Origin of the sequence: Bacteroides muris (ex Fokt et al. 2023) (genome assembly GCF_024704895.1) — a bacterium.
Lineage (GTDB): Bacteria > Bacteroidota > Bacteroidia > Bacteroidales > Bacteroidaceae > Bacteroides > Bacteroides muris.
Window position 1 is genome coordinate 1 of sequence record NZ_JAMZEE010000007.1, and the last position, 57,671, is coordinate 57,671.

A 57,671-nucleotide genomic window follows, 5' to 3' on the forward strand; every position below is an offset into this window, starting at 1 on the left:
ATAACTGTAAATTTCAAGTTTGCCACAAAGGTATATTTATATTAAATCAGCGTCAAGGCGGAAAATAGGACGTTTACAGGAGCAAAAGGACATGGAATGTTTTTCTTCATTTCATAAAGAAACAAGCCATAATCATCTAAGGAACTACATTTTTCTTTTGTTATCAACTCATGTTCTTCATGTACAGTTAATCCACTTCTATCATTAAATATATTTTCTCTTTGCTGAAAAACATTTTTAATTATTCCAAAGTTTTTTAATTCTATTTCGCCTAAATATCTCTCCAAGTCATCTATTCCATCCAATTCAATTAGAACTTGATTCTGACAATTTACACAACGATAGTTATCCCTTCTTTTAATCTCCTCACATTTTTTCTTCCACTCCACAGCATTCAATTTATCCTTATAGACTTCATTTGTACCAGATGTGATGACAGAGCAAGATAATTCTTGAATTAAATAACGAATAGCCTCCAAAAGAGAAGATAACTCACCATGGACAATACCGAATATTTCTTCTGCATCAATATTAAAATAATGATGGGCTATAATATCCCGGACTCCCATTACATTACTCCAAGGTATCTGAGGATAATTGATTAAGACCTTTTTCTCTGTTACTTTATCAAAGCCTTTCAAGCTCTCCCCTATTGCAATGAGTAACATACAAACCGCATCCAACTTTTCCATGCCAGCAGGAGACAAAAGAAAGTCATCCACACTATGGATATTCACAGTTCTTTCCTGCAAACGTATAATCGCCTGCTCAATCTGCTTCAGAATACCCAAAGCTACTTCTCTTTTATAGAGAGATAAGGATTCCATCTTTTTCTATCTGTCGTCTGAGAAAATCATTCATATTTTTATGGAAGCGAACAACATCCACCGGACAGCCTAATTGTTCCTCTAAAAACTTCTTTAGTTCTACATGCAAAAACAAATTAGGCTTCATATCTACACAAACATCCACATCGCTATCCTCTTTTTGTTCATTACGGGCTACAGAACCAAAGATACGCAAAGAAGTAACCCCAAAATATGAACGTAGCACGCCACTACATTTCCTTATTATTTCGATATGTTCATTTAAGGATCTCATACGACATTTTTTTGGTCGTACAAAGTAAAAAAGAATATTCCAATAAAACAAATATGCAGTAGTCTTTCTTTCCGGTACCCGTTCACCCCTCCACCTGCATTGCCACTACCTCCTGCAACACACAGACTGCTTCTTCCACCGTCCTGACATCCTTCACCAGCATACTCCGTTTGTTGTTCTGTTCGCGCAGGTCACAACGCTTGGTGCACTTCATCATGTAGGCAATGACCTTACCGAAAGCCTGGCTCTGATAGTACAGGCTGTCCGGATTGGACACAAAGAACAAAGACATGCGCCCACCTTTCAAAAAGACTTTCTCCACGCCGAGGCGGGCAGCCAGACGGCGCAAGGGAACGATGCGCAGCAATTCTTCTGTTTCAGGAGGAATCGGGCCGAAGCGGTCTTCGAGACGGGAACGGAAAGCATCCACATCCTTATCGAGCGTCAATCCGTCCAACTCGCGATAGAGCAGCATGCGTTCGCTGCTGCCGGTCACATAGTCGGCAGGCAACAAAAGTTCAAGGTCACTTTCCACTTGGCATTCATCAACAAACTGTTCTCCACTGATGACGCCTCCGTCCGCTTTCAGTTCGTCGGCATAAAGGTCGGCAAATTCATCGGTCTTCAGTTCGCGTACGGCTTCGGAGAGAATCTTCTGATAGGTTTCATAGCCCAAGTCGGCAATGAAGCCGCTCTGCTCGGCACCAAGCATATTTCCCGCACCGCGGATGTCAAGATCTTGCATGGCAATGTGGATGCCACTGCCCAGGTCGGAGAAGTTCTCGATGGCTTGCAGGCGCCGTTTTGCTTCGGGAGTAAGGGAAGACAATGGCGGTGCCAGCAAGTAGCAGAAAGCTTTCTTGTTGCTGCGCCCCACACGTCCGCGCATCTGGTGCAGGTCACTAAGGCCGAAGTTCTGCGCCTGGTTGATGATGATGGTATTGGCATTGGGTATGTCGATGCCGCTCTCGATGATAGTGGTGGCAAGCAGCACATCGTAGTCGTAATTGACGAAATCAAAGATTATCTTCTCCAGCTCGGCCGGTTCCATCTGCCCATGGCCAATGCAAACGCGGCAGTCGGGAATGTGGCGCTCTATCAAGGCTTTCAGTTCGACGAGGTTGGAAATGCGGTTGTTCACGAAGAAGACTTGGCCGTTACGACTCATCTCGAAGTTGACGGCATCAACAATAACTTCCTCGTTGAAGGTATGCACTTCGGTCTGCACGGGATAGCGGTTGGGGGGCGGAGTCTGGATGACACTGAGGTCGCGGGCACCCATCAGCGAGAACTGCAAAGTGCGGGGAATGGGTGTAGCGGTCATCGTCAGAGTATCGACATTCACTTTGAGCTGACGGAGTTTCTCCTTGACAGACACGCCGAACTTCTGCTCTTCGTCGATGATGAGCAGGCCGAGGTCTTTGAATCTGACGTCCTTGCCCAAAATGCGGTGCGTGCCGATAAGGATATTCACTTCTCCCTCGGCAAGGCCCTTGATGGCAGCCTTTGCCTGAGCGGAGGTACGGGCACGGCTCAGATAATCCACCCGGCAGGGCAAGCCTTTCAAACGTTCCTTGAAGGTCTGGAAATGCTGGTAGGCAAGCACAGTGGTGGGCACGAGCACAGCCACCTGCTTATTGTCCGCCACTGCCTTGAATGCGGCACGCACGGCTACCTCGGTCTTGCCGAAACCCACGTCACCACACACCAGACGGTCCATCGGGCGGGCACTCTCCATGTCAGCCTTCACGTCGGAAGTAGCCTTGCTTTGGTCGGGGGTATCTTCGTAGATGAAAGAGGCTTCCAATTCCCGTTGCAGGAAACTGTCGGGACTGTATTGGAAACCTTTTTCCTCGCGACGTTGAGAGTAAAGCTTTATCAAGTCGCGGGCAATATCCTTTATCTTCGTCTTGGTGCGGTCTTTCAGTTTCTCCCAGGCTCCGGTGCCGAGCTTGTTGAGGCGGGGGGATTCACCCTCCTTCCCCTTGTACTTGGAAACCTTGTGCAGGGAGTGAATGGAGACAAACACCACATCTTCATTCTGATAGACAATCTTCATCACCTCCTGCGTAGAGTCGCCGTTAGGAATACGCACCAGTCCGGCAAAACGCCCCACACCGTGGTCGGTATGCACCACATAGTCGCCGGGAGTAAACTGATTCAACTCTTTCAAACTCAAAGCCACCTTGCCGCTGCGTGCCTTGTCACTCTTCAAGTTGTACTTGTGAAAACGGTCGAACAGCTGATGGTCGGTAAAGGCACAAATACGCAAAGTGTCGTCGGCAAACCCTTCGTGCAATGTCCGTTCTACGGCAGTAAAAGATATGTTGTCTCCACGGTCTTCAAAGATGGCACGGATACGGTCGGTCTGTTTCAAGCTGTCACTGCATATGTAGATGGTGTACCGGCGGGAGAGGTATTCTCGGAAACTCTCTGCCACCATGTCGAAGTTTTTATGGAAGATGGGCTGTGCCGCAGTATGGAATGAGACGGTAGCATCCGGCGTTCCGGTGGGCTTGTTGCCGAACTCCATCCGGCGGAAATCGAGGGCGCGCAGGGTGAACTCGCCACCATCAATCAGCTTGCCTTCCAGCATGATGGCTCCATTTTCCTCCGACTCACGGGCGGCGATGGCCTGTGGGGTGAGCGATTCGTCGTGCACGGTCTGGATGCGTTCGCGCAGCCAAAGGAAATCGCGCATGGCCAGCACGCTGTCCGACGGAAGGAAATCGAGGAACGACACCATGCCGCCGCTTCCCCCTTTTTCCAGGCTATGGCTCAAGTCGGGAACTATCACGATGCTTTCTTTCTTCTCCTTCGAAAGCTGTGTCTCCACCTCAAAAGTTCGGACGCTTTCCACCTCATCGCCGAAGAAGTCTATACGGAAGGGATATTCGGAAGAGAAGGAAAAGACGTCGATAATACTGCCACGCACGGCATACTGTCCCGGCTCGTAGACGTAGTCCACATATTCGAAACCGTAACTGCGCAACACGTCCGTCACGAAGTTCATGTCTACCCTCTCTCCTGCATGCAGTTTCAGTGTATTGTCTCCAAGTTCTTTACGTGAGACAACCTTTTCGGCCAGCGCATCCGGATAGGTCACCACGCAAAGCCCCTCTTCTCCTTTTTGCAGGCGACTCAGCACTTCTGTGCGGAGTATTTCGTTTGCCGCATCCTTCTGCCCGTACTTGATGGCACGACGGAACGAGGAAGGAAAAAACAACACCTGCTCCGTCCCCAATACCTGCGTCAAATCATGATAGAAATAACCGGCTTCCTCCACATCGCCCAGAATGAAAACGAGCGGACAGGTAGCCCGCTGAACCAACACAGACGAAAACAAAGAAGCGGCAGAGGCACATAAACCTCCGCAATACAGATGACGGACAGAGTTATCTTTCAGAAGCCTGCACACCCCCTCTACATTGGGATGGGAGGCATAAGATTGTTGCAGTTCGGTTATATTCATTGCTTTGCGCTTTTTCCCCGGTATTGTCCCTTACGAGGTACCCTACCGAAATAAATCCGGTGCAAAAATACACAAATAATCTTTAGCTTTGGCCAGTCGGCAACCATGTTCTCCGAAATAATCTTTCCGCTTTCAGCCTGCACATCCTTCACCTTTTCCTGTATCGTCCTTTTTATCAGAGAGAAGCGGTGAAACTTCTTTCCCTCCAATTATGAATAACATAGCCTTCACAATCCCTATTCAGGAGTTATGTTACACAAAGTTTATCCCCAGCCTGCGAACATGTATCCCAAGGTTTGGTCTGTCTATCCCAAGGCTTGGGATAGACAGACCAAGACCGGAGAACTCTCTTTACGCCTTTATCTGCCAACTTTCCCCTTTATACTTCGGAAGTTTTTCGCAAATAGTTTGGATGTATTTTGTTAATGATTGAGACGGGAATGACTGAAGATTGAGACTAAAGTTCAAAGTCAGGCATACGGTTCTTTCATTCAACCTGCATCCCTCATAGTCAGGAGCCAGAAGGAGCTACACTAATGAAAGAGTCGTGACGCCAGAACTTTGCAAAATCAAGATTTGTGTGAAAATGCTGCCAGATAAAAAAGAAATGTATTACATTTGTTCCCAATTATAACCCCCATTACCAATAAGTATGCAAACATCAGACAGCATTGTCATCATCCCCACCTACAATGAACGGGAGAATATAGAGAATATCATCCGTGCCGTTTTTGCTCTGGAACATGGCTTTCACATCCTTGTCATTGAAGACGGTTCGCCCGACGGAACGGCAGACATCGTCAGAACCTTACAGCAAGAGTTCGCCGGACGCCTCTTCATGGTGGAGCGCAAAGGAAAGCTGGGATTGGGAACAGCCTATATAGCCGGCTTCAAGTGGGCATTGCAACAAGACTATGAGTATATCTTCGAAATGGATGCCGATTTCAGCCACAATCCCCAAGACCTGCCTCGCCTCTACCGGGCCTGCTCCGAAGAGGGTGCCGATGTAGCTATCGGTTCACGTTATGTGAGTGGTGTGAACGTAGTGAACTGGCCCATGGGACGTGTACTGATGTCTTATTTCGCCTCCAAATATGTACGTTTCATCACCGGGCTGCCCATCCATGACACTACAGCCGGATTTGTATGTTACCGCCGCCAAGTATTGGACACTATCAATCTGGACGGTATCCGCTTCAAAGGATATGCCTTCCAGATAGAAATGAAATTCACCGCCTACAAATGCGGCTTCAAGGTAAAGGAAGTACCCGTCATCTTCATCAATCGCGAACTGGGCACCTCCAAAATGAACAGCAGTATCTTTGGTGAGGCTGTATTCGGAGTGATTCGGCTGAAATGGAACAGTTGGTTTCATAAATATCCTACTGTACGATAAGGCGATGAAGCGATAGTATAGAATGATAAAATGAAGAGGTGACAAGCTTTGAATATAATAAGGTATGAAAAGAACATTGATACATAACGCAACGATTGTCAACGAAGGACAATCCGCGAAAGGTTCCGTAGTGATAGAAGACGGGCGCATTGCGGAGGTGCTGACCAACCGGAAGCCCCTCTCCGCACCTTGTGACGAAACCATAGATGCCACCGGATGCTATTTGCTGCCGGGCATTATCGACGACCATGTACATTTTCGCGACCCGGGACTGACCCACAAGGCGGACATCCTCACAGAAAGCCGTGCGGCGGCCGCAGGAGGTGTGACCTCCATCATGGATATGCCCAATACCACCCCGGCAACCACTACGCTGGATGCCCTCAACGCCAAATTTGACCTGCTGAACGAGAAGTGTATCGTAAACCATTCGTGCTACTTCGGTGCAACAAACGACAATTACAGCGAGTTTGGCAAGCTGGACAAGCACCGCATCTGTGGCATCAAGCTATTTATGGGTTCAAGTACCGGAAACATGCTGGTAGACAAGATGAACAGCCTGCTGAACATCTTCAACGGTACAGACATGCTGATTGCCGCCCACTGCGAAGACCAGGAAACCATCAAGAACAATCTTACCAAGTATAAGGAAATGTTTGCCGGAGAGAATGATATTCCCATAGGCAAGCATCCCTACATCCGCTCTTCGGCAGCATGCTATGCATCCTCTGAACTGGCAGTACGGCTGGCAAGGATTGCCGGTGCACGGCTGCATATTCTGCATGTGTCCACAGCCAAGGAACTGCAATTATTCAACGACTATTCACTTTCCGAGAAGCATATCACCGCCGAAGCATGCGTCGCCCATCTCCTCTTCACGCTCAGTGATTATCGCACGTTGGGTACACGTATCAAGTGCAATCCTGCCATTAAGAAGCAAGCCGACCGCGATGCTCTGCGTGCCGCCGTCAACTCCGGCCTGATAGACGTAATAGCCACCGACCATGCGCCCCATCTGCTCTCCGAAAAAGAAGGAGGTGCCTCGAAGGCCATGTCCGGCATGCCGATGATACAGTTTTCGCTCGTCAGCATGTTGCAACTGGTGGATGAGGGAGTATTTACACTCGAGACCATCGTTGAAAAAATGTGCCATGCTCCCGCACAAATTTACCGCATCAACGAGCGCGGCTATATCCGCGAAGGCTACCGGGCAGACCTTGTGCTGGTACGCCCCGATGCCCCGTGGGAAGTGACAGCCGACAAAGTTTTGAGCAAATGCGGCTGGAGCCCATTGGAAGGGCATACCTTCAACTGGAAAGTGGAAAGGACTTTTGCCAACGGACATCCCGTTTATAGTGACGGCATGGTGGACGACGCTTATCGTGGCGAGGAACTGAGATTTGGGGAGTGAAGGCTAGGAATTAAGGATTAAATGGGATGAAAAGGACAATACTGGCACCGGGGCATGAATTGCTTTCGTATCGGATTCATGAAGTAACCCCTTACATCAACTGGATTTATTTCTTCCATGCCTGGGGCTTCCAGCCTCGCTTTGCAGCCATTGCAAACATTCATGGCTGCGATTCCTGCCGTGCACTTTGGCTGACGACCTTTCCCGAGGAGGAACGTACCAAAGCTTCCGAAGCCATGCAGCTCTTCAAGGAGGCAAATAGAATGCTCGGCCGACTGGACGAAACAATCTCCATCCATTGCATCTTCAGGCTTTGCCAGGCAAATGCAGACGGAGATAACCTCTTGATAGAAGGAACAACCTTCCCACTGCTCCGCCAGCAGACACCCCAACCCGATGGCAGTCCATTTCTCTGTCTGAGCGATTTTGTACGTCCCCTCTCTTCGGGCACGCCCGACATCGTAGGACTTTTCGCCTCCACCATCAGTGAAGAGGCCGAAGAGACTTATAAAAGCGACCCTTACAAACATCTCCTTGTACAGACTCTGAACGACCGCCTTGCCGAAGCCGCCACAGAAAAGATGCACGAATATGTCCGCAAGGAGGCTTGGGGGTATGCCCCCGACGAATCCTTGTCCATTCCGGATCTGCTGGTCGAGAAATACCAAGGCATCCGCCCCGCCGTGGGCTACCCTTCCCTACCCGACCAGTCCGTCAACTTCCTGCTGGACGACCTGCTCGGCATGAATCGGATAGGCATCACATTGACGGAAAACGGAGCCATGCACCCTCACTCCTCCGTCTGTGGCATGATGCTGGCACATCTCGCATCCCGATACTTTTCAGTGGGCAAGATTGGAGAAGACCAGCTGGACGACTACGCCCGCCGCCGGGGAATGCCGATAGAGAATATGCGGAAATTCCTGGCAGGAAATATAGAAAGCGCATCATAATGCCGATAATTCGGTACATTGGAAAAAGAGCACACAGATGACACAGATTAAACAGACCTTCACTGATAATTCTGTTCTTCATGAATTCCTCACCTGTAGTCATCTGTCTCGGCTGTATCATCCGTGTGCCAAAGAAAAAAATCCTTTTGAACTGTGATTTATCGCCCTTTTCCGCGACTAACAGTGCAAAAGCAACTCGAAAGAAGCGAAAAGATGGAAAATGCAGAACAAGAGTTTGTATCCGTGATACGGGAGTATGAGCGCGTGATATATAAAGTGTGCTATCTGTACACCACTCCCAACGCTACCCTCAACGACCTGTATCAGGAAGTGGTACTCAACTTATGGAAAGCATTTCCCAAGTTCCGGCGGGAGTGTAAGATTTCCACATGGATATACCGTATCGCACTGAACACGTGCATCAGTTTTATCCGAAAAGAAAAGAACATCCCCGAAATCGTTACCCTCACCCAAGAGACCGACCGGACTGAAGAAACCGACGAGACACAAGCCATGCTACGGCAACTCTACCGGATGATAAACCGGCTGGGACAATTGGAAAAGTCCATCATCCTGCTCTATCTGGAAGAGAAAAGCTACGAAGAGATTGCCGAAATCACCGGGCTGACCCTGACTAACGTTGCCACCAAGCTCAGCCGCATCAAGGATAAACTGAAAAAAATGAACAAGGAGGAATAAATATATGGAACTGGATGAACTGAAAAAATCATGGAACGCACTGAATGAACAGTTGCAGAAAGAACCGATTGCGGATGAAAAGCAGATTACGGAACTGATTGCCGGCTACAAGGCAAATACCCACAAAAGTCTGCGACGCCTCGTAGCCATACAACGATTCTCTATAGGAGTAGGCACGATATGTCTGGCTGCCCTTCTTCTTATATGGCTGCTACTGCCCACCTTCGGTTTCAACGAACTACTGCAAGCAAAGATTGTTCCTTTTTTAGGGTTCATTGCAATCAGCATTCTCGTAGGCATGTGGTGGGACTGGAAAACATACCGTTGGAACAAGAATACACATATTGAGGAAATGGGTGTTGCCGAAGTCAGCCGCCGCACGACCACTTTCCGCCAATGGACCAAATATGAGATAATAGTCGTCTCCATTTGGATTGTCCTTTTCAACATCCTTAATTATTGGGCGATGGAATACCATCTGATGTCCATCGGTGTGCAAGCCATGCTGATTACCCTCTTTGTAGTATTTGATGCGTTGATTATCTATATTCTCTACAAAAGGGTGATTTACAAACATCTGGACCATATTAAAAAGAACATTGAAGAATTGAAAGATATATGCACCGAGTAACTCTTGTTTTCATCCTTTTCCTTCTCATCCCCGACCTCTACATTTATCTGGTTTACGTAATAAGAAAAACCAGAAAGGCTTTTCTACGTGGCCTCTATTGGCTTCCCACCTTATTGCTGGCGGCAGGTTATGTCTACTTCATGTTCCTTACGGGCGACAACGCGATGTCAAACCATACGCAAGCTATAGGCAGACTGGCAATTACCATCATGCTGTTTGTTTTTCCCAAAACCATATTCATGCTCTGCTCGCTGGTGGGAGTACTGGCGCACTTCATCATCCGCCGTTGTCCCCGCAGTCCGTTCACTGCTATAGGAGCGGTTCTGGCAATAATCAGTTTCCTCAATATACTTTACGGGACTTTGGCCGGCATAACCCGTTTTGACATAAAAGAGGTGGAATACTGTTCTGCCGATATTCCGAAAGGTTTCGACGGCTACCGCATAGTACAGCTATCGGACATACACATCGGCAGCTGGCAAGGCAATCCGGAAGCCATCAAACAGCTGGTCGATTTGGTCAACAGGCAGAAGCCGGACCTGATTGTCTTTACCGGTGACCTCGTGAACCAGCAGAGTCATGAACTGGATGGTTTCCAAGAAATACTCTCCCAACTGCACGCACCGGACGGAGTATACTCCATCCTCGGCAACCATGACTATGGTTCATACTATCACTGGCAAAGTGGGAAAGCAGAAATTGCCAATCTGGACTATTTAATCCGGCAGCAGCAAGCAATGGGATGGAAACTGCTGAACAATGAGCACGACATCCTTCATCACAAAGGTGACAGCATAGCCCTTATCGGCGTGGAAAACGACGGTGAGCCTCCTTTCTCCCAATTTGCAAACTTGCCACAAGCCATGCAGGGCACGGAGGGAATGTTCCAAATACTGCTCAGCCATAACCCTACGCACTGGAGACGTGAGGTACTGCCCCAATCGGACATTTCACTGATGCTTGCAGGACATACCCATGCTATGCAAAGCATCTTGTTCGGACACTCCTTTGCCGAACTTATCTATCCGGAATGGAGAGGGATGTACTACGAAGGCAAGAGGGCTTTGTACGTAAATATTGGCATCGGCTATGTAGGACTGCCGTTCCGGTTCGGGGCATGGCCGGAAATCACGGTACTGACGTTAGTGTCAATGCCAGATTAATTCACCCGGCCCCGTTCCTCCATCCCACACGTTCACCATCTCAGATGTGCCACAAACCACTGCATGCCATTCTCCCACAAGAAGACCCGCTCCTCCCTGCCTTTCATAGCGGGAAAGCACCTGTTTCAGTTCCCCACTATTGTCTCCCGCAAAGTCCAGCACTTCCTCTATGCGTCGGTCTTCATCCGAAGTGCAGCCGGACAGCAGAAACAGTAAACAAATGCCTGCCAATAATATTCCTCTCAACATATCTTCCTATTTTGCATTACCACTTATTTTCAACCGTATCGGAGAAGCATCTGCATTACAATAGACGGTTATCGTCTTGCTGAGGTGTCCGGGATGGTCAGCCTTGTAGATGACATGCAGACGCAGGCTGTCACTGGGGTTGACAGGTTCTTTGGAGTAATCTACAGAAGTGCAACCGCAGGAGGTGGTAACATCCGAAATAAACAGAGGTTTATTACCCATGTTCTTCAAGGTAAAAGTTGCTTTTCGCTCTTCCTGCCAAGCGAAATCTCCCAATGAGGCAGCGGTTTTATCTATGTCGACCATAGTGTTTAGCACGTTACTTTCATTGATACTTCCTATTTTTTCACCTTGGATGATTTTCAGATAAAGTTCTTTCACTTTTGGGTTGTGGATGGGATTGCCGATAGCAAGCACTTTATTATCTTTATCCAACAAAAAAGTCCTAAATTTTTCATCTTCAGGAAAATGATTTAACTGGCAAAATAAATTTTGCACATCAAACACAATTGGTAAATTAAAAGCATCCCATTTCATTTTATAATCCAAGTCCTCAGTTCTTCGGGTTTGCAAAAAAAACAAAAAAGCAACCTTCTTATCAACGGAATCAACTTGCTGCTTCATCCCCATCCAATCCCTCAGATTTAATTTACAACTAAAGCACTCTGCAGAATCAATATAAGTAACAATCTTATAATCCCAATTGACATCTTTTACCACAGAATCTATTACATCCAAATCAGGAAAAAGGATTTCGCGTCCTTCCCATTTTTTCAATAATTCTAAAATCTTCCTATCGTTTTGATGCTGACATGAAGAAAAGACAAAAAGAACAAAGAGAAAATAAAAACATTTCATTTATCAAATACTTAATTCAATTTACTAAATTTCAAAACAAAGCCATCATTCCTAACAAACTGATTAACAGAATCAGGAAGTTCTTCATTCTCTGAATCTATATATGAAATTATAGTACCATTTGAATAACCACAGCCCACTCTCCTATCAATATCAGAGATTGCTTCACCCATATAGCATTTTTTTAATCGATAGTCTATCACAAAAGGCTTCGTTTGCCGATGTTGCCATATAAAGCCAATGATGTACTTATCTGTCACAGCTAATATTTTACGTATCAAGCAATAATTATCATAATTTTTCAGCTTGGTTTCTATATCAATTTTATCCTGATTAGGAACATTATCCTTACCAAAATCTATAAAAAAGACTTTTTCCAGTTCCCCCTTACGAGATAAGATATAAATATTATTATCTATCGTTTGATTATAAGCCAACTGACTACCTGCATCTGCAAACGTATAATTAGAAATCCAGTAAGCAGGATCAACAAATCTATCATAATCCAAATAAGTTTGACCAATTTTTCCCTTCTTATCCACCAATGCTATTTTATGCCCGGCTCCATCCCCTCGATTCCACGAAGAAAGCCCTAAAAGCAATGAATCATTATCCAAAGTTGCCAATATATCCGCTTCAAACGGTAACATACATTCTTCTACACACTCATAATCATTATTATATTGCAGCATTTTATTTAATCGTCCGTCCAGCACATATACATTCCCATTAGCATCCACATCAAAATCCGATAAATTGACATACTCTTTTGGTCCCTGCCCACGTATACCTACTTGTGCCAAATAATTCCCCATACAATCATATACTACCAATGAACGCATACGGGTATCTGCTATATAAATTTTATCATCTACCACTTTCATTTTGTCTATTCTACCTAATAGTTCTTTCACATTACCACTCTTCAACAAGACATATTCAGATTCTTTTTCATCTAAAATTTCCGACAAAACTCTCATTTCTAATGTAGTAAAATCTATCACTTCCATTGGAACAGATAAATGATTTTTTCTTTCTTTATCACATCCCCCTGCACCCAGTGCCCAAAGTACTAATATAAAAACAACATACTTCAATTTCATACGATACATAAATTAAGCATTATAAACTTGTCTCGCAAAATAACAGTGAATAAAATTTTCAATAAGATTCCTCGCCTTAAACGACCAAGAACCTTATTGAAAACAGTTCATACCAACAGGCTATTGGCAGCCTGATAGATCTTTACAATTAACCGTATTGGTAGATTGACATTCCCCGTTTGACTTAGGTCCTCCACATGGTGCTGCTCCTTCAGAACCAGCCAATGCTTCTACATTAGCCTGCATCAAATCTGACACACCTTCTGTTTTCTGATTTGCATAAACCCCATAACCGGCAACAGCAGCAACTGCTGCAACAAGTGTTATTTTAAAAATCTTATTCATTTTAGCTTTTCTTTTAAATTAATTATAAAACAATATTTACCCCGTATCTATCCTTTCAACGGAACAGCAAACGCATTGCTTATTCTAACTAAATCACTATCTTTGCCAAAACCTCCTTTCCGGGGTGGGTTACGGAACGGACGGTGCGAATGGGCCAACAAAGCGTTAGCCGTCCGCTCCTCTCCATCACCTTTTTATATTTTCTATTTCGATTACGGAACAAGACGCTGTCCAGCCACACAGCTTTCCTTTTCAACTTGATAGCCTGGGGGATTTCCGTAAACGACAAGGATTCCCACAGGTTTCAACGTACAAGAGAAAAGGGAGAACAGCGACAAACTAATGAGACAGACTAATAACAAATATACACATGTTCCACTCCTCCTTTTGTAATGGGGCAAACGATTGAACCACTCCCTACACAGATAGTTGTATTTCCGCTTTCATCGGCAGCCAACGCTTCGATGTTTTCCAATAGCAAATCGTCTAACTTTTCTGAGTGATTGATTCGGGTATAGCCTAAAAACGAAAGGAGACAGACAATAGCCATCGTTCCTACTAATTTTACTGTAAAGTTTTTCATTGCATTTTATTTTAGTTATGGAAACAAAGGAAAAAGAAAGATTGGAAAGCACCAACTAAATGGAAAACAAATATACAGCTACGGGGCGTGAAAAAAAATTCACGCACCGGACGGAGTATATTCTATCCTCGGTAACCATGACTATGGTTCATACTATCACTGGCAAAGTCCGAAAGCAGAAATCGCCAATCTGGACTATTTAATCCGGCAGCAGCAAGCAATGGGATGGAAACTGCTGAACAATGAGCACGACATCCTTCATCACAAAGGCGACAGCATAGCCCTTATCGGCGTGGAAAACGACGGTGAGCCTCCTTTCTCCCAATTTGCAAACTTGCCACAAGCCATGCAGGGCACGGAGGGAATGTTCCAAATACTGCTCAGCCATAACCCTACGCACTGGAGACGTGAGGTACTGCCCCAATCGGACATTTCACTGATGCTTGCAAGACATACCCATGCCATGCAAGGCATTTTATTCGGACATTCCCTCTCCGAACTCATCTATCCGGAATGGAGAGGGATGTACTGCGAAGGCAAGAGGGCTTTGTACGTAAATATTGGCATCGGCTATGTAGGACTGCCGTTCCGGTTCGGGGCATGGCCGGAAATCACGGTACTGACGTTAGTGTCAATGCCAGATTAATTCACCCGGCCCCGTTCCTCCATCCCACACGTTCACCATCTCAGATGTGCCACAAACCACTGCATGCCATTCTCCCACAAGAAGACCCGCTCCTCCCTGCCTTTCATAGTGGGAAAGCACCTGTTTCAGTTCCCCACTATTGTCTCCCGCAAAGTCCAGCACTTCCTCTATGCGTCGGTCTTCATCCGAAGTGCAGCCGGACAGCAGAAACAGCAGACAAATGCCTGCCGATAATATTCCTCTCAACATATCTTCCTATTTTGCATTACCACTTATTTTCAACCGTATCGGAGAAGCATCTGCATTACAATAGACGGTTATCGTCTTGCTGAAGTGTCCGGGATGGTCAGCCTTGTAGATGACATGCAGACGCAGGCTGTCACTGGGGTTGACAGGTTCTTTGGAGTAATCTACAGAAGTGCAACCGCAGGAGGTGGTAACATCCGAAATAAACAGAGGTTTATTACCCATGTTCTTCAAGGTAAAAGTTGCTTTTCGCTCTTCCTGCCAAGCGAAATCTCCCAATGAGGCAGCGGTTTTATCTATGTCGACCATAGTGTTTAGCACGTTACTTTCATTGATACTTCCTATTTTTCCACCTTGGATGATTTTCAGATAAAGTTCTTTCACTTTTGGGTTGTGGATGGGATTGCCGATAGCAAGCACTTTATTATCTTTATCCAACAAAAAGGTTTGAAACATTAAGTCTGAAGAAAAATGGTTCAACTTGTTCAAACTATCTTTTTCATCAATACAAACCGGATAGCCAAAAGTTTCACGCCTTAAAATAAACTGCATTTCTTTCAACCGACGCGTACCCATAAAAAACAAAACCGGAACTTTTTTCTGTTCCAAATAAACAAGAAATTCCTTCCAAGCAGGAAACTGTGCTTTGCAACTGACACAACCCATTGAGTCTAAATAAGAAAGTATCTTATAAGGACTATCAAACAGCATATCCACTGTATCTTTACCAAACAGAGTAAATACATTTTTTTGAGGAAATAAGATTTCACGATCTTGCCAATATAACACCTGTTCATTAACAACTCCCTTCCTTTGACATGAAAAGAAACACATACATACCACAAAAAACAGTATCACAACTCTCACCATATTCCTTGAGCTATCAATCATTTTTCCTTCATATGAAACCACAATAAAACCATATTATCTTCTTCATTGAACTGTTTCGCAATATCAGCAGCCTTTTCACCCACCCATTCGGTCCACTGCACTGCATCATAATGTTCACGTGCCACCACTATATCATTTGGATATACATACCCTATCAGAGCGTGTCCCTCTACACCTACCAGATTAGAAAAAGGGAAAATTGACAAGACATCATTACGCACAACCGAACTTCTGATGCCTTCTTTTCTTCTCAACGAATAAAGGCACTGATATTCCTTATGGTGATTAGCATACGCAAAATACACAACATCATCAGTAAGCAAATACTTTCCCGGAAAAAAATAGTACCCACTACTGCTACTTGCCTGTTTATATTCATTCCAATTCTTATCCAGCAACAAGTTCTCCGGCACCTGCCTGTCACCAAAATCCAGAAAAAATGCCAACCGGCACGTTCCGTCATCATCAATTTCGTATATCCTGCCGCTATACGGAGAATGATAATATAACCTGCCGTTCAACTCGCTAAAATTATAATCGCTAATTATACTCGAATATTTTCCGCGCTCACGATAGAATCCGCGTTCCTTAATGACAAACAAACTATCTGTCCGGAAGATGGAATAATCTTCTATGGAAGCCAAATGCTGATTATCTGCATCCAAAGTACAAAATACGAAGTTATCCTCTGAAAAACGATGGAACCGAAGGCACAAGAACGGAAGCCTACAAGAACGAAGATACTTCCCATTCAATGTATAATAAATAAAACGACTCGTAAACTGGTCATATACAATCACCAGGCTATCTGTCACTACAAAATCTGTCGGTTCAGCATATTCCTCAGGAGCTTCCCCAAATGTGCCTATATTTGTCAGAAATTTCCCCTCCATAGAAAATTTCTTTATAGACTTCGACTTGTATCTGTCTAACAAGTAAATGGCATCTTTCCTACAAACGACCTTATTTATCGCTCCCAATAAAGCCTCCTCACGATTGTCAAGGCTGAGATAAGTAATAGAATCCACCCACGAAGATACATGCAGCCTTTCTTTCAAATCGCAATCTGCGACAACTATTGTATCAACAGCAGAGCCCTTAACAGGCATATCCCGAACATCACGTTCTATTTTTTCCGGCACTACATCTGAAAAAATACTTAAAGGTTTCACCTTATCAGTTTTACAACTTCCCAATGCTGACAAAAAGAATATGTATAAAATAAAATATCTCATTTTAACTAAGTTAAGTAATTTCTTATCAGAGAAACCGGACCAAAATTTTTCATGTATTGATTCTCTGATTGCGTGATTGATTTGTTTACACAACAAGCACAAACAGAAGTTACTGATTATCAATTATTATATTTTGATACGACCATCTTGATTTTCACAAATAAAACTTATAGAATCTGCCATTTCATATCAAGACATGACCTGCCTTGATATGAAATCTCAAAAACAGCAATCATTTTCAACAGCCTGCCGGAGAAAGACAAGTGCCGCTACCTTTTCCACACACATCTGCTTCATAAGTAGTAGTTGTCGTATCTACAATAATATAGTCAAAACCTACTGTTCTGACGCAAGTTATTCTATATGTTTTCCAATTAGTACCTATCGGTCCTATTACATATCCCTCATTGCTGCCTGCCAATGCTTCCACATTAGCCAACATTAAATCAGACATTGCTTTTTCATTCTGATTTGCGTAAACCCCATAACCGGCAACAGCAGCAACTGCTGCAACAAGTGTTATTTTTAAAATCTTATTCATTTTAGCTTTTCTTTTAAATTAATTATAAAACAATATTTACCCCGTATCTATCCTTTCAACGGAACAGCAAACGCATTGCTTATTCTAACTAAATCACTATCTTTGCCAAAACCTCCTTTCCGGGGGGGTACGGAACGGACGGTGCGAATGGGCCAACAAAGCGCTAGCCGTCCGCTCCTCTCCATCACCTTTTTATATATTTTCTATTTCGATTACGGAACAAGACGCTGTCCAGCCACACAGTTTTCCTTTTCAACTTGATAGCCTGGGGGATTTCCGTAAACGACAAGGATTCCCACAGGTTTCAACGTACAAGAGAAAAGGGAGAACAGCGACAAACTAATGAGACAGACTAATAACAAATATACACATGTTCCACTCCTCCTTTTGTAATGGGGCAAACAATTGAACCACTCCCTACACAGATAGTTGTATTTCCGCTTTCATCGGCAGCCAACGCTTCGATGTTTTCCAATAGCAAATCGTCTAACTTTTCTGAGTGATTGATTCGGGTATAGCCTAAAAACGAAAGGAGACAGACAATAGCCATCGTTCCTACTAATTTTACTGTAAAGTTTTTCATTGCATTTCATTTTAGTTATGGAAACAAAGGAAAAAGAAAGATTGGAAAGCACCAACTAAATGGAAAACAAATATACAGCTACGGGGCGTGAAAAAAAATTCACGCCCTACAACAAAGAATTAAGTACATGGTAAACAATAACTTATATCAATATAACGATTTGATACCCTTCCCTCTCCGGCACAAAACAAATTTGAACGGAACCATCTGCCTTAAACATCTTTTTCAGTAAACTGATTGCTTTCCGGCGGCGCGCATCTAAATTCAAATCCTCTAAATGCCAACCGCAAATGGCGGCAATCTCATCATTGGTCAAAAAGAAATCGGGTGCCTTGGCAAAACCAAGCAACAACTTGGCGGCTTGCGGCGTGCAGTTCATAGTACCTTCTTCATGAATCAGCGTATGGCACACGGCATCAAATATATATTCGCCAAACCGAAAGACTGTTTCCGGCACCTTCGGAGTTTCTTCCTCCTTATGCATCCGCAACCGGACATAAAACACCAATCCTGCCAACAGCACGAGTAAAAAGAAAACGGACAACAGCCGCAATAAGGAATCGGTCCAATCCACGTAACGCCGAAAATCAAGTTGCATATAAGCTGTCAACTTCATTGTGTACATGCCATCCAAGTAATAAGTGCCCAAATCGTATTGCAAGGCCCTGACAGACTCTTCTCCCGCAAACGATTCCTGACAAACAGCTTTTCCCAAGGGATTGACTTTAAGAAAAAGTGCACATGCGACTCTGCCATACCGGACATTCATTTCATCCTCCCACTCCAGACAAATCTTTTCCAATGGGAATTTTCCACAATTGTTCAGCATATTGGCTTTACCTCCTAGTGTCTCTAATGGAAACAACCCCCGCGCTTCTTTCAATGAATCTACCTCTACTTCAAGTTCACCAGTCTCCGATATTGATTTCCGTTTAGCATACTTTTTGCCATCATCAGATTTAAACACATAACACATCTCCAACTTATCAAATTCCCGGTTTATCACCCGTTCTGCAACATTGCGCAGTGTTTGTATCGCCACTTCCCTTGCCTCACCCTGCCCCTGACGGGCATTATCACACCACACTGCTCCCCAAGAAAGCGCCACTACCGCAATGGTACCTATCCATATCATCAGGATATTCTTATTATGTTTCCTTACTTTTTCCATATCTTGCAAAGATAAACATTTTCCCTGCCAATTCTACAAATGCACAAATATTTGCCTCACGGCTTTTCATTTAAACCACATCCTTCAAACACCTTCATCTTTTCCTCAATCGTCCTATCCATCGGCTTTTCCCGTAAAACTTCTTTTATTCGCACTGTCGCATCCCACGATTGAAATATCCTAATCTTCGCCTATCATCGGCCACACACGAAAAATTCAGCAGAAAACAAACAAGTAGTGAATGATTATGTATATCTTTGCAAAAACAACAATGACAACACCCATGAAGATACTTTATTCTATTTATCAGGTATGCTTCGCACTGCCTCTCCTGCTGATACTGACTATCCTTACAGCATTGGTCACCATCATCGGTTCGTTGACAGGAGGAGCGCATATCTGGGGGTACTATCCCGGTAAAATCTGGTCACAGCTCATCTGCTATATCCTGCTTATCCCGGTGGAGGTGCATGGAAGGGAGAAACTGCACAAACATACTTCTTACGTGTTTGTGCCCAATCACCAAGGTTCCTTCGATATATTCCTGATATACGGATTCCTGGGACGGAACTTCAAATGGATGATGAAGAAGAGCCTGCGTAAAATCCCGTTTGTCGGTAAGGCATGCGAAAGCGCAGGACATATCTTCGTCGACCGTTCCAGCCCCAAGAAGGTGCTTGCCACCATGCGGCAGGCAGAATCGTCTTTGAAAGACGGCGTGTCACTGGTAGTTTTCCCCGAAGGGGCACGTACCTTCACGGGACACATGGGTTACTTCAAAAGAGGCGCTTTCCAGCTGGCGGATGAGCTGCAACTGGAAGTGGTGCCCGTCACGATAGACGGCTCGTTCGAGATTCTTCCACGTACCGGAAAGTGGATACACCGCCACCGGATGATACTGACCATCCATGAGCCTATTCCTCCCAAAGGGAAAGGGGCAGAAAACATCAAGGCAAGCATGAACGAGGCTTATGCGGCAGTGGAGAGCGCATTGCCGCATAAGTATAAAGGGATGGTGAAGAACGAAGACCAGGACAGATAAAAGCATAATGATAAACGGGAATGCCTGAATATCTTGATAGGATATTCAGGCATTCCCGTTTATCATTATGCTCATTCTTATTTATTTCTGTCCTCCTGCAGAAGCATTTTGCTTCATGCGTTTCTGCTCTTCAATCAACTGCATGTTTTCCTTCGCCTTCGTAAGGTAATCCTTCACCAGTTTGTCTTCTTTAAAAGACAAGGGAGCAGTCCTCATGATGTCCTCAATCTGCGGAGTCATCACCGGATAGGGCAACGTGCTGCACATCATCATAAATACGCTTGGTCCCAGCACGTTCTCAAAGTTATCTACGATGAACTGACGGACGTAGTCGTTCATCTCCTTCACAAGTGTTTCGCCCTCCTTTGCCAACTGTCCATGCACATCATCCAGATTGACACCGTCCAGCACCATACGCGCCTCTTTCCGCTCCAGCTCCTCTATCTTCACTTCCAAGGAATTGCGTTTGTCTATAAACTCATACAGTTTGTCATTCAAAGGAGTCCCTTTGGCAATCAACTGGGTATTGGAGATGGAAATCACAATCTTACCGTCTTCCAGCACCAAAGGCATAATACCCTCGTGGTCCATATAAAGAGTCACCATCATCACGGAATCGGCCCGCCCCTTCATCTTGAAATGTCCATGGATGACCTCTGCCGAGTCAACGTTCACCCATTGTCCGTCCTGAAGCGTCTTGAGAAACAACATCTTTCCGTCAAGGCTGGCCACCGAAGAACTGCCCTCTATCTTATACTTGCGGTTGCAAGAAGTAAAAAGCACAAGCAAGAGCAAAAAGGGCAAAATGCGGTTCACACTCATTCTAATCATGCAAGAAACTATTTTTGAATTACACCCGGCAAAGGTATTAATATTCCTTATAAACCAAATAGAAAGAAAGGATTTTTCATTCGGTTTACGTATTTTTGCACAAATATAAATTATAAAACATAAAGGAAATACACATGTCAACCTATGCACCTTTTGCTAAACCGCTCTACGTAATGCTGAAACCGGTAGGTGCGGTATGCAACCTGGCATGCGATTATTGCTATTATCTGGAGAAATCCAAACTATATAGAGATAACCCCAAGCATGTAATGAGCGAGGAACTTCTGGAAAAGTTCATCGAGGAGTACATCAACTCACAGACTATGCCCCAGGTATTGTTCACTTGGCACGGCGGAGAGACACTGATGCGTCCGCTCTCTTTCTACAAACGAGCCATGGAACTGCAAAGGAAATACGCCAACGGACGCACCATCGACAACTGTATACAGACCAACGGCACGTTGCTCACCGACGAATGGTGCCGGTTCTTCAAGGAGAACAACTGGCTGGTGGGTGTCTCCATAGACGGGCCGCAGGAGTTCCATGACGAATACCGGAAGAACAAGCAGGGCAAGCCCTCTTTCGTCAAGGTGATGCAGGGCATCAACCTGCTGAAAAAGCACGGTGTGGAATGGAACGGAATGGCAGTGGTCAATGACTACAACGCCGACTATCCGCTGGATTTCTATAACTTCTTCAAGGAGATAGGATGCCATTATATCCAGTTTGCCCCCATCGTGGAGCGCATTGCCCCCCACGAGGACGGACGCCATCTTGCCTCTCTGGCAGACAAGGAAAAGAACACACAGCTGGCGGACTTTTCCGTCACTCCGGAACAATGGGGAGATTTTCTCTGCACCTTGTTCGACGAATGGGTGAAGCAAGATGTGGGCACTTACTACATACAGCTGTTCGACTCTACCCTTGCCAACTGGATAGGCGAACAGCCGGGTGTCTGTTCCATGGCAAAGACTTGCGGACATGCAGGTGTCATGGAGTTCAACGGAGACATATATACGTGCGACCATTTTGTTTTCCCCGAATACAAGCTGGGCAATATCCATCAGCACACACTGGTGGAGATGATGTACGGCGAACGGCAACAAGCTTTCGGGCTGATGAAGCAGCAATCACTCCCCACTCAATGCAAGGAATGCGAATGGCTGTTTGCCTGCAACGGCGAATGTCCCAAGAACCGTTTTGCACGCACAGCCGACGGGGAGCCGGGGCTGAACTACCTTTGTGCAGGATATCATAAATTCTTCAGTCATGTGGCCCCATACATGGACTTCATGAAGAACGAGCTGATGAACCGGCGCCCGCCTGCAAATATTATGGAAGCAATAAGAAACAACGCCATAAAGCCATAAGACAACAGCAATGGCAATGAAAATCAGGAACATTACTTAACTATTGATTATATGAAGATTACATTTAAGAAAGGTTTACTCGCGGCTGTTGCCGCACTGACAGTCTGCACTGCACGTGCAGACGAAGGAATGTGGTTGCTGCAACTGATGAAGCAGCAGAACTCCATCGACATGATGAAAAAGCAAGGACTGAAGCTGGAGGCTGATGACCTTTACAATCCCAACGGTGTGTCACTGAAGGATGCCGTAGGTATCTTTGGCGGTGGCTGTACCGGCGAAATCATCTCTCCGGAAGGTCTGATTCTGACCAATCACCACTGCGGATATGGTGCCATACAGCAGCACAGCAGCGTAGAACACGATTATCTGACAGATGGTTTCTGGGCTATGAACCGTAGTGAGGAACTGCCCACCCCGGGACTGAAATTCCGCTTCGTACATCGCATTGTAGACATCACCGACCTTGTCAACGCTAAGATAAAGGCAGGTGAAGTGACAGAAACCGATGCGCTGACTTATCCCTTCCTCAGCAAACTGGCAAAGGGAGAGCTGGAAAAGAGCGACTTGAAGGGCAAACCCGGCATTGAAGTGCGCGCACTCCCCTTCTATGCGGGAAACAAATTCTATATGTTCTACTATAAGGTATACAGCGACGTGCGTATGGTTGCCGCCCCTCCCTCCTCGGTAGGCAAGTTCGGTGGTGAAACCGACAACTGGATGTGGCCGCGTCACACGGGCGACTTCTCCATGTTCCGCATCTATGCCGATGCCAACGGAGAGCCGGCTGAGTACAATGCGAACAACGTACCCCTGAAAACGCCGAAGTTCCTGCCCATATCCATCAAAGGCCTGAACGAAGGCGACTACGCCATGATTATGGGTTTCCCCGGCAGCACAGAACGCTACCTCACCCAGAGCGAAGTGAAGCAACGCATGAACGCCGTGAACCAAGCGATGATTGACATGCGCGGCGTACGCCTCGAAGTGCTTCGCAAGTATATGGATGCCAGCGACAAGACCCGCATCCAGTACGCCAGCAAGTTTGCCGGAAGCAGTAACTACTGGAAGAACTCCATTGGTATGAACAAGGCAATCATCGACAATGACGTGTTGGGCGCCAAAGCCGAAATCGAGAAAAAGTATGCCGCCTTTGCCCAAGGAAAACCCGAATACGAGGGTGTGGTAGAGAAAATTGACGCCATCATCGAGAAAAGCACCCCCACGCTGCGCCAGCTCTACTATACCAACGAAGCATTGCGCGGTGCTATCGAATTCGGCAGTACCTACCTTATCATGGACAACATAAAAAAAGCGCTCAAAGAGAAAAACGACTCATTGCTGCAAGCTTCGAAAAAGCAGTTGGAAAATGCATACGATGGCATCCACAATAAAGACTACGACCACGAAGTGGACCGCGCCGTAGCCAAAGCCATTCTGCCCGCCCTTGCCAAGGCGCTGAACGCCGACGAGCTGCCCTCCTTCTACCAAACCATCAACGAAGAGTTCAAGGGCGACTACAACGCATACGTAGACAACATTTACGACAACTCCATCCTCTCCAACCGCAAGAACCTGGACAAGTTCCTGGCAAAGCCCACCGTGAAAGCCATCGAGAAAGACCCTGCTACGGCTTACTCACTCTCCAAGAACGAGAAACTGCAGGAACTCGGAAAGAAATACATGGAACTGGGAAGCGGAATGGAACTGCTCCACAAGGCCTACATTCGCGGCTTGGGCGAAATGAAACAGCCCGTCCCCTCCTATCCGGATGCCAACTTCACCATGCGCCTGACTTACGGTAACGTAAAATCATACAGCCCGCGCGATGCCGTACACTACAACTACTATACCACCGCCGACGGTATCCTTGAAAAAGAGAATCCCGAAAACCGCGAGTTCGTGGTACCCGCCAAGCTGAAAGAACTGATCCAGAAGAAGGACTTCGGACGCTACGCCATGAAGGACGGCATCATGCCGGTTTGTTTCCTCACCACGAACGACATCACCGGCGGCAACTCCGGCAGCCCCGTCATCAACGGCGAAGGCCAGCTCATCGGATGTGCCTTCGATGGCAACTGGGAGTCATTGAGCGGTGACATCAACTTCGACAACAACCTGCAACGTTGCATCGCACTGGATATACGCTACGTGCTCTTCATCCTCGACAAGCTGGGCAACTGCGGACATTTGATAAACGAAATGAACATCGTAGAATAAATAAAAGCCTCTGAGAAATTACTCCCCATACTGAATGGCATTCACTATACGACTGAATAGTACCCCTCTCAGATGCTCTTCTAACGCATATCATCATGAAAAGAATCCTATTATCATTATTTATTACATCTGCCTTTGCCACGGTTCACGCCGACGAAGGGATGTGGATGCTCACCGACCTACAAAAGCAGAACGAAGTAGCCATGACGGAACTCGGACTGCTCATCCCCACCAACCAAATCTACAATCCCGACGGCATTGCCCTGAAGGATGCCGTGGTGCATTTCGGCGGCGGATGTACCGGTGAAGTCATCTCTGCCGAAGGCCTGGTACTGACCAACCACCACTGCGGCTATGGCGCCATACAGCAACATAGCTCGGTGGAACATGACTACCTGACCGACGGTTTCTGGGCCATGTCGCGCGAAGAGGAGCTTCCCTGCAAGGGACTCACCGTCACCTACATCGACCAGATACTGGACGTGACAGACTACGTAAACGAACAACTAAAAACCGACGACGACCCGAACGGCACCAATTATCTGTCTCCCAAATACCTGAAGACAGTAGCCGACCGCTTCGCTCAGGCCGAAGGCATCGCCTTGACGCTCGGTCGCAAACTGGAACTGAAAGCCTTCTACGGTGGAAACAGATATTATCTGTTCGTAAAAACCACCTATAGCGACATCCGCATGGTAGGTGCTCCCCCCTCCTCCATCGGCAAATTCGGAGCAGACACCGACAACTGGATGTGGCCCCGCCACACGGGAGATTTCTCCATGTTCCGCATTTATGCCGACAAAGACGGGAAACCCGCCGTTTACAGCAAAGACAACGTCCCCCTGAAAGTGAAGAAACATCTCACCATCAGCCTTGACGGCTATCGCGAGGGCGACTTTACCTTCGTCATGGGATTCCCCGGACGCAACTGGCGCTACATGATTTCCGACGAGGTGGAAGAGCGTATGCAAACCACCAACTTCATGCGCCACCACGTGCGCGACGTACGCCAGAAAGCCCTAATGAAGCAGATGCTGAAAGACGATGCCGTACGCATCCACTACGCCAGCAAGTATGCTTCTTCCGCCAACTACTGGAAAAACGCCATCGGTATGAACGAGGGGCTCGTCCGTCTGAAAGTATTGGACACCAAACGTGCACAACAAGAGGCACTCCTGGCACGCGGCCGCTCGCTGAACGACAATAGCTATCAGCAGGCATTCGACCAGATACGCACCATCGTAAAGCAACGCCGTCCGGCGCTCTACCACCAGCAGGCCATCCAGGAAGCGCTGGTGACGGGACTCGATTTCATGCGTCTCCCCAGCACCGCAGGACTGGTAGCTGCCTTGAAGAACAAGGACAAGGCAGCCATCGAAGCAGCCAAAGACAGCCTCCAGAAGGCAGCCGACCGCTACTTCGCCTCTGTCCCCTTCCCCGAAGTGGAACGTATCGTCGGCAAGGAAATGCTGAAAACCTATATGAAGTATATCCCTGCCGAACAACGCATCGGTATTTTCCAAATCATAGACAAGCGCTTCAAGGGCAACAGCGACGCTTTCATCGACGCCTGCTTCGAGCACTCCATCTTCGGCAACAAGGAGAACTTTGCCAAGTTCATCCGCAAGCCCAGCCTCTACAAGATTAATACCGATTGGATGGTCTTGCTGAAATATTCCATCACCGACGGCCTGCTTCAGACCTCCATTGCCATGATGGATGCCAACAAGAACTACAATGCCGCCCACAAGGTATGGGTAAAGGGCATGATGGACATGAAGCTTGCCAACGGCCGGCCCATCTACCCGGATGCCAACTCCACCCTGCGCCTGACCTACGGAAAAGTGCTTCCCTACACTCCGGCAGATGGTGTGAAATATGATTACTACACCACTCTGAAAGGAGCCATGGAGAAGGAAGACCCTGATAACTGGGAGTTCGTTGTTCCTGCCAAACTGAAACAGCTGTACCAGGCAAAGGATTTCGGACGTTATGCCATGCCGAACGGCGAGATGCCCGTCTGCTTCATTGTCAACACAGACAATACCGGTGGAAACTCCGGCAGCCCCGTGTTCAATGCCAAAGGAGAACTAATAGGTACCGGCTTTGACCGCAATTACGAGGGCCTGACTGGCGACATTGCCTTCCGTCCGTCCTCCCAACGAGCAGCATGTGTAGACATCCGCTACACCTTGTTCATCATCGACAAGTATGCGGGAGCTTCGCATCTCATTGAAGAGATGACGATTAAATGATAATTTAGCGAACAAATCCTCCTCCCATTTTGTTATAAATACAAATAAATAAAATAGAAAGGGAAATATTATGGAAAAATTTGAAGAATTGATACAATCAGAGAAGCCCGTTTTAGTTGATTTCTTTGCAACCTGGTGTGGCCCGTGCAAGGCCATGCATCCGGTACTGGAAGAGCTTAAAAACGAAATAGGAGATGCCGCCCGTATCGCCAAAATAGATGTAGACCAGCACGAAGAACTTGCTGCCCGCTACCGCATACAAGCTGTACCGACATTTATCGTATTCAAGAAAGGTGAAGCCGTATGGCGCCATTCGGGTGTCATCAGCGGCAAGGATTTGAAAGCCGTTATAGAACAAAACTCTTAAAAAGAAGAAATGAAGAAGATTATAACAATGACCATCCTTGTGCTCTCCAGCATGCTGGCCTACGCTCAAACAAGCGGAGAGGTTGTCGTCATGAACAAAGCCATGTTTATCAAGAATGTGTTCGACTATGAGAAATCCCAGGACTGGAAATACAAGGGAAGCAAGCCTGCCATCATAGACTTATATGCCGACTGGTGCGGACCTTGCCGCAGGGTGGCTCCCATTATGAAGGAACTGGCCAAAGAGTATGCCGACAAAATCATTATCTACAAGGTCAATGTGGATAAGGAAAAGGAATTGGCTGCATTGTTCAATGCAACAAGCATCCCTCTTTTTGTATTCATCCCCATGGACGGAGAGCCTCAGCTCTTCCGCGGAGCAGCCGACAAGGCTACCTACAAAAAGGCGATTGACGACTTCTTACTGAAAACAGAATAGTTCAGAATAGAAATAAAAAACTCCTGACCACCCTACAAAAGGCAAGTCAGGAGTTTTTTATTGTATTCTACGCACTCAAAGCACAATAGGTATCTCTCTCCATTCTCCCCCGTGCAGTTCCATCACCGATTCATATCCGGCCTCCCTCAAGGCACGCAAGGCTTCGAGACGTCCGCTGTTTATCCGTTCCGGATAGTGCGAATCACTGTTTACCTGTACGCGTATACCCAAGTCGTGCAGATAAGAGAAGTATCGCTCATTGGGATAGAAAGTACCCAGGTCATGACAGGCTTTGGTGTTGACTTCTACCTGATAGCCGCGACGGGCAATATCTGCGAAGTACGCCCTGACCAGCTCGTCGTACCAAGGCTCGTCCAGCAATCCCGGGCGATAGCATGCCGCATTGTAGTGCATCTTATCGGCATGACCCACAATATCGAAACCTCCCAGCTCGAGCATTCTCATCAACCGGCCGTAATAGAGACGGACCACATGCTCCAAATCACCGCAGAAATGTCCGTCTATAATGGTCTTAAAGGTATCCGCAGGTACATCTACATCCACCACTTCCCCTTTGTCATTGTAGAGAAGATGTACAGAACCGATACGGTAGTCCAACGGCAATTCCCTGAAACGGGCGATGGACGGATTACTCGCTTCATTCAGATAATCAATCTCCAGACCGATATACAGTTCGATACGTCCGGCATACTTCTCCTTCAGACGGTGGAATTCAGACAGATAATCGTCCATCCTATCCCACTCCATAGTCCATGCCGTAGAAAAAGGCAATGGAGCATGCGATGAAAAGCCGTATGATGTAAAGCCTTCACTCAATGCAAAACGCACAAAGTCCTCCATGCCGGCACGTCCGTCGCAAAAAAGACTATGACTATGATAGTTCGTCAGATTTCTCACTTTCCCAATTCTATAAAATTTTTAATTCTCAATCTCAGGCTTCAGTTCGATTCGATCTCGCTCAACTCCAGCCAGCGCAATGTCTTTTCGTCAATCAAGTCCGACAATTCCGGCAAACGCTTCGACTTCTCCGTCAGTTCGTCCACAGACAAAGTACCGCTGCACAAAGCTTCTTCAATCGCTTTCTTTTCGGTTTCCAGGTCGGCTATCTCTTGTTCCAATTGCTCAAACTCGCGCTTTTCCTTGAAAGACATGCGGCGCTTCTCGTTCAGACGCACCTTCACCGTCTTGTCCTCCTGAGTCTTGGCGGCTGTTTTCTCTTTTTCCTTCTCCTGATGGGCTTTCGCATCTTTCCAGTCGCGGTATTGTGTATAGTTGCCGGGAAAGTCGCGAATGTCTCCTTGTCCGTTGAACACCAACAGATGGTCTACCACCTTGTCCATGAAATACCGGTCGTGGCTCACCACCATCACACACCCTTTGAAGTGCTGCAAATACTCTTCCAGCACATTCAGCGTCACGATATCAAGGTCATTGGTCGGCTCATCCAGCACCAAGAAGTTGGGATTGCGCATCAGAACCGTACACAGATAGAGGCGGCGGCGTTCTCCCCCACTCAACTTGTAGACATAGCTGTGCTGTGTCTCGGGAGTAAATAGGAAATGTTGCAGGAATTGCGATGCCGTCAGCTTCTTGCCGTTGCCCAGTTCTATGACTTCGGCAATGTCCTGCACTACATCAATCACTTTCATCTGTTCGTCAAACTGCAAGCCGTCCTGCGAATAGTAACCGAAGCGGACTGTCTCGCCAATATCCAGCGTACCGCTGTCTGCCTGCTCCAACCCCATCAGTATCTTGATGAAGGTCGACTTGCCCGTACCATTGTTCCCAACGATACCCATTTTTTCGTAACGGGAGAAGATATAAGAGAAATCATCCAGAATCTTCAAGTCACCAAAAGATTTGTACAGATGGTCTGCCTCGAATATCTTACTGCCTATATAGGAGGCCTTAACATCCAGCTTTACATTGTCGTTATTGAAACGCTGCTTTGCCACCTTCTCCAGCTCATAAAAAGCCTCTTCGCGATAACGCGCCTTGTGTCCGCGGGCTTGCGGCATGCGGCGCATCCACTCCAGCTCCGTGCGATAGAGGTTGTTGGCACGCTCTATCTCCACAGTCTTGGCCTCGATACGCTCCTGGCGCTTCTCCAGATAATAACTGTAATTGCCTTTATATTGATAAATCTGCCGGTTGTCTATCTCTACGATTTCGGAGCATACGCGGTCGAGGAAATAACGGTCGTGCGTCACCATCAACAAGCTGAGGTTATTCCGGCGGAGATATTCCTCCAGCCACTCCGTCATATCAAGGTCGAGGTGGTTGGTAGGCTCGTCCAGTATCAGCAAATCGGGTTCAGTGATAAGAGTATTGGCAAGTGCCACACGCTTCAACTGCCCGCCGGAGAGATGTTTTACGTGCTGGCTGAAATCACGTATCTTAAGCTGAGATAGAATCTGCTTCGCCTTCTGCTCGTACTCCCAAGCCTTTTCATGGTCCATACGCACCAGAATTTCGTCCAGGCCGGGATGCCCCTCCGTCTCCATGCAACGTTCATACTCCTTGATTAGCTCGACAGTACTGTTGCCATGATGGAAGCACGCTTCGAGCACGGTCAGCTCTTCGGGATATTGCGGATCTTGCTCCAGATAACCCACACGCAAGTCACGGCGAAAGGAAATGGTGCCGTTGTCATACCCTTCCTTACCGGAAAGGATATTGAGCAACGTCGTCTTGCCACTGCCGTTCTTGGCTATCAGTCCGACACGCTGCCCCTCGGACAAGCCCAAAGAAATATTTTCGAATAGTACCAAGTCACCGAACGACTTGGTCAGGTTTTCCACCTGAAGGATTGAATTTACTGCTGCCAATGCTTTAATAGTTGAAAAATGAAAATTGAAAATTGAAAGTTGAAAGTTGAAAATCACAGTACCGAGATAACCGGACCTTAGAACAAGGAGCTGTATATCTCCGGCAGATTCACTTTACCTCCTGCCTTTACTTTGCTCCAAACCAGCTTCATGGGGTCTATCCATTCACCGGTAGACGTGTTCAGCAATATGGGCGCTTCCCGGTTTCCATCCACCAAGGTACGCCACTCCATACCATCCACTTCATTGGCGAAAATAACACAAAGTACGATGCCAAGAGCCAGCCATGTATCCTTCTTCTTAGGGCTGATGTCACTTTCTTCCATAATCTGCTGCATCTTGGCAATGTCTTCTTCCGCTCCTTGAAAATCCTTCTTCAATAACTCTTTTACAGTAGTATCCACCCACTCGTATGCTTCATTAATCTGATAGATTTCCGAAAGCCGCACCGGAATTATCTCCGCCGGATACTTCACTCCATCCTTACGCGTTTCCAGCGAAGCGATAATCTTCTCCGCTTCTGCAACCGGCTCTCCTTTCTTCACCGTAAACGAGCATTCAAAGGCAACTTCATCCACGCCCGTTATCCATAAATGGGAAGTATAGTACGCACCTTCTTCCTCGAACATCTCCTTGCTATATGCGCATTCCAGCCGGCCTATCCTGACCGGAGTGGCAGAGGAGTTTTCCCGTAACTCTTGCTTCACCGAGTCCTTGCCGTATGTAGCATTCCCTTTGAAAGCCGAAATGCGAAAATTACCGGTCCACTCATTGGGGTTATAAAAAAGGAAAGAGCCTTCCCCGTCCTCGAATTCATTCCAGTCTGCCGGATAAGTCATGGAAAACCATGCTCCCGGAGAGATAAATTTCTTGCTTTGTTCCATATATAGACTAATCTTTGCAAAGACAGTTCATACCATCTCAGCTATTTCTCGCAAAGATAGTACAAACTGAATGCAAAATAAAATGAACTTGTCCATTTTTTATGCTGAGGTGCAACCTATCTTCGCTTTTAGGGCAAAAGTAACATTACCGCCGTTGATATGCAAACAAACGAAAACCGAGTAGGAGGAACGGGATTAATTCCCGTTCCGACCTCTCACACCACCGTACGTGCCGTTCGGCATACGGCGGTTCCCTAATTAACCTTTAAACACAGGATGATAGTACATCTTAAAAGTAGGGTAACCAGCCCGAAGCAAACGCTCATCCGACAAAGCCGCTTGTACAGTGGGATGACTTGCCATTCGCCAGTATTTCTTACGACAAAAGGCAGCCATTCGCACACGGTTCCCATCGGGAATAAGCTTCTTCAGATTTCGATACCGGGTTCAGACTCGTTTCCAAGACTTCCAAATGCACATCCGTATGCGATGACGGAGCCAACCGTCCCATTCCTTTATCCTACTTTTGAGACCTGCCAACTTAAAATAGTTGAGCCAACCACGGATATACCAAGTCAAACGTTGTTTACGATATTCGTAGCTCCAGCCGTTATTACGGCTGGTGAGTTCACGTATCTTACTCTTCATCTTCTTGACACTATCGACATGGATGTAGAATTGGCATTTGACATTACTACGACCAAAGGCATAGGAAAGGAATTTGATGTCACGCATATAAGCGACATGGGGTTTCTCCTTATTCACCTTTAGAAAAAGTTTCGTTTCAATAAAGGGAAGCAGATTATCCAATGTACGCTGGGCGGAACGACGGCTTTTACAAAAGATGACCAGGGCATCAGCATACCGAACGAACAAATGCCCACGTTTCTCCAGTTCCTTGTCCAACTCATTAAGCATTATATTGCTTGACAAGGGACTCAATGGACTACCCTGAGGAACTCCGGCTGAACTGTCCTCTTTCTTGCCTCCTATAAGTACACCGGAGTTCAGATATTTATGAATCAGAGAAATGACACGACCGTCTTTGATGGTACGTGACAGGATTTCTATCAACTTACTATGGCAGACTGTATCAAAGAATTTCTCCAAATCCATATCGACCGTGAACACATAACCGGCAGAGATATATTCGCCACATTTTAATAACGCATCATGAGCACTACGATGAGGGCGGAAACCATAGCTGGTTGGTGAAAATTGAGGTTCATAAAGAGGTTGAAGCACTTGTGAGATGGCTTGCTGAATCAAACGGTCAACCACCGTGGGAATACCCAAGTTACGTGTCTTCCCATTCGATTTGGGAATCTCCACACGACGCACGGGGTTCGGATGGTATTTACCATCATAAATGGAAGTTATTAGTTTATCCTTGTGGCAACGAAGATAAGGAAGCAACTCATCCACTTCCATACGGTCAATGCCGCCACTACCCTTGTTACTCTTTACCTGTTTATAAGCAAGGTTTAAATTAGAAGGGGAAAGAATATATTCCAATAACTCTCCTTTTTCCTGTTTAATGGCTGTAAGATGATTTTCAGTTATCCCCATGAAAGTCTGCATACCAATCATGACTTCAGGTTCCACCCTCTGCGCCGATTGGTCGGATAGAGTTTCTATGTTCTGCTTTCTTCCCCTCATAAGGTAACATTCAGGTATCTTACGTAATTAAGGTTCAGCCCTTCCCCATTATGGTGAGTGACAGGTACTATGGCTTCTGCTGACTTCTCACGACAAATCTTGTTTCAACCAGATACAGTGGGGTTGTACCTGTCCGTGAGACCTCCCCAGATAAGAACGTACGCTTTCATCTCATATGCCCTCTGATTCTACTATATCGGGATTCGGATAGTTATAGGACTTTGTTTTGTTTGGCAAACTTGTCCTCCAAATATAGCCTTATAATCAGTTTCTGTTCGTAGAGCCGAGAGTTTGCCGCAAGCTTCCTTCAAATCCCTCCTCGCGAAGGACACCCTTGCCTTGGGCTAACGATTCCCACTATCAGGGCTCGTTCGGGACTTACACCCTATAGCGCACGCACATGCTGGGCGTACCGAAAAACAGCCGATTCTCACGAACCGGCTGTTTCAATCATCATCTATGAATGAAGACCTTTTAGAGTCTTCAATATATCAAAATTGTACTACAATTTCTGTATATCCAGTACCAATATTATAACCAGACTCATCATAGACTGTACAATAAACACCCAAAAGCGAAAATTGTGTTTTATTCAGATGGGTTATAGTTATTGAACTACCAGAGGTGGAATAGCTAAAATTCGCTTCTACATTATTTTGCTCAAAATCCCAGACATAAGTATAAGAAGGGTTATCGGGATATGCTCCCAAGTGAGTTGTTTCACCCGGACGAATATCTATTTTCCCTCGTATAGACACTTCACTATTCACTTGCCCTACTATCGGCAATATCGCCAACAATACAGAAATCAATACAGCCTTCATAAATTCACATGTATAAAATTAAACATTCTTGTTTATTCTTGAGTAGAGTCCCACCAAACATTAATGGTAAACGCATCATCTTCCGTATTCCACATATCAGACGATGTATTTGCTCCCGGCACTTCCGAACCGATAGCCTTCAAGTTAGCGGCATTGTAATTAAACTCATGAGAGCACTGCATCCATCTGCGGTAATGCTTACCGGCAGGAATCTTCTTCAGCCCATTTTCATTAATGTCATGGTAGGCCGGTATTCCCCAACCAAAAAAGATTTCCGAATCAAAATCATAACGGCGCATATCATTCCAGATTTCCATGGAGAAGTGCAACGCAATACGCTTCTGAGTCATAATCTTGCCTAAACTCAAATCTGCGGAAGTACCGATGCCACTTGCCAAGAATTTGTCAATGTCAGTTTGCTCCATTGGAGTAAACGACGGACAAGCCTTCAATGAAGCATCTTCCGTACACCAAACATTCAGTTTCTCATTCATGCACTCTATACTTGCCTTTACCCCTTCTTTATAAGCTGTAAACGCACCATTTTTGTCTCCTTGTTTAAATAAGACTTCGGCCTTAATGAAACAAGCCTCTGCATACGTTCCCACATAAGTAGGCGAAGAAACGCGTGTATAGAACGAACCTGATTCCTTGGAAGCGTCTGTACCATCTCGCCTATACAACAAATCCTGTTTACCCTGATACCCCTTGCACCAACTGGTACCTTCCACATAAACCGTATCTCCTTTGCGTGCTTCAGAATCAGAATCAATCCACCAGCCACCTTTCGCTTTGTCAAATCCTGCTCTCAACGGTCCACCCACCAAGTTTGGAGAGTCACCGGAAACCATATCCACGCCCAATGAACGTCTCCATCCATCCTTAAACTTAATCCCTGCCGGCGAATTCGCTGATTTCTGAGACCATGCCCAAGGGATTATCTTGTCCGCACGCGGGTCTTCCACTCCCAAACCGGCAAAGTTTGTCAGGTTATCGTAAAGCATTTTAGTCACCATATAGCCACTATTCATGCCGCATATCGAAAAGAGCGGAGAATAATCTACCGGTTCATTCCAACCTAAATCATCGTGTTTAGGACCGTTGTCATCCGTATGGTTGATAATGGTATTGTCTGCATTACTCTGTTGAGCCTTTGCCAAACAAGCCAATATTTCATCCGCATCATACTTACCTTCTTTATAACTTCCGGCAGCTTTCTTTGATAATTTATTGCAATAACGAGCTTTCAGCAGATAGGCAAGTTTTAACCATTTATTCACATCACCGCTATTCCAGAAATCACCCTCTGCCAATGAAGGGACTGACGGTTCTTGTGTCTTTTGCAGATGCTCGATGCCCTCATCCAACTCGCTCAGGCATCCCAGATAAATGGTCTTTCCATTGTCATAGGCAGGAGTTTCATCCTCTCCCAAAGCATAGGTATAGGGCATTTCTCCATATATATCCGTCATCAGCATAAAGCCGTAGGCACGAATCACCTTTGCCACGCCCACATAATGCCAGGCACCTGCCGCCATAGCCTTCTTATACATATCCTCAATGTTGCATCCGGCTCCTACAAACCACCATTGGTAAGGAGTGGTTGAAGGCCCCTTATCATATTTCCAAGCAGGTGCCCAACAAGACATACTCCAATAATCCCCTCCATTGTAATTTCTTGTCCAGTCGCCCATAGACATGGACGAACGCCAGGCTCCAATCTGGTTGGCATGGTTCGTATAGAACTCAATGTGCGGCAAACGGGTTTGAAAAGTAGCACTCTCCGATGATGGATTTTCCGGATCGACGTTGCAATCCAACCAATCACTACATGAGGTAAACGCAAGTGTCAACAAACTTACCCCACCCAATAAAAATGTTCTTATATCTTTCATACAATTTTCTTTTTAGTATTCCGAAATATGTTAGAATGTCAAGTTCAACCCAAAGGACATACCCGACGTAGCAGGAACGCCACAGTAGTCAAAACCGACAGAAGAGGAGCCTCCCACACCGGCACCGGCAGCAGCCACTTCAGGATCACCGTCATAATTGGTGAACAGCAACAGGTTGGTGGCAGCAACAGATACAGAAGCCCGCTTTACAAATCCCACTCTTTGCAACCACTTTTTCGGGAAATCATAAGAGAGAGAAACAGAACGAAGTCTCAATGAATTGACTTCAGTAATATAGTTCCGTGTATTCTTCGGATAATAGGTCTGATAATAATCCTTTATGATATTATAGCCACTCTTTTCCACTCCATTAAAGACATAAGTCTTATCCGCTTCCCAAGTATGACTCACGGCATTACCTTCTGCATCCACTCCTTCCACAGTCAAAGGACGATTACGCACATCGCCTGAAAAACGGCTCACGCCTGAATTATCCATTGCATAGCGAGTGCCATTGATAACATCACCACCCACACGGAACTCCCACAACATATTGAAAGTAAATCCTTTCCAGGTCAATGTATTATTCAGACCACCCGTAAATTTTGCTTCACGATTACCTACAGCAGAAAGTGCAGAATCATAAGTAGGCATTCCATTCTCATCCAAAATAAGTTTTCCGTCTTCATTTCTCTTCCATTTTGTACCGGCAATAGCCATAAAATCACCGCCATTGAAAGAAGCAGCCTGTGCACCGGCATACTGAACATCCGTAACATACATTACGTCCATGCCATCAGGAAGTCCATCCAAAGTACCTCGGTTACCGGCCATATTGAACCCAACTTCCCAACTCAAGTCTTTGGTCTGCACAGGAATACCAGAAATGCTCAGCTCCATACCTTTGTTATATACATTACCGGCATTGATGGAACAGAATATGTAACCAGTGGATTGAGGACCACGCGGAGAAAGAATCTGATTATAAGAATCATTGGTATAATAAGCATAATCTATGTGCAAACGATTCTTGAAGAAGCTCAATTCAACGCCGATTTCTGTGGATTTCGTCATTTCAGGCTTCAAGTACGGATTTCCACGCGTCCAAGTATTACCAGCACCAACCAGACCGTTCAGGAAAGCTCCAACAGGCCAAAGTGCAGTAGCCGTCTCATATGCCCCCGTATCCTTACCCACTTTCGCCCAAGAAGCACGAATCTTGCCAAAATTAAGCACGCTGTCAGACATCCAACCTAACTTGTGCAACATCTCTGTAAATACAAATGACCCACTGACGGACGGATAAAAATAAGAACGATTCTCTATAGGTAGCGTAGAAGTCCAGTCGTTACGTCCGGAAACTGTCAGATACAACATATTGTTCCAAGAAGCGCGAAACTCTCCAAACAAGCCGACAAGCCTTTTCTTGGAGGCCCCGTGAGAAAAACGCTTCTCTGCATCTTTCGCATTGGCATAAGAGAAGAAATCGGGCACCGTAAAGTTGTATGCCATCATAGACACGCGGTCTGTCTTAGTCTCGTCAATAGTAGCCCCCAACAACAAGTTCAAGTCAAAATCTCCAAACCTCTTCGACATATTCGACATAAAATCATGAGACATATAGCGGAAGCGCATTGTATTGTCACTCATCATTCCATTCTGCCAGACTTGTTTGAGCACACCATTGGCCGCCAATCTGTTGGAAGCCGTTTGCGTATATTGGTCTAATCCTATTTTATAAGACAAAAACCACCATTTAGTAATATCAGCCTTTAAGCTAACCATACCGGTAAAGCGGTCCGTATCATCGAAAATACGGTTTTTATTCACAATCCAATAGGGATTGTCGTGTTCCTCCCATGGATCAAGACGGTCACCGAACATACGATAACGCGAACCGTCTTCATTCAAATAACGGGTCATATCGTCAAATGGAGACCAGTTGTAAACCCCGTACAAAGCCCCATTACCGGAAGAGCCATACAAACCGGCTCCGGTCAAGGTTCTATCGGTATGGGCATCAGAATAAGCAGCACTTGCATTAAATGTAAATATGCCTACTTTCTGCTCTCCGTTGAAACGGAAAGCATACTTCCGATAACCGGTTTCAGGTACGACACCTGCCTGGTCATAAAACGAACCGGACAAATAGAACTTACTATTCTTGCTACCTCCTGACACGCTGGCACTCTCATCGAAAACATTGCCAGTCTGAAAGAAATCACCTATATTGTCATACGTCTTCGCATTAGTTCTTTCACCCCAGGAAGTATAGGCAAAATCATTGAACGAAGTACCTGTATATTCCTTATTTGCTCCATAGAGGTCTTCCATAAATCCTCTGGCATATTCCGTCTGAACCTTCGGCAAATCCTTTACCCAAGAACTGGTAAACTTGGAATTTATATTCACTTCTACCATTCCTTCCTTACCTTGCTTCGTCGTAATCAGAATGACGCCATTGGCAGCACGCGAACCATAAAGAGCCGCAGCTGCAGGTCCTTTTAGAACAGACATGCTTTCAATATCTTCCGGGTTAATATCCATCAAACGATTGGAAGTAGTAGAAGCCGAACGCGTAGAACCGTCAAAAGCAGAATTACCTATCACTGATGATGAATTATCATAAATCAAACCGTCCACAACAAAAAGCGGCTGGTTATCCTTCCCTTCAGAACCTGATGTACCTCCTCTGAGAATAATCTGTGCACCTGCACCCGCAGCACCCGAGGACTGAGTGATATTCACACCAGCCACCTTACCCGAAAGGGAGGAAATCGGGTTGGCAGTTTTCACCTTCATCAATTCATCCGATTTCACATCTTCCATTGAATACCCCAAAGCCTTGCGCTCTTTCTTGATACCCATAGCCGTCACCACCACTTCGTCCAGCGCCTGAGAATCATCCTGCAACGTTACATTATAAGCGGTGGCATTCGTCACTTTTATTGTAACACTTTTGTACCCGATAAAAGACACCTCCAGTGTGCTACCCACCGGTGCTTCTACAGAAAATCTTCCGTCAATGTCCGTCACGGCACCCGTACCGGAACCTTTCACTAATACGCTGGCACCGATAATCGGCTCGCCTGCTGCATCTACAACTTTACCTGTGATTTTTTTTGCTTGCTGAGTACTCTGGGAACTTGGCACATTTTCGGCTGCATTTACCGAATAAGGTGCAGCCATCCCAAATAGTGCAAGCAACACTAATGATAAGCAATAATTTCTTTTCATAAGCTCTATTATTTGGATTTGTTTGCAAATATATAAATAAATTTAGCAATATCTAAATCTATTAAGCTAAAAAACACTAAATAAATATTAAAATATTTGGATTTGTACTTATACAATGCTTAAAACAAATATTTAACAATAACCACATTTATTATAAATATATCATATTGACTAACAAACAAGGCAATTTCTCGTCACAAACAACTATTTTATACACATACTCGATATATATGAAATATAAAAAAGACAAATTAGAGCAATAAGACATTCATCACCTCTTTTTTTTCGACACTATTACTCCAGGAAAACCGATAAAGCCCACTAAAAAAAGAAATCTAATTTCACACTTACAACAAATAATTAACCAAACAAATCTACAAATTATCCAAAAACAGTGTTCAACTATTAATTAGCACAGAAATCGATTACGACAGTTATTAACAATCCGTTAACAAAAGCAGATTCCTTCAACCCTACTTTCCTATCGGTTGTATTCTCCTCCTCACCTCTTTGGATATTTCCAGAAACATATAGTTCAGTTTACCGGAATGAATACCTTCTTTATTCTGGGTATACTTTTTATTGGCATACTCTTTAGACTTATCAAAGGTAATGCGTGACATCTGGTTCTGCGACTTTCCCACCATGGTAGAATCCAACTGTTCATCCGGAAAGAAATCATCCAAATCCACATCGCCTATCATGGTTGTTTCGAGGAAATTCATGTCGTTATGACTGGAGTCTGTATAGTATCCTACAAACATATGCCCTGGGGTACGCACCAATATGGGTTCTATATTTATGGCACGGAGCAAAGAAGCAAAAAGTACACTCCCATCCACACAATTGATTTGCGAGGACTCCAAAGCATCATCGAACGTACGCACACGCTGTGAAAAGACCACGTTGCTGGAAAGGCTTGTATTGGAGACCGAGCTATAACGGAACTTGCGCTTTTGCAACACATTCCACAAGGCATAAACCTGCTTGTCCACCACCTCGGCACCTCCCTGATAACCTAAAAAGCGATTGACAATACGCGTATCCAGCGCTTCACGCAGCAGCTTGTCAATCATAGGATTCTCCTCATTCACATAAGCTGCAAAAAAGATACCGGTATCATGGAACTTTGTACCGTTCGTGACATATCCCAACAGACACTCATTGATGCTGCGAACAGAAAAAGTGCGTACCCGCTGCCCAAAATCCTTCCCGTTCATCTCTACCATAACGGCCACACTGATGGGTTCCGCCTGGTTGTTGTTCTTCAAAGCTTCGTAATCCCATATGATATCAGGATAGATGATATACTCCGTACGCGGTTTTGCCAGTACGAACTCCGACACGGAACGGGAAAAGAACGGAGTCTCCGCAACCTCTACCCGCACCCGGCTGTAGGCATTCCTCGAACGGATGCGGACAGCAATGCATGACTTCGGATTGCCCACGTACATGGAATCCGCCGGCACGATGACCTGAGCGTCGGTAGTCGCCACCGAAAGGATGCTGGAAGGAAATATGTTGCCGCCCAGCTCATCCGCAATCTCAAAGTCCGAACGGAAAGGAACCGTATTCAGCCAGACAGAGCCGATTATCACCAAAAGCAGAGTTCCCACAATAACCGGCAAACGCCTCTTAGAGCAACTCTTGATGTACATAAGTTCTTTCATACAATTCAGTATTTACGAAGCAAAGATAATATTTTAATGGAACGGTCCTTTTAGAAACGCTTTTGATTTTCTTAGATAAACAAGAACTAAATGTAACCCAAATGTAACACTTGCTTCATCATTCCGTAACAATTTTACCTCACTTTTGCACTAAAGAAAGTAAAAATAGCCTGCACCTCAGCATAACTTTTCATATAAACATGAAAATTCTGCATTCGGATTGCACTATTTTTGCCAATAAAAAGAAATAAAGTTTAACTTTGTGACAAGAGAACTGTTTTACTCTTATCATACATAAACAACAAAGCAATGAATGATTACCGCATTTTAGTAGTGGACGACGAAGAGGATTTATGTGAAATTCTGAAGTTCAATCTTGAAAACGAAGGATATGAAGTAGATACGGCAAATTCTGCCGAAGAAGCGCTGAAGATGGACATCTGCAATTACAATCTTTTATTGCTGGATGTGATGATGGGAGAAATTTCCGGCTTCAAAATGGCAAGCATGTTGAAAAAGGACAAAGAAACGGCCCGGATACCCATCATCTTCATCACCGCCAAAGATACGGAAAACGACACGGTGACTGGTTTCAACCTGGGAGCGGACGACTACATATCCAAACCCTTCTCGCTGCGCGAAGTGGCGGCACGTGTCAAAGCCGTACTGAGACGCACCCGGCAAGGAGAAACGGAGCATGCACCGGAACAGATTTCCTACAAGACGCTGGTGCTGGACATCATCAAGAAAAAAGTCTGCATTGATGGCGAAGAGGCACCGCTCACCAAAAAGGAATTCGAGATTTTATTGCTGCTTTTGCAGAACAAAGGACGCGTATTCTCCCGCGAAGACATACTGAACCGCATCTGGAGCGACGAAGTATATGTGCTGGACCGCACCATCGACGTGAACATCACACGTCTGCGCAAGAAAATCGGAATTTATGGCAAATGCATCGTAACACGTTTGGGATATGGGTATTGCTTCGAAGCCGAATAATAAAGACAGGCACTTTCTGTCCTTCAGCCGGAAACTGTTTCTTTCCGTCATCTCATTGTTTCTAGCATTCGCCGCATGCTTCATTGCTTACCAATATCAGCGAGAGAAGGAATATAAAGTAGAGTTGCTGGACATGCAGCTGCAAGACTATAATGGCAGACTGCACCAAGAATTGCATCACCTCCCCGACAGTCTATGGACTTCCCTGCTGAACAGCTACATATCCAAACAGATGGACAAGGAACTGCGTGTCACGGTGGTAGACCTACACGGCAACGTACTGTTTGACAGCTCCCGGAACAATAACCACGACTTGGGCAATCACATCAAGCGGCCTGAAGTACAGAGAGCCCTGAAAAACGGCAAGGGATATGACATGCGGCGCATTTCGGAAACCACCGGCAAAACCTATTTTTATTCAGCCACAGTCTACGAAGACTACATCATCCGTTCGGCCTTGCCCTATAATGTCAACCTGATAAACAGCCTGGCTGCCGACCCACACTACATCTGGTTCACAGTCATCGTATCACTGCTGCTGATATTTATCTTCTACAGATTCACCTCCAAACTAGGCAGTGCCATCAATCATCTGCGCGAATTTGCCAAAAGAGCTGACAAAAACGAGCCTGTAGAAATAGATATACAAACGGCCTTCCCCCATAATGAACTTGGAGAGATTTCACAGCACATCATACAGATATACAAGCACCTGCGCGAAACGAAAGAGGCGCTTTACATCGAACGCGAAAAGCTCATCACCCACTTGCAGACCTCCCGCGAAGGACTGGGCGTATTCAACAGAGACAAAAAAGAGATATTGGTAAACAACCTATTCACCCAATACGGCAATCTGATTTCAGACTCCAACCTGCAAACTACCGAAGAGATATTCTCCATCTGCGAATTCCAGAAGATAACAGATTTCATCAACAAGGCTCAGAGACGCCCCTCCTACAACGAAGAACGAAGAATGTCCATCCACATCAACAAGAACGGACGCACCTTCATCGTGGAGTGCATCATCTTCCAAGACCTCAGCTTTGAAATCTCCATCAACGACATAACCCAAGAAGAGGAGCAAATACGACTGAAACGACAGTTGACCCAAAACATTGCCCACGAGCTGAAAACTCCCGTAAGCAGTATACAAGGTTATCTGGAAACTATCGTAAACAACGAAAACATTGCGCCTGAAAAAATGCAGGTCTTCCTGGAACGCTGTTACGCGCAAAGCAACCGCCTGAGCCGCCTACTACGCGACATATCCGTATTGACTCGTATGGACGAAGCCGCCAATATGATTGACATGGAAAAGGTAGACATCAGCATGCTGGTTGCAAACATCATCAACGAAGTGTCCCTGGAACTGGAACAGAAGCAAATCACCATTGTCAACTCCCTGAAACCGAAGATACAGCTGCGGGGAAATTACTCCTTGCTCTACTCCACCTTCCGCAACCTCATGGACAACGCCATCGCTTATGCCGGCACCAACATACACATCAACATCAGTTGTTTCCGCGAAGACGAGAATTACTATTATTTCAGTTTTGCCGATACCGGTATCGGTGTTTCTCCCGAACATCTGAACCGTTTGTTCGAACGCTTCTACCGTGTAGACAAAGGACGCTCGCGCAAATTAGGAGGCACCGGCCTGGGACTCGCCATCGTGAAGAATGCAGTCCTCATCCATGGAGGTACCATCTCCGCAAAAAACAACCAAGGCGGAGGACTGGAGTTTGTATTCACACTGGCAAAAGAGAGATAACAGCCCGTTTTACCACACCAAACAACATGCTTTGCAAACCTCCGGAGAAGGTTCTTGTGGCAAGTGTGGCTTGTATCGGTTTTCACCTTACTGATGTAACGGATTGCGCAAATCATCTTAAGTCGTTATTAATCAGAGAGTGGTTTTGCCAACTTATCACCATGCTTTTGGCAAGCTTTTACCATGACTATGGCAAAGCTTTGCCAACAAGGCGGCAAAGTCTTGCCAACTTGTCGGCAGAAAGAAAGAGAGCGGGGAAGAAAATTTATCACTCATAGAATTGTTTTCTCAAAAAGAATCCCTATCTTTGTCATGCATTGGTTCGCTCCCCCTCTTCAGGGAAAGCGATTAAAAGGGAATCAGGTGTAAATCCTGAACAGTCCCGCTGCTGTAAGTTTCGCACAATGTTGCAGGCAATCACCCTCTATGCCACTGGAACACTTTTCCGGGAAGGCGTCTACAACAGAAACAAGTCAGAAGACCTGCCATGCACATTTTATCATTGCTTTCGAGGAAAAAGCGTTGAGTCTAATGAACCGGGCAAATCGTCCATCATTTCATTCATCAAACCTTATTCAGAGAAAGTAAAGAAGGTAATAAACTCTGCCAAGTTTATTTGATGATGTCCGGCCGAAGTGATTTCGCCCGGACATTTGTATTACAAAAAGTCATATTTTAGGCCCACTACAACGTATTCCAACACAAATCAGAACAGGTTTATATATCAATCTCATCACCGACTCGGGCACCGGTGCCATGAGCGACCACCAATGGGCGGATTTATAGCCACCCGCCGGAAAGACTGTAAGCGATTTACAAGCTCAATGTCAAGACAAAATCCGGAAACAAATAATAATGAATAGCGAACCGACGTTTCTCCACCGTACGATATTCTTCGGCGGAGAATATGCCGCTTTCATTTACTGCAAAAGGCAAAATGCGCATATGTCCGCGGAAATCAACCTCGGAAGCATTCAGGCATTTGAATATTGTCTCCTTGGCCGACCAGTGCAGCAACAGTGACCAAGTGTCGGTTCCCCGAAATACGGACGGCTGTTCATCTTCGCGCATGAATTTATGCGCCACCTTCCTTACCCGCTCACCATACTGCTCGATGTCAATGCCTACTTCCCGACCCGGCAATCCCAAAACAACAGCCACATAACCTTTTGTATGCGAAATACTGAGGGAGGCGGAAGCATCTGCCAGATAAGGTTTCCCACTGGGATGATAAGCAATCTCTTTCTCTTCTCCAGACAGCGTATAAAGTAATACGCGGACAGCCAGCCACTCCAGACGGCGGTGTGCCGCGGTGAAACGCAACATATCTTCTCGGTACACTTCCTGATGAGGGAGCATAGCCAGTAATTCCTCCGGAGATTCCTCCGCTTTCCAAATTCCCCATCGGCAGGAAGGAGCAGTATGTTGCAAAAAAAGAGGCACGAAACAATTAAAAAATTAATAATTAAAGAGAAGAAGCATTGGGGGCTGCCGGGACATTTATTGTAAACTTCACTTTCAAGATACGGCGATTGTCCATCTCCAGCACCTCGAACTCATAACAGTCGTAGGTTACCTTTTCATGAAGAGCAGGAAATTCTCCCTTCAGTTCCAGCAGAAGTCCGGCAAGTGTATCGGCATCCCCTGCCACCTCATCGAACGTTTCCTCATCTATCCTCGTTATCTTATAAAAATCGGTCAGCTGGGTTTTAGCTTCAAACACCCACGTGTGGTCATTCAGTACAGCATACGTGCGTTCTTCATCATCATATTCGTCATGAATCTCACCCACAATCTCTTCGATAATGTCCTCCATGGTGACAATTCCCGACGTACCGCCGAACTCATCAACTACAATGGCAATATGAATCTTGTTTGCCTGGAAGTCGCGCAGCAAATCATCAATCATCTTGGTTTCAGGCACAAAGTAAGCGGGGCGAATCAACGACTGCCAGCGGAAATTGTCCCCTTTGTTCAGGTGAGGAAGCAAGTCCTTGATGTAAAGCACCCCCTTGATATTGTCACAGTTGTCTGCATAGATGGGAATACGGGAATAAACATTCTCCACAATACACTTCACCACATCCTTGAAAGAGGTACGAATATCCAAATCCACCACATCGAGGCGGGAGGTCATGACCTCCTTGGCGGTCTCTCCGCCAAAGCGGATGATGCCTTCCAAAATATTATTCTCCTCCGAAAGTTCCGCCTTATCAGTCAGTTCCAAGGCATGTGAAAGTTCATCAACCGATATATTATGGTTCTTGCGGGCCACATGCTTGTTCAAGAAAAAAGTGGAACGCACCAACATGGATGCCATCGGGTAGAATACAGAACGGCAAAACGTAATGCCGGGAGCAGCGAAACGACAGAAAACCAACGTTTTCTGAGCTGAATATATCTTAGGCATGATTTCACCGAAAAGCAACAGCAGAAACGTAAGGATTACTGTCAGAATAAGGAACTCTGCAATGAGAGAATGAAATTGAAATACATTCATAAAGAAGAAGTTGCAGAGCATGATTATGGTTACATTCACGAAGTTGTTTGTAATCAGAATCGTCGCCAACAAACGTTCGCTGTTATCCAGCAAATTACTGATTTTCTCATCCGAAGGATGCTTTCTCTCCGCTATTACATTCAAGTCTGACGGAGAAAGAGAGAAAAAGGCTATTTCAGAAGCTGATGCAAAGCCGGAAACGAGCAAAAGCAAACCTGCCAACACAATGGCTACAATGGCCGAAATAGAAGGAGTCTGTACGGATATACCGTTAAAAACATCTGCCAACTGGCATAAATAAGCGTCTGGATCCAAAGATTTTGGTTTTAGTTAAACAATTAGAACGGCAAGTCGTCCGTCGGATTATCTTGTGCAGGAGTAGCCTGCGGTTGTACTGGTTGTTGCGGTCGGGCCGTCGCACCCGCCTGCGGCGCGTAAGGGGCAGCACCGGGAGTTGCAGTTTTCGGAGTCAGCATCTCCATATTGTCGACAAATATCTCGGTCACATAGCGCTTGATACCTCCCTGATCATCATAAGAACGAGTACGTATCTTACCTTCCACGTAAAGTTTGTCGCCCTTGTGCACATATTTCTCAACGATTTCGCCTAAACGGCCACGGAATATCAAGTTATGCCATTCGGTACGGTCTGGAATCTGTGTACCATTCTGCAAAGTATATCCTTTCTCCGTAGTGGCCAAAGAAAGCTGGGCAACACAATTTCCACCTTCATAATAGGTTATTTTAGGGTCTTGTCCCACATTTCCTATCAATATCACTTTATTTACTGACATAAGCTTCTATTTTATTAAATTGCTGCCAAAATTAACGAGAATATTCACACCATGCAAGAATACAGACAACTTTTATACATATTTCTCCAAGAAAGCATGTATCAGCCGAGGCACCGCATAACGGTCCAAATCTTCGACCGCAACCTGCTGGTAACCTGAAAAGGAGCCCGAATTATCGGGCAGAGTGACCTCATAGAAATTGGTATAAATCACTCTGTGGGACAATACATGCTTCACTCCCCGAAGTAGAGTACGGACTATCCGCACCTCTCCCTCTGCAAACAGCGCATGAAACTGCGGACATGACAGAAATTCCTCTTCGGATAAATCTTTTTCCGTTTCGATTAGAGGCAATTCAAAGAGATTTTTCCAGATATCGTCCTCCGTCCTCTTATTTATTAAGGTATGCGCGCCCATGCGTACATATATATAATTAAAATAGCGGTTGGTGGTCTTTGTTCTGTGCTGCTTCACGGGCAGTTGCTGCACCTTGCCTTCCGACAAGGCCCGGCAGCTGTCGGACAAAGGACAAAACAGGCAGTTGGGCGACTGCGGCGTACACTGCACGGCTCCGAAGTCCATAATCGCCTGGTTATAATCTGCCGGTCGGGATTTATCGAGCATCTCTCCCGCCAAAGCAGTAAAAGTCTTTTTCCCTTCGGTAGAATCAATAGGAATATCAATGCCGAAATAACGGGAAAGCACCCGATATACATTCCCGTCGACCGTCGCATAAGGCATGTCATAGGCAAAGGAGCAGATGGCCGCTGCCGTATAATCTCCCACCCCCTTCAAGGCACGTACCTCTACGTAGTTTTTCGGGAATGTCCCCTTCATGCTTCTGGCTGCGGCATGCAGGTTACGGGCACGGGAATAGTACCCCAAGCCCTGCCAATATTTCATCACTTCGTCCTCAGACGCAGCAGCCAGCGATGCCACATCCGGAAAGCGTTTTATGAAACGCAAAAAGTACTCATAGCCCTGCGCCACTCTCGTCTGTTGTAAGATGATTTCAGAAATCCATATCAGATAAGGGTTCGTGGTATTTCGCCACGGAAGGTCGCGTTTATTCTCCGCATACCAGTCCAACAATGTTCCGCTAAAAATATTCATGCTACAAAAATACTTCATTTTCAACCTAACAAAGCTTAATGCCAAGACTTTTTTAGAAAATTGTCCGAAATATATTTTTTAGAGACACGGAAAAGCTATATATTTGCAGTCCAAAAAATTAGGAAAACTATAGTAATAATATTTTTTTTAAAGAAAAATGACTAAAGCTGATATTGTAAACGAAATTACAAAGAACACCGGAATTGATAAGACAACCGTACTTACAACCGTTGAAGCATTCATGGACGCAGTAAAGGCATCTTTATCCAAAGATGAAAATGTTTACCTCCGCGGGTTTGGTAGTTTTGTAGTGAAGAAAAGAGCTCAGAAAACTGCTCGCAACATCTCCAAGAACACTACAATAATCATTCCGGAACATAACATTCCGGCATTTAAGCCTGCAAAAACGTTCACCCTCTCAGTGAAGAAATAATAAACAATAGTATTAACCCATAAAATTTTGAAGCTATGCCAAGCGGAAAGAAGAAAAAAAGACATAAAATGTCTACGCACAAGCGTAAAAAAAGACTAAGAAAGAACAGACATAAAAGTAAAAAGTAATTTTTAGTCTGAAGGACAAAATAAAGAACAAACTTGTGAAGCAAAATATCTCGCGGGTTTGTTCTTTGTTTAAGTAGTAAATTGAATCATTTAAAAGCCAATTATTGTGACAAGCGAACTCGTTGTAGACGTACAGCCCAAAGAGGTATCCATCGCACTGCTTGAAGACAAGCAGCTGGTGGAACTCCAGAGCGAAGGAAGAAATATTTCCTTCTCAGTGGGCAACATGTATTTGGGACGCGTCAAGAAATTGATGCCCGGCCTGAATGCCTGCTTCGTGGACGTGGGTTACGAGAAAGATGCTTTTCTTCATTATCTGGACCTGGGTCCTCAATTCAACTCGTTAGAGAAGTACGTAAAGCAAACTTTAAGCGACAAGAAGAAGCTGAATCCCATTACCAAAGCAACCATACTTCCCGATCTTGAAAAGGACGGAACGGTTTCCAACACACTCAAGGTGGGACAAGAAGTAGTGGTGCAGATTGTCAAGGAACCTATTTCAACGAAAGGGCCGCGACTGACTTCCGAACTTTCCTTTGCCGGAAGATACCTCGTGCTGATTCCCTTCAACGACAAGGTTTCCGTATCACAAAAAATTAAATCGAGCGAAGAGCGCGCACGCCTCAAGCAACTGCTGATGAGCATCAAACCGAAGAACTTCGGTGTCATCGTCCGCACTGTGGCCGAAGGAAAACGTGTAGCCGAACTTGACGGAGAGCTTAAAGTATTACTGAAACATTGGGAAGATGCCATCACAAAAGTACAGAAAGCCACCAAATTTCCGACACTGATTTACGAAGAAACCAGCCGCGCCGTAGGACTGTTGCGTGACTTGTTCAATCCTTCCTTCGAAAACATCCACGTGAACAACGAGGCAGTGTACCACGAAATCAAGGATTACGTAACCCTCATCGCCCCTGAACGGGCAGGAATCGTGAAGCTGTACAAAGGACAACTCCCCATTTACGACAATTTTGGCATCACCAAACAAATCAAGTCGTCATTCGGCAAGACCATTTCATACAAAAGTGGTGCCTACCTGATTATTGAGCATACTGAGGCGCTTCACGTAGTAGACGTGAACAGCGGTAACCGCACCAAGAATGCCAACGGGCAGGAGGCTAACGCACTGGAAGTGAATCTGGGTGCAGCCGACGAACTGGCACGCCAGCTCAGACTAAGGGATATGGGTGGTATCATCGTGGTGGACTTCATCGACATGAACGAAGCCGAAAACCGACAGAAGCTTTACGAACGTATGTGTGCCAATATGCAGAAAGACAGAGCACGTCACAACATCCTGCCGCTCAGCAAATTCGGACTGATGCAAATTACACGCCAGCGTGTGCGCCCGGCTATGGATGTAAATACGACTGAAACCTGTCCCACCTGTTTCGGCAAAGGCACCATCAAATCGTCCATCCTCTTTACGGACACCTTAGAGAGTAAGATTGACTATCTGGTCAACAAATTGAAGATAAAGAAATTCTCGTTACACATCCACCCGTACATTGCAGCCTATGTCAATCAGGGACTCGTCTCCCTGAAACGGAAGTGGCAGATGAAGTACGGATTTGGTATCAAGATTATTCCAAGCCAGAAACTTGCATTTCTGGAATATGTATTCTACGACCTGCAAGGGGAAGAGATAGACATGAAGGAAGAAATCGAAATCAAATAAAAAAAGCGGTGAAGAGTATTTGTCTTCACCGCTTTTTTTTAATCCTTCCTTCGGGAAATTCTTCCCGAAAAGCAGCGTACGCTATAAAGCCAAGCGATATATTTCCTTACAATCGGTCATGGTCAGCTTCACGTAGTTACCAAGCAGTTCGCCTTTATTGCGCTGCAGGCTGGCAATCATACGGTCTATATCGGGATGTTCAATGCCCAACTCCTTAAAGCTGACCGGCAAACCCATATAACGGAAAAAGTGTTTCAGACGGGCAGTACCTGCCAAAGCCATCTCTTCCAAATCATCGGACTTGGGTATATCAAAAACACGACGGGCAAACTGGGCAATCTTTGCCGGATTATGTTCCGCCATAAAGGTCATCCAGGCAGGGAAGATGACAGCCAGACCGGCACCATGGGCTACATCATAGATAGCACTGATTTCATGTTCCAGTGCATGGGATGCCCAGTCTTCCTCACGCCCTACCCCACAAGTTCCGTTATGCGCCACAGTGCCACACCACATAATGTTGGCACGCGCGGCATAGTCGTCCGGTTGCAGTTTCACTCGGTAAGCCTCTTTAATGATAGCTGTCAAGGTACCTTCGCAAAGCCGGTCACTGATTTCCACATCCGAAGTATTCGTAAAGTAACGTTCCATGATGTGAGCCATCATGTCGGCAATACCACAAGCCGTCTGATAAGCCGGGAGGGTGTAGGTCAGTTCAGGATTCATGACGGAGAATACGGGACGCAAATGCTCAGGAGCGCAAAGACCCAGTTTTTGGAGTGTCTCTGTCTTGGTGATTACCGCATTGCCCGAGCCTTCGCTTCCGGCAGCCGGGATAGTCAGCACCACGGCTACTTTCAGCGCTTTCTCCACCTTGGCACGACCGATAAAGAAATCCCAGAAGTCGCCATCATACAGGGCTCCGGCAGCAATGGCTTTCGCCGTATCTATGACCGAACCACCCCCCACAGGAAGCATCATATCCACCTGTTCACGACGACAAAGCCGAATACCTTCGTACACTTTCCCGTCAACGGGATTAGGTCGGACACCTCCCATTTCGCAATAAGCCACACCAGCTTCCTGTAAAGATTGCTTTACACGCCCCAGCAGTCCGCTACATACGACAGAACCGCCTCCATACACTATCATCACTTTCTGCGCACCATACTTACGCGCCAATGCACCGACCTGCACTTCAGTATTCTTGCCAAAAACAAACTCCGTAGGACTATAAAAAACAAAATTATTCATTGTATATCTTATTCAATGTATCGACTGTATCTTTCAAAGAAGCGTCCGAACGCCCCCCACTTCATCAGTCCTTTCTCGAACACCCAAATACCCAGCAATGCACAAGAGATGCCCAGCATCACATCAATCAGATAGTGATGTCCCGAATAGACAGCCGTCCACCAGATACCGACCATAATCACCGAAAACAACGCTATCAGCCACTTCCTGCTGCGGTCTATAACAGCGTAGGCCAAAGCTACCACCATATAGGCGGCATGAAGCGAGGGCACCGCTGCAAATACATTGGCATTCCTTCCGTAAATAGAGTTGAAGACGGAGCATCCCAGCAGTTCGTCAAAGCGCCCCAAGCCTGCCACATTACCCGGAGTGTCGAGTATAGGTTCGAAACCATAATTCATGGCATACCAAGGTGGAGCAGCGGGATGGATGTAATAGCCGGCAAAACCGATAAGATTAACCAGCAGAAATACCATCGCAAAGCGAAGATATACCTTACGGTCGCCCTTCAGATAAAGCCACAGCCCGAATGCAATGGGAACGGGTACCCAGCAGAGATAGAATATCCCGGCAAAGAAATCGGCTACCGGGCAATAGTTCAAAGCAAAATATTCGCAAGGAATAAGGACAGCACCGTCTACAGAGAAGCCGAAAAGGGATTTTTCTGCCTCATAAAGTCCTTTTACATCAATGGGATTCACCTGGTAATTGGGATATACACGCATCCAGTCATACGAAATGCCGAATACGAAAAACGGCAACAGCGCCACTGCCAACTTACGGGTTGTCTGTCCGGCAAAGAACAATATCCAAAATACACCCGTCATCAGGAAATGTTCCGGACGAAGCCCGATACAGACCGCTGTCAGAATCATGAAAAACGCCGTGATAACAATCACCGGCACAGCCTCTCTCACAGAGGGAAACAAACTAGTTTTCATCCTTGTTTTTCAGTAATTTATAGCAATGTGCCAAGCGCGCAAATGCCGTCAAATTCGCCAATATTGCAATCACTGCCATAGGCACAATTAGTATCATCATCGGGTCGAACAAGGTACAATCACTGAAGATACCGCAGAACATGGCACCGAGGGCAGTCAGTACAACGCGTTCGGGACGCTGCATGAAACCTACCTTACACTCCAGTCCCAAGCCTTCGGCACGGGCACGCACGTAACTCACCATCAGCGAACCTATCAACGCAATGAATGTAATGATGGAGCCCCACAAATAGCCTTGCAGCATCAAGTAATAGAAGATGCCGAACAATGTCATGAGCTCGCTGTAACGGTCGAGTACGGAATCGTACAGCGCACCGAAAGTAGAACTCATTTTGCCCACACGCGCCACGCGGCCGTCCATCATATCAAACAACCCGGCAAAGAGCACAATACCGCCTCCCCAGCCCACATAGGCCAGTTCACCACTTTTACACACTCCGGCATACACAAACAAGGCAGCCGCCACGATATTCAGCACCAGCCCTGTAGTCGTAATAAAGTTAGGCGTAATGCCAATTTTAATCATACCATGCACCACAGGGTTGATAATCTTGTATATCACCTGCTGCAACCAATCTCTATAATTCATATTCGTCTTTTTTGTTTTCTAAATAATGTTTCAGAAAGCCTTTTATATTGTGATTACGATAAACGAAAAAACGTTGCAGATGGTAGTTCCAAAAAAAAGCTACCAACACTGCTACAATTATCTTCGACAGAATAAATACATCGTCTATATAATATCCCAACAATCCATTTACCCATGTCATGCCGGTAAGCCATTCAGTCAATGCAAAAGTACCCCAAGTATTCAGTATAATGCTGCCTCCCCAGACAAAGAGGTACTTGACGGCAACATGCGTTTTCTTGCAGTTGCTAGCATGGAACACCCATCCGTAATTAACGGCACAGTTTACAATGCCTCCCACCACAGATCCCGTGAATGTGGCATAAAGATAAAAAACAGCAAAAGCCTTTACCAGAAGGATAGTCACCAGAAAATCGACAAAGCTTGCGAATTGCGCAGAAATCTGGGCCTTGAAGAAGATCCAGACAGAATGACGCCATGACAAATCTCTGCCGCTTATTTTCAGCTGATTATCCATCTTGTCACAATCAAAATTATAAATCCGTAGACTCCGGACAGAATATCGTCCGCCATTACCCCTATTCCACCCGGCAGACTTTCCATACGGCGAATGCCCAAGGGCTTGAATATATCAAACAAACGGAACCATACAAATGCCCCCAATGCATACCATACGTGTCCGGCGGGCGCCGCAAGCAGGGCAATCCACACGCCAACCATTTCATCGACCACCACACGCGAAGGGTCTTTGCCCCAAGATGCCTCCAGACGGTTGGCAGCCCAGACACCGGCAAGTGTAAATACCAAAATCAATGCTACTGTCAGCCACAAAAGGCAGACACTTGAAACCAGATAAGACAACCCGAACCAGATAAGCGTAGCCAGCAAAGCTCCCGCAGTGCCAGGTGCAAAAGGAGAAAAGCCCGAGCCAAAGCCCGTACCGATAATGACTGGGAGGAAGGAGTTTTTTTTCATCAAAAAAGTAATGAGGTGATAAATGCGATAAAAACGGTAAAGTGACAAATGCAAGAAAGTAATAAAAGTGATAAAGTGGTAAAGTGCTATCACTCTATCACCTTACCACCTTATTTTTATCACCTTATCACTGTTTTTTTAGTCCAGATAACTCGGTGCTGTCTCACCCACCATGTTGCGAAGAGTCTCTTTCACCATGCGCCATTGCTGGAACAAATCGTGTACCGGCTCATGCTCGAAGTCGTGCATCGGGCTCTTGCAGAAGAAGGACAGCCACGTCTGAATGCCGCACATGCCTGCACGCAATGCCAAATCACTGAAAAGAACCAAGTCGAGCGCGATGGGAGCAGCAAGAATGGAGTCGCGGCACAAGAAGTTAACCTTGATTTCCATCGGATAGCCCATCCAGCCGAAAATATCGATGTTGTCCCATGCTTCCTTATTATCCTTACGGGGAGGATAGTAGTTGATGCGTACCTTATGATAAACATCACCGTACAAGTCTGGATATTTCTCCGGTTCGAAGATATTGTCGATAACAGACAGCTTGCTGACCTCTTTTGTCTTGAAGTTCTCCGGTTGGTCAAGTACCTCACCGTCACGGTTACCCAGAATATTCGTAGAGAACCAGCCGCTTACACCCAACATACGGGTCTTGAACATCGGGGCAAGCACTGTCTTCATCAAAGTCTGGCCGCTCTTGAAGTCCTTACCGGAAATGGGCACATTCATTTTCTTGGAGAATTCCCACATAGCCGGAATGTCCACACACAGATTGGGAGCACCCATAATGAACGGAGCGCCTTCTGCGATGGCAGCGTATGCATAGCACATGCTCGGAGAAATTACCTCGGTATTGTTGTCCTTCATTGCCTGTTCCAAAGCAGCGAGAGATTCGTGTTCCTTGGACATCGGAACATAAATTTCCGTACTTGCCGCCCACAGCACGGCAATACGCTCGCAGTTATTGGCTGCCTTGAAGTTACGGATATCCTCACGCAACTGTTCTGTCATTTCCCAGCGGTCGGCAGCTTTCTTGATGTGCGTACCGTTCAAACGTTTTGCAAAATTGTGGTCGAATGCAGCAGGCATCGGCTTGATGGCTTGCAGTTCGTCTTTTACCAGATTCAAATCTTTCTCTTTCAAGACCTCGGCATACATAGCAGCTTCGTAGGCGTTGTCCGGGAAAATGTCCCAACCACCGAAAACGATATCATTCAAATCAGCCAAAGGCACTATGTCTTTGATAAGTTTTTCTTTGCCATCCTGCATGCGCATGGTAGCCATTTGTGTGATTGAGCCTATAGCTTTTGCCAAGCCCTTGCGAGCAGCTAATGTACCGGTAATCATGGTGGTTGCAACCGCACCACCTACTCCGACTACCAACACGCCCAAGCGTCCGGTTGCCGGCTTAATGTTTTCTTTCATTGCCATTGTATTATTTAGAGTTTAAAAAATTGCTCAAATTTAGGGCATTTTACCCAATTGGGATTAGTCATTTTATCCGATTTAATGTTCTATTAGTAAGATTTAAGTTAAAATGTCATATGTAGACTGATTCTGAGCCCGGATTTGTCCATATCCGGTAAATTTCGGTAAGTCATACGCCATACATAATCGACACGCAACACCTTGAAAATATTTTCAATGCCTACACCAGCCTACAGTCGAAATGACCAGAGTGGCCTCCGGACGACAGGTCTTGAAGGAAAAACGGCCGTTATTGTCCGTCATTCCCCCCTCCGTAGTTCCTTTCAGATAAACTGACGTATAAGGCAGTGGCTCCTTCGTCAACGAATCGATGACAACGCCTTGCACCATATATTGTGCTCTCAATGGAAGAGTAACCAGCTGGATAAACAGAAATACCCTAAAAAACAACTTCATACCTTAATTTCACCTAATTCAGATGGCAAAGGTACGGAAGAAAACTTTTTCTTAAAGTTCGGTTTTACGGAATAAATGTTCTAAAAAAACTCCTTTTGTATAACAATACTTCGGCAATCTGTTCGGAGTGCTTCCCGTCCATATCGGCGGCATCCCCATCAGCTTGAGCACAAGATGCGCGCATTTATTGCCGAAAATTCAAGCCACTATATATCCATTCGCCAATATCTATTCGTCCGACAGTTGTCGGACGATAATTCAACAGTTGTCGGACGATAATTCAACAACTGTCGGACGAAAAGAAAACATATATCGGACGATTAATTTCAAGCAAGGAAAGAAATAGCACGCCGCATGAACAGAGATTATCCACCGAATGACTGAAAACAATAAATAACAAACCTAAGCTTGAACTTATGGATACAAAACTTTTAGGAAGAAAGCCGCCCGTATCATGATGAATGCAGGGCGCGGCAATCCCCCGAAAAAGGCCTTAAAAGGATATCGGACGAGTATGCAAAGGAGTGGAGAAAGTGACCGGCTTCCTAACGAACTAAGGAAACAGTATACGGAAGCGGGTCAATCCATCGTTGCAGGTACGCAGAGAGAACGTGCAACCATGACGGCTCAAAACTTCCCGGATAAACACCAGGCCAATTCCCTGCCCGTTCGGTTTGGTGGAAAAGAAGGGGCTGAAAAGTTTAGCTTCGGTCTCTTTACTTATCCCCGGACCATTGTCAACGACTTCAACAGAAGCGGGGGCAGCGGTCCTTACTATTATCTCACCTTGTTTTCCATTTTCTCCGGTATCCCCCTCTATACTTTCGGCAGCATTCTTGATGATATTCACAAGTACTTGTTCCAAAAGAGAAGCATCCATACGCACCATTCCCACCTCGGGATCGCATTCCAGATGTAGTTCTATATTGCGGTCATTGCACATTCCTTCCATGAAACGCTTGCACATGGCCACCAACTCATTCAGTCGGACAGGCACCAGAGAAGGTTCAGGTATCTTTACCACATTGGCAAAACGGGTAATGAAACGGCTCATTGAGAAACAACGCTCCGTACAGACGCGCATCACGTCGCAGATGTCCTCCATATCATCCTCAGTAGAAAGTGCCTGCTCCACTGTATCGAGTGTGGAAGTGATGCCCGCAGTAGTATTGTTCACTTCATGAGCTATCATGCGGATTACCTTTTCATAGGCGCGCTTCTCGGCACGCATCACCTCTTCCGTCATACGCTCTATCAAGAAAAAAGGATGTTTGAACCCTCTGTCAATAAAAGTAGAATGGGTGCATTTATAAATATTCGCATCATTGAGACGGAGCACTGCCGTCTCGTCTTTGGGAATGGACGAAAGTTCGGTAGCCAACGGGGAGTCCATCTGATCCAGCCGCTTTGCCAGCGCCTCCTCCATACGGACACCGAGCATCTTTACCGCCATCGGATTCAGTTGCGACACTTCATCGTCCATTGTCAGGATAATAACCCCCATTGGAGATGCCTGAATCAGCAAATCCAAGAAGTGATTCTGCTCACGCATGCGCAACCGTTCATTCTTGAGTTGCTCCATCATCCGATTAAAGATATTTACAATACGATCGGCTTCGTACTGCCCTACCTGACTGAGACGGCTACTGAAATCCTGCTCGCGCAGCAGCTCCATACCGCTGCCGATGGTATTCATCGGCTTCACTATCTTATTATAGAATACTATCAGAT

Annotated in this window: 49 protein-coding genes, 3 pseudogenes and 1 riboswitch (1 of these 53 running past the window's edge); of the genes and pseudogenes, 17 read left to right on the top strand and 35 right to left on the bottom strand. The window is 45.8% G+C overall.

Annotated elements, in window-relative coordinates:
* Positions 1-41: 41 nt before the first annotated feature.
* The 3 genes from M1B78_RS04230 to mfd form a co-directional block, all read right to left on the bottom strand.
* Complete coding sequence (locus tag M1B78_RS04230) at positions 42-827, bottom strand: HepT-like ribonuclease domain-containing protein (RefSeq protein WP_257939978.1); 786 nt, start codon at positions 825-827, stop codon at positions 42-44.
* Positions 805-1,101: a nucleotidyltransferase family protein gene (locus tag M1B78_RS04235; RefSeq protein WP_257939979.1), complete on the bottom strand. Its 297-nt coding sequence runs from the start codon at positions 1,099-1,101 to the stop codon at positions 805-807. The genes M1B78_RS04230 and M1B78_RS04235 overlap by 23 nt, the downstream gene beginning before the upstream one ends.
* A gap of 82 nt (positions 1,102-1,183) precedes the next feature.
* On the bottom strand, positions 1,184-4,573 hold the full coding sequence (mfd, locus tag M1B78_RS04240) for a transcription-repair coupling factor (RefSeq protein ID WP_257939980.1): 3,390 nt from the start codon (positions 4,571-4,573) through the stop codon (positions 1,184-1,186).
* 652 nt (positions 4,574-5,225) lie between these two features.
* On the opposite strand from mfd, the gene M1B78_RS04245 reads away from it, so the two are divergent.
* The 6 genes from M1B78_RS04245 to M1B78_RS04270 all read left to right on the top strand — a co-directional run bounded on the left by M1B78_RS04245 (position 5,226) and on the right by M1B78_RS04270 (position 10,826).
* Positions 5,226-5,969, top strand: coding sequence for a polyprenol monophosphomannose synthase (locus M1B78_RS04245; RefSeq protein WP_136011443.1), 744 nt, complete (start codon positions 5,226-5,228; stop codon positions 5,967-5,969).
* A 64-nt stretch (positions 5,970-6,033) separates the two neighbouring features.
* The gene (locus M1B78_RS04250; protein ID WP_257939981.1) at positions 6,034-7,380 is read left to right on the top strand and encodes a dihydroorotase; all 1,347 of its coding nucleotides are present in this window, start codon (positions 6,034-6,036) and stop codon (positions 7,378-7,380) included.
* A gap of 26 nt (positions 7,381-7,406) precedes the next feature.
* Positions 7,407-8,333, top strand: coding sequence for a vitamin B12 dependent-methionine synthase activation domain-containing protein (locus M1B78_RS04255; protein WP_257939982.1), 927 nt, complete (start codon positions 7,407-7,409; stop codon positions 8,331-8,333).
* A 213-nt stretch (positions 8,334-8,546) separates the two neighbouring features.
* A complete protein-coding gene (locus M1B78_RS04260) occupies positions 8,547-9,032 on the top strand; it encodes an RNA polymerase sigma factor (RefSeq protein ID WP_136011446.1) in 486 nt (161 codons plus the stop codon).
* 4 nt (positions 9,033-9,036) lie between these two features.
* Positions 9,037-9,663, top strand: a complete 627-nt coding sequence (locus M1B78_RS04265) for a hypothetical protein (RefSeq protein ID WP_257939983.1) — start codon at positions 9,037-9,039, stop codon at positions 9,661-9,663.
* Positions 9,651-10,826 carry a metallophosphoesterase gene (locus M1B78_RS04270; RefSeq protein ID WP_257939984.1) on the top strand — a complete coding sequence of 392 codons (1,176 nt, stop codon included), beginning with the start codon at positions 9,651-9,653 and terminating at the stop codon, positions 10,824-10,826. Before M1B78_RS04265 ends, M1B78_RS04270 begins: the two co-directional genes overlap by 13 nt.
* Here the strand turns inward: M1B78_RS04270 and M1B78_RS04275 are convergent.
* From M1B78_RS04275 to M1B78_RS04295, 5 genes are all read right to left on the bottom strand, one after another.
* The gene (locus M1B78_RS04275; RefSeq protein ID WP_257939985.1) at positions 10,812-11,075 is read right to left on the bottom strand and encodes a hypothetical protein; all 264 of its coding nucleotides are present in this window, start codon (positions 11,073-11,075) and stop codon (positions 10,812-10,814) included. The two genes, M1B78_RS04270 and M1B78_RS04275, sit on opposite strands and share 15 nt — an antisense overlap.
* A 6-nt stretch (positions 11,076-11,081) precedes the next feature.
* Positions 11,082-11,933: a DUF1573 domain-containing protein gene (locus M1B78_RS04280; RefSeq protein WP_257939986.1), complete on the bottom strand. Its 852-nt coding sequence runs from the start codon at positions 11,931-11,933 to the stop codon at positions 11,082-11,084.
* Between the two features lie 11 nt (positions 11,934-11,944).
* On the bottom strand, positions 11,945-13,036 hold the full coding sequence (locus tag M1B78_RS04285) for a 6-bladed beta-propeller (RefSeq protein WP_176469460.1): 1,092 nt from the start codon (positions 13,034-13,036) through the stop codon (positions 11,945-11,947).
* A gap of 120 nt (positions 13,037-13,156) precedes the next feature.
* Positions 13,157-13,381: an NVEALA domain-containing protein gene (locus tag M1B78_RS04290; protein ID WP_257939987.1), complete on the bottom strand. Its 225-nt coding sequence runs from the start codon at positions 13,379-13,381 to the stop codon at positions 13,157-13,159.
* Positions 13,382-13,733: 352 nt separating this feature from the next.
* Positions 13,734-13,964: an NVEALA domain-containing protein gene (locus M1B78_RS04295; RefSeq protein WP_136011568.1), complete on the bottom strand. Its 231-nt coding sequence runs from the start codon at positions 13,962-13,964 to the stop codon at positions 13,734-13,736.
* A 94-nt stretch (positions 13,965-14,058) separates the two neighbouring features.
* On the opposite strand from M1B78_RS04295, the pseudogene M1B78_RS04300 reads away from it, so the two are divergent.
* Positions 14,059-14,610 (top strand): annotated as a pseudogene (locus M1B78_RS04300) (metallophosphoesterase); the annotation flags it as partial.
* Here the strand turns inward: M1B78_RS04300 and M1B78_RS04305 are convergent.
* From M1B78_RS04305 to M1B78_RS04330, 6 genes are all read right to left on the bottom strand, one after another.
* Complete coding sequence (locus M1B78_RS04305; protein ID WP_136011449.1) at positions 14,596-14,859, bottom strand: hypothetical protein; 264 nt, start codon at positions 14,857-14,859, stop codon at positions 14,596-14,598. The pseudogene M1B78_RS04300 and the gene M1B78_RS04305 sit on opposite strands and share 15 nt — an antisense overlap.
* A gap of 6 nt (positions 14,860-14,865) precedes the next feature.
* Positions 14,866-15,768, bottom strand: coding sequence for a DUF1573 domain-containing protein (locus tag M1B78_RS04310; RefSeq protein WP_257939988.1), 903 nt, complete (start codon positions 15,766-15,768; stop codon positions 14,866-14,868).
* The gene (locus M1B78_RS04315) at positions 15,744-16,919 is read right to left on the bottom strand and encodes a 6-bladed beta-propeller (protein ID WP_257939989.1); all 1,176 of its coding nucleotides are present in this window, start codon (positions 16,917-16,919) and stop codon (positions 15,744-15,746) included. Before M1B78_RS04315 ends, M1B78_RS04310 begins: the two co-directional genes overlap by 25 nt.
* 301 nt (positions 16,920-17,220) lie before the next feature.
* Positions 17,221-17,523, bottom strand: coding sequence for an NVEALA domain-containing protein (locus tag M1B78_RS04320; RefSeq protein WP_257939990.1), 303 nt, complete (start codon positions 17,521-17,523; stop codon positions 17,221-17,223).
* Between the two features lie 352 nt (positions 17,524-17,875).
* Positions 17,876-18,106, bottom strand: a complete 231-nt coding sequence (locus M1B78_RS04325; RefSeq protein ID WP_136011568.1) for an NVEALA domain-containing protein — start codon at positions 18,104-18,106, stop codon at positions 17,876-17,878.
* Between the two features lie 142 nt (positions 18,107-18,248).
* Positions 18,249-19,277, bottom strand: coding sequence for a winged helix-turn-helix domain-containing protein (locus tag M1B78_RS04330; protein ID WP_257939991.1), 1,029 nt, complete (start codon positions 19,275-19,277; stop codon positions 18,249-18,251).
* Between the two features lie 283 nt (positions 19,278-19,560).
* Here M1B78_RS04330 and M1B78_RS04335 point away from each other — a divergent pair, with 283 nt between their 5' ends.
* Complete coding sequence (locus tag M1B78_RS04335; RefSeq protein ID WP_136011427.1) at positions 19,561-20,319, top strand: lysophospholipid acyltransferase family protein; 759 nt, start codon at positions 19,561-19,563, stop codon at positions 20,317-20,319.
* An 81-nt stretch (positions 20,320-20,400) separates the two neighbouring features.
* On the opposite strand, the gene M1B78_RS04340 is transcribed toward M1B78_RS04335, so the two are convergent.
* Positions 20,401-21,150, bottom strand: coding sequence for a DUF4369 domain-containing protein (locus M1B78_RS04340; protein WP_136011426.1), 750 nt, complete (start codon positions 21,148-21,150; stop codon positions 20,401-20,403).
* Between the two features lie 134 nt (positions 21,151-21,284).
* Here M1B78_RS04340 and M1B78_RS04345 point away from each other — a divergent pair, with 134 nt between their 5' ends.
* The 5 genes from M1B78_RS04345 (at position 21,285) to M1B78_RS04365 (ending at position 27,797) form a co-directional block, all read left to right on the top strand.
* Positions 21,285-22,520, top strand: coding sequence for an anaerobic sulfatase-maturation protein (locus M1B78_RS04345; RefSeq protein ID WP_257930758.1), 1,236 nt, complete (start codon positions 21,285-21,287; stop codon positions 22,518-22,520).
* A 51-nt stretch (positions 22,521-22,571) separates the two neighbouring features.
* A complete protein-coding gene (locus M1B78_RS04350) occupies positions 22,572-24,737 on the top strand; it encodes a S46 family peptidase (protein WP_136011424.1) in 2,166 nt (721 codons plus the stop codon).
* Positions 24,738-24,832: 95 nt separating this feature from the next.
* Positions 24,833-26,992: a S46 family peptidase gene (locus tag M1B78_RS04355; protein ID WP_257939992.1), complete on the top strand. Its 2,160-nt coding sequence runs from the start codon at positions 24,833-24,835 to the stop codon at positions 26,990-26,992.
* A 70-nt stretch (positions 26,993-27,062) separates the two neighbouring features.
* Positions 27,063-27,359, top strand: coding sequence for a thioredoxin (gene trxA, locus M1B78_RS04360; RefSeq protein WP_005826711.1), 297 nt, complete (start codon positions 27,063-27,065; stop codon positions 27,357-27,359).
* Positions 27,360-27,368: 9 nt separating this feature from the next.
* Entirely contained in the window at positions 27,369-27,797 is a 429-nt protein-coding gene (locus M1B78_RS04365; RefSeq protein WP_136011421.1) for a thioredoxin family protein, read from the top strand.
* A 75-nt stretch (positions 27,798-27,872) separates the two neighbouring features.
* On the opposite strand, the gene M1B78_RS04370 is transcribed toward M1B78_RS04365, so the two are convergent.
* From M1B78_RS04370 to M1B78_RS04405, 8 genes and pseudogenes are all read right to left on the bottom strand, one after another.
* Complete coding sequence (locus M1B78_RS04370; protein WP_257939993.1) at positions 27,873-28,715, bottom strand: histidinol-phosphatase; 843 nt, start codon at positions 28,713-28,715, stop codon at positions 27,873-27,875.
* A gap of 41 nt (positions 28,716-28,756) precedes the next feature.
* Complete coding sequence (gene abc-f, locus M1B78_RS04375; protein WP_136011419.1) at positions 28,757-30,646, bottom strand: ribosomal protection-like ABC-F family protein; 1,890 nt, start codon at positions 30,644-30,646, stop codon at positions 28,757-28,759.
* A gap of 77 nt (positions 30,647-30,723) precedes the next feature.
* On the bottom strand, positions 30,724-31,530 hold the full coding sequence (locus tag M1B78_RS04380) for a DUF3805 domain-containing protein (protein ID WP_257939994.1): 807 nt from the start codon (positions 31,528-31,530) through the stop codon (positions 30,724-30,726).
* A gap of 258 nt (positions 31,531-31,788) precedes the next feature.
* Positions 31,789-33,189, bottom strand: a pseudogene (gene ltrA / locus M1B78_RS04385) (group II intron reverse transcriptase/maturase).
* Between the two features lie 491 nt (positions 33,190-33,680).
* Entirely contained in the window at positions 33,681-34,013 is a 333-nt protein-coding gene (locus tag M1B78_RS04390; protein ID WP_257939996.1) for a hypothetical protein, read from the bottom strand.
* 32 nt (positions 34,014-34,045) lie between these two features.
* Positions 34,046-35,908, bottom strand: a complete 1,863-nt coding sequence (locus tag M1B78_RS04395) for a SusD/RagB family nutrient-binding outer membrane lipoprotein (protein ID WP_257939997.1) — start codon at positions 35,906-35,908, stop codon at positions 34,046-34,048.
* Between the two features lie 30 nt (positions 35,909-35,938).
* A complete protein-coding gene (locus M1B78_RS04400) occupies positions 35,939-39,145 on the bottom strand; it encodes a SusC/RagA family TonB-linked outer membrane protein (protein ID WP_257939998.1) in 3,207 nt (1,068 codons plus the stop codon).
* Between the two features lie 473 nt (positions 39,146-39,618).
* Positions 39,619-40,815, bottom strand: coding sequence for a hypothetical protein (locus M1B78_RS04405; protein ID WP_257939999.1), 1,197 nt, complete (start codon positions 40,813-40,815; stop codon positions 39,619-39,621).
* A 309-nt stretch (positions 40,816-41,124) separates the two neighbouring features.
* Here M1B78_RS04405 and M1B78_RS04410 point away from each other — a divergent pair, with 309 nt between their 5' ends.
* Both M1B78_RS04410 and M1B78_RS04415 read left to right on the top strand, forming a co-directional pair.
* On the top strand, positions 41,125-41,814 hold the full coding sequence (locus M1B78_RS04410; RefSeq protein ID WP_136011167.1) for a response regulator transcription factor: 690 nt from the start codon (positions 41,125-41,127) through the stop codon (positions 41,812-41,814).
* Entirely contained in the window at positions 41,789-43,585 is a 1,797-nt protein-coding gene (locus M1B78_RS04415; RefSeq protein ID WP_257940000.1) for a sensor histidine kinase, read from the top strand. The genes M1B78_RS04410 and M1B78_RS04415 overlap by 26 nt, the downstream gene beginning before the upstream one ends.
* A gap of 300 nt (positions 43,586-43,885) precedes the next feature.
* Positions 43,886-44,089: riboswitch (cobalamin riboswitch) on the top strand.
* 309 nt (positions 44,090-44,398) lie between these two features.
* Here M1B78_RS04415 and M1B78_RS04420 read toward each other — a convergent pair.
* The 4 genes from M1B78_RS04420 to mutY form a co-directional block, all read right to left on the bottom strand.
* Positions 44,399-45,028, bottom strand: coding sequence for a 4'-phosphopantetheinyl transferase family protein (locus M1B78_RS04420; RefSeq protein ID WP_257930747.1), 630 nt, complete (start codon positions 45,026-45,028; stop codon positions 44,399-44,401).
* A gap of 22 nt (positions 45,029-45,050) precedes the next feature.
* Positions 45,051-46,400: a gliding motility-associated protein GldE gene (locus M1B78_RS04425; protein ID WP_257940001.1), complete on the bottom strand. Its 1,350-nt coding sequence runs from the start codon at positions 46,398-46,400 to the stop codon at positions 45,051-45,053.
* A gap of 23 nt (positions 46,401-46,423) precedes the next feature.
* Complete coding sequence (locus M1B78_RS04430) at positions 46,424-46,879, bottom strand: single-stranded DNA-binding protein (protein ID WP_136011171.1); 456 nt, start codon at positions 46,877-46,879, stop codon at positions 46,424-46,426.
* Between the two features lie 72 nt (positions 46,880-46,951).
* Positions 46,952-47,992: an A/G-specific adenine glycosylase gene (mutY, locus tag M1B78_RS04435; protein WP_257940002.1), complete on the bottom strand. Its 1,041-nt coding sequence runs from the start codon at positions 47,990-47,992 to the stop codon at positions 46,952-46,954.
* A gap of 157 nt (positions 47,993-48,149) precedes the next feature.
* Here mutY and M1B78_RS04440 point away from each other — a divergent pair, with 157 nt between their 5' ends.
* Complete coding sequence (locus M1B78_RS04440; protein WP_005826750.1) at positions 48,150-48,425, top strand: HU family DNA-binding protein; 276 nt, start codon at positions 48,150-48,152, stop codon at positions 48,423-48,425.
* 234 nt (positions 48,426-48,659) lie between these two features.
* Positions 48,660-50,234, top strand: a complete 1,575-nt coding sequence (locus M1B78_RS04445) for an Rne/Rng family ribonuclease (RefSeq protein ID WP_136011173.1) — start codon at positions 48,660-48,662, stop codon at positions 50,232-50,234.
* A gap of 81 nt (positions 50,235-50,315) precedes the next feature.
* Here M1B78_RS04445 and M1B78_RS04450 read toward each other — a convergent pair whose 3' ends face one another.
* From M1B78_RS04450 to M1B78_RS04485, 8 genes and pseudogenes are all read right to left on the bottom strand, one after another.
* On the bottom strand, positions 50,316-51,488 hold the full coding sequence (locus M1B78_RS04450) for an iron-containing alcohol dehydrogenase (RefSeq protein WP_176469270.1): 1,173 nt from the start codon (positions 51,486-51,488) through the stop codon (positions 50,316-50,318).
* A gap of 8 nt (positions 51,489-51,496) precedes the next feature.
* On the bottom strand, positions 51,497-52,429 hold the full coding sequence (locus M1B78_RS04455) for a phosphatase PAP2 family protein (protein WP_257940003.1): 933 nt from the start codon (positions 52,427-52,429) through the stop codon (positions 51,497-51,499).
* The gene (locus tag M1B78_RS04460; protein ID WP_257940004.1) at positions 52,419-53,078 is read right to left on the bottom strand and encodes a CDP-alcohol phosphatidyltransferase family protein; all 660 of its coding nucleotides are present in this window, start codon (positions 53,076-53,078) and stop codon (positions 52,419-52,421) included. Before M1B78_RS04460 ends, M1B78_RS04455 begins: the two co-directional genes overlap by 11 nt.
* Entirely contained in the window at positions 53,068-53,595 is a 528-nt protein-coding gene (locus M1B78_RS04465; protein ID WP_257931790.1) for a GtrA family protein, read from the bottom strand. Before M1B78_RS04465 ends, M1B78_RS04460 begins: the two co-directional genes overlap by 11 nt.
* A complete protein-coding gene (locus tag M1B78_RS04470; protein ID WP_257940005.1) occupies positions 53,580-54,053 on the bottom strand; it encodes a phosphatidylglycerophosphatase A family protein in 474 nt (157 codons plus the stop codon). The genes M1B78_RS04465 and M1B78_RS04470 overlap by 16 nt, the downstream gene beginning before the upstream one ends.
* Positions 54,054-54,191: 138 nt before the next feature.
* A complete protein-coding gene (locus tag M1B78_RS04475) occupies positions 54,192-55,481 on the bottom strand; it encodes an inositol-3-phosphate synthase (RefSeq protein WP_136011179.1) in 1,290 nt (429 codons plus the stop codon).
* A 228-nt stretch (positions 55,482-55,709) separates the two neighbouring features.
* Positions 55,710-55,940: pseudogene (locus tag M1B78_RS04480) on the bottom strand (carboxypeptidase-like regulatory domain-containing protein); the annotation flags it as partial.
* A 553-nt stretch (positions 55,941-56,493) separates the two neighbouring features.
* Positions 56,494-57,671: the 3' portion of a sensor histidine kinase gene (locus tag M1B78_RS04485; protein WP_257940006.1), read on the bottom strand. Its footprint extends 136 nt past the window's final position; 1,178 of the gene's 1,314 nt are visible here — the last part of the coding sequence; the start codon falls outside the window, past its right edge; the stop codon is at positions 56,494-56,496.

Coding starts and splice junctions, on each gene's coding strand:
- M1B78_RS04305 (WP_136011449.1), bottom strand. CDS start 14,859: ATGTTGAGAGGAATATTATCGGCAGGCATTTGTCTGCTGTTTCTGCTG.
- M1B78_RS04320 (WP_257939990.1), bottom strand. CDS start 17,523: ATGAATAAGATTTTAAAAATAACACTTGTTGCAGCAGTTGCTGCTGTT.
- M1B78_RS04330 (WP_257939991.1), bottom strand. CDS start 19,277: ATGGAAAAAGTAAGGAAACATAATAAGAATATCCTGATGATATGGATA.
- M1B78_RS04355 (WP_257939992.1), top strand. CDS start 24,833: ATGAAAAGAATCCTATTATCATTATTTATTACATCTGCCTTTGCCACG.
- M1B78_RS04260 (WP_136011446.1), top strand. CDS start 8,547: ATGGAAAATGCAGAACAAGAGTTTGTATCCGTGATACGGGAGTATGAG.
- M1B78_RS04245 (WP_136011443.1), top strand. CDS start 5,226: ATGCAAACATCAGACAGCATTGTCATCATCCCCACCTACAATGAACGG.
- M1B78_RS04230 (WP_257939978.1), bottom strand. CDS start 827: ATGGAATCCTTATCTCTCTATAAAAGAGAAGTAGCTTTGGGTATTCTG.
- M1B78_RS04345 (WP_257930758.1), top strand. CDS start 21,285: ATGTCAACCTATGCACCTTTTGCTAAACCGCTCTACGTAATGCTGAAA.
- M1B78_RS04430 (WP_136011171.1), bottom strand. CDS start 46,879: ATGTCAGTAAATAAAGTGATATTGATAGGAAATGTGGGACAAGACCCT.
- M1B78_RS04255 (WP_257939982.1), top strand. CDS start 7,407: ATGAAAAGGACAATACTGGCACCGGGGCATGAATTGCTTTCGTATCGG.
- M1B78_RS04340 (WP_136011426.1), bottom strand. CDS start 21,150: ATGATTAGAATGAGTGTGAACCGCATTTTGCCCTTTTTGCTCTTGCTT.
- M1B78_RS04415 (WP_257940000.1), top strand. CDS start 41,789: ATGGGTATTGCTTCGAAGCCGAATAATAAAGACAGGCACTTTCTGTCC.
- M1B78_RS04470 (WP_257940005.1), bottom strand. CDS start 54,053: ATGAAAAAAAACTCCTTCCTCCCAGTCATTATCGGTACGGGCTTTGGC.
- mfd (WP_257939980.1), bottom strand. CDS start 4,573: ATGAATATAACCGAACTGCAACAATCTTATGCCTCCCATCCCAATGTA.
- M1B78_RS04465 (WP_257931790.1), bottom strand. CDS start 53,595: ATGGATAATCAGCTGAAAATAAGCGGCAGAGATTTGTCATGGCGTCAT.
- mutY (WP_257940002.1), bottom strand. CDS start 47,992: ATGAATATTTTTAGCGGAACATTGTTGGACTGGTATGCGGAGAATAAA.
- M1B78_RS04325 (WP_136011568.1), bottom strand. CDS start 18,106: ATGAAAAACTTTACAGTAAAATTAGTAGGAACGATGGCTATTGTCTGT.
- trxA (WP_005826711.1), top strand. CDS start 27,063: ATGGAAAAATTTGAAGAATTGATACAATCAGAGAAGCCCGTTTTAGTT.
- M1B78_RS04365 (WP_136011421.1), top strand. CDS start 27,369: ATGAAGAAGATTATAACAATGACCATCCTTGTGCTCTCCAGCATGCTG.
- M1B78_RS04235 (WP_257939979.1), bottom strand. CDS start 1,101: ATGAGATCCTTAAATGAACATATCGAAATAATAAGGAAATGTAGTGGC.
- M1B78_RS04455 (WP_257940003.1), bottom strand. CDS start 52,429: ATGAAAACTAGTTTGTTTCCCTCTGTGAGAGAGGCTGTGCCGGTGATT.
- M1B78_RS04285 (WP_176469460.1), bottom strand. CDS start 13,036: ATGAAATTGAAGTATGTTGTTTTTATATTAGTACTTTGGGCACTGGGT.
- M1B78_RS04350 (WP_136011424.1), top strand. CDS start 22,572: ATGAAGATTACATTTAAGAAAGGTTTACTCGCGGCTGTTGCCGCACTG.
- M1B78_RS04450 (WP_176469270.1), bottom strand. CDS start 51,488: ATGAATAATTTTGTTTTTTATAGTCCTACGGAGTTTGTTTTTGGCAAG.
- M1B78_RS04400 (WP_257939998.1), bottom strand. CDS start 39,145: ATGAAAAGAAATTATTGCTTATCATTAGTGTTGCTTGCACTATTTGGG.
- M1B78_RS04410 (WP_136011167.1), top strand. CDS start 41,125: ATGAATGATTACCGCATTTTAGTAGTGGACGACGAAGAGGATTTATGT.
- M1B78_RS04295 (WP_136011568.1), bottom strand. CDS start 13,964: ATGAAAAACTTTACAGTAAAATTAGTAGGAACGATGGCTATTGTCTGT.
- M1B78_RS04280 (WP_257939986.1), bottom strand. CDS start 11,933: ATGAAATGTTTTTATTTTCTCTTTGTTCTTTTTGTCTTTTCTTCATGT.
- M1B78_RS04275 (WP_257939985.1), bottom strand. CDS start 11,075: ATGTTGAGAGGAATATTATTGGCAGGCATTTGTTTACTGTTTCTGCTG.
- M1B78_RS04475 (WP_136011179.1), bottom strand. CDS start 55,481: ATGAAAGAAAACATTAAGCCGGCAACCGGACGCTTGGGCGTGTTGGTA.
- M1B78_RS04405 (WP_257939999.1), bottom strand. CDS start 40,815: ATGAAAGAACTTATGTACATCAAGAGTTGCTCTAAGAGGCGTTTGCCG.
- M1B78_RS04460 (WP_257940004.1), bottom strand. CDS start 53,078: ATGAATTATAGAGATTGGTTGCAGCAGGTGATATACAAGATTATCAAC.
- M1B78_RS04380 (WP_257939994.1), bottom strand. CDS start 31,530: ATGGAACAAAGCAAGAAATTTATCTCTCCGGGAGCATGGTTTTCCATG.
- M1B78_RS04250 (WP_257939981.1), top strand. CDS start 6,034: ATGAAAAGAACATTGATACATAACGCAACGATTGTCAACGAAGGACAA.
- M1B78_RS04440 (WP_005826750.1), top strand. CDS start 48,150: ATGACTAAAGCTGATATTGTAAACGAAATTACAAAGAACACCGGAATT.
- M1B78_RS04335 (WP_136011427.1), top strand. CDS start 19,561: ATGAAGATACTTTATTCTATTTATCAGGTATGCTTCGCACTGCCTCTC.
- M1B78_RS04270 (WP_257939984.1), top strand. CDS start 9,651: ATGCACCGAGTAACTCTTGTTTTCATCCTTTTCCTTCTCATCCCCGAC.
- M1B78_RS04390 (WP_257939996.1), bottom strand. CDS start 34,013: ATGAAGGCTGTATTGATTTCTGTATTGTTGGCGATATTGCCGATAGTA.
- M1B78_RS04395 (WP_257939997.1), bottom strand. CDS start 35,908: ATGAAAGATATAAGAACATTTTTATTGGGTGGGGTAAGTTTGTTGACA.
- M1B78_RS04290 (WP_257939987.1), bottom strand. CDS start 13,381: ATGAATAAGATTTTTAAAATAACACTTGTTGCAGCAGTTGCTGCTGTT.
- M1B78_RS04265 (WP_257939983.1), top strand. CDS start 9,037: ATGGAACTGGATGAACTGAAAAAATCATGGAACGCACTGAATGAACAG.